The sequence below is a fragment of the Tenacibaculum sp. 190524A02b genome (assembly GCF_964036645.1).
Lineage (GTDB): Bacteria > Bacteroidota > Bacteroidia > Flavobacteriales > Flavobacteriaceae > Polaribacter > Polaribacter vairaonense.
Genome location: NZ_OZ038525.1, coordinates 4,710,148 through 4,767,818, shown reverse-complemented (window position 1 = coordinate 4,767,818; position 57,671 = coordinate 4,710,148). Strand labels below are relative to the sequence as shown.

The following is a 57,671-nucleotide window of genomic DNA, read 5'->3' as shown; positions in this document are numbered from 1 at the left end:
AATGCAATAATAAATCGAGTTTTAATTAAGCTTAAAAGTTTCGTGAAGTACTGTTAAGTTTCATAAAGATTGATGAAGTTAGCGTAACTTAAAGGAAGTTACGTTAACTTACATCAAAAGGTAAATCATATAATTTATAAAATTCTTTTACCTCCTTTGGAAGTAAAAGCTTTTTATACCTTGCAACTTTTAAGGGAATACCTCTGTTTTTAGCTATAATTTCATTTAAAACATTCCTAGCTTCATTCACAGGGATAAATGAGTGCTTTCCTAATAATTTTTGCTTGCAGTTTATCATTAAAGGGGATTTAATATTAATTACTTGCAACTACTTTTACATACGAATAGCTCACATTACCATTACTGTCATAAGTATACTGCTTAATAGGCAAAGCAATGTTTTCTGTATTACCTGACATTAGTATTCTATCTATTCTATTAGGGTTTGAGGCTTCGTAATAATAATATAATGTGATTTGTACCTGAAAATCATCAAATTGACAGTAATAATACTCTCTTACTAATCTTCCTTGACTATCTTTTGTTAAATCAGGTACAGAGTTAAAAACATATTCTTTTACAAATTGTAGCATTTTTTCGTAAGTGTCCATTTTGTCAAATAATAACCTCATTGGATCGGCAGGCTCTACTTGTTTTGCTCCTGAAAGTTGAAATTCTTTAGCGATTGCTTTTAAAGCAAATGTACTATTCCCATTAATCTTATCCTTACCAATGTATAAATCGATAGTAGGCACATTTAAAGCTATTTCTTCATTTGTATTAATACTGTCACTAATTAAAATAACATTATCTATTCTTGGGTGTTTTAGAAAATATAAGTTACTTCCTACTAATTCTATTTCTCCTTGGTCATTTAAAACCAAAATGTTTCCGTTTTCAATTTGTGTTATTTGCATTTCTTGCGTTTTTTTAGTTATATTTGGTTTGTCTTAGGAGACGTCCTAAGTCTTTTCTTTTTCATAGCAATTTTCCCGCTCTATTTTGAGCGGGTTTTTTTTATGCAATTTTTTCGAATTTTAAATAATGGGAGATTTCATAAACCCCAATATATTCTTGAACAATTCCTACGCTTGGGTCCAGGAGAATACCATTTTCATTTTTCAATATAAAATGCCCTGAATTATCAGGCTTTTTTAACCTCACAATACTATTGTTTGGCACTTCTTTCATACTGAAATCCCCTACTACTATAAAAGTTTTATAACCTTTTTCTTTTAGATAATTTTCTAAATCATCTTGAATATAGGTTGTGTATTCTTTCCCTAGCTTTTCAACTATTAATTCTATTGAGTCGCCTGTAATCATTGATAGGCAACTTTGTCCACATTGTTTTGACAAATATGGCTGCCTAACAAACATTTGCTTTGCGTTTTCTAAAATTTGTTTTTGCTCTTCTTGCATTGTTTCTATCTAAAAATATGTGTTTATAAAAGTTGCTTTCAATTCTTTGTATTCTACTTCAATATAACCGCCAGCCTCTTCAAAAACTGTTACTTTTTTTAATTCACTATCAGTATTCTCCAGTATTTCAATTATTCCTACTACTGCGTCTTTGTACATATCCATGATTATATTTTAGTTTATATATAATTCATTCGATTATATTTCCCTTTTCCTAGTAACCATCCATAGTAAGCTGCTGTATAGGCTATTTTTACTCTTTTACTAGATAAGAGATTAGGTTTGTAATACCCCTTCGGGTCTTGCGATTTCATTTCTTTATCAAAATCTTTATTTTTAACAGCCTCTTTGTAAAGATTTCTTACCGATGCTTCCATATTCTTTTATTATTGTATTACTTTATTGATCTTTTGCGTTTTTGCGTTTTGTTTAAGTCTGATTCTGCACTTCGTACTATAAACTCTGTGTCACAATCACCTCCAAAACATATTTCTATATATTCACATGTTCCTGAATCCAGTAAAAAATTCTGAAAAATTTTTCTAGCATTTTTGGCTTGTTCTTCGGTTTGCCATCCTGACTTGCTACCATCAGGAGCAATAAAAAATGAAAACTGTTGATTAGCCACCCCCTCCATAATTGGCGAAATACATTTCTCACTCGAAACGCAATCAATATTATCTTTATAAACTTCAATTGCTTTTAAATGAGCCTCTTCAATGTCTTGTTTATTCCAATAAGTTACTATTACTGCATTATGCTTTATATATCCCATTTAGTCTTTTTATATAGTAGTTTCGCCTTTAGGTCATTTCGGCACCAGTCTCAATACATTCTGTTTCCTTTTGTATCAATTACACCACCTTATAACCATAGGCGATAACTACTGTTTGTTTGGTGTTTTAGGAATCATCATTATGTGAGTTGGAGCAGTATCAAAATCTGCATCGTAACAATCATGGGAATTATTCCATTTCGCAGAACACCAACCTTTCTCACCTGAATCATTTTGAAAACACGCTCGAGTACCTTTTGGGTTGAAATCTTCATCTATCCAGTCAGGATTATAACCTATGATTTCAAAGTCATAATTAGTTTCTATTGATTTATCTATTTTTATCCAGTTCATAATATTCGTTTAATTACACTTATTTTATAAAGTCGAAAATATCGACCTGGTTATTATTCTGCTTTTCAGTTTTACCCATTGCACAATTCAAAATGTATTTCCCTGTTTTTGGATTAACGCAATTCCTTAGATTTTTTATTTTGTTTTTCAGTTTGAATCCGGATAAATCAAAACCTAAATACTTTTCGTAATCTGAAATTTTTGCAGTATCCATTTTAAATGGTCTCTTATAATTAAATTCTCCTAGAGGGAAATTAGACCACCAATAATGTCTATCTATTTTTTTTGTTGGATTAATTAAAGGCTCATAATATGGAACTACATTTTCAACAACCCATTTACCCTTAAACCAATATTGTAAGAAAATAACTTGCTGATAAAGCTGCATATCCGGGTATTCCATTTTTAAACCTTTACCGTTTTTAGTTGTATTCATAATACTATGAGTTGGGCATGGTGGAGAACTCCATATAAAATCAAATTCTTTGTAATGATCTAGGAGAAACTTATGAGCATCAGTTACAATTACATTATCATTAGGAAAATATGAACTATATACATCAGCTGTTGCTGCATCATATTCTATAGCTGTGATTTCATGTTTATCACCCCATAACTTGCGATTTCCTCCTATTCCTGCGTATAAGTTCAATATTTTCATAACTACAGTTTAAATTGTCTTACGTATTCAATTGATTGTTCTGCTTGTGGAATAGCTTCTTTAATGTGCTTGTGAATTTCTTCAAATTCTGCAGCTGTTTTTGTTCCGTCGAAATATTCTGCAACCAAACAAATCAAATGACTTGCAGGAGAAAGTTTATTTCTAATGTCAGCTAGTAAATCTTCGTTACTCATAATTTCTACTGTTTTACTTTACTTTGTTTTTACTAATTTTGATTTATGATAAAATTTCTATATTATTCTATAACTATTTGTTTTCTCATATTTACCATTGAGTTTATAATTGATTTTTTTTTAAAACTGACAAAAAGAAAAGAGAAAACAGAAAACAAAAACACTGTATCTTTGATTGTAGCTTTTTCGCTTATTTTTATTTCTTTAATACTTACTTTCATAGGATTGATTTAACTACAGGTTTAATGTTATTGACATAGCAACATATTCTTGGTTTAACCCAAATTGACCACCATGTAAAATGTGTGTTACTTTCACTTTCACATATTCCAATGATTGTTTTTCTTCTAGCGGACAATACTCATTCAGATATAGAATATCTCCAACTTGGAAGTTCCTGTCATTCTTTCTAATCTCAACTTTTTTAGTCCCCTTAACTACATCATTAAAATGCTCTGGGTAAATTTTTAAATCATGTACATTCATAATCCTACAGATTATTTAACCTATTCCAAATGAGATTGTAAAATCTTTCCTTCCTTGTCTTTTATTCCTTTGTCTTCTTGAAGAATTTCCAACCAACAATGTGCTTGTTCCAAAAGAGCTAACACATTTGATATTTCTTTTGGATTTTTCAAGTCATCTTTTGCTAAATTCACCTCTCTTATAGCGTCTGTTATTTTTTCTTCTACTTTTAATAATCTTGTCATTTTATTATTCTTTTTATTTCTCGATCACTTAAACAGGCTGATCGATTAACCTACAGGTATTTAAGTATTCTAACTTTATACATAACACCAATCTCTAGTGCTGTTGATTTTTCAAACCACCATTCACATTCACCATATAGTTGTAGTACTCTATTAATTTTATTCAATGTTTTCATATAAAAATATTCAGCGTCTAAGTATATGATTTGATCTTCTATCCTCAATAGCATAGTTTGTTCGTCTACTATTTTTCCGAGTTTCTCTATTAATTCTGAGTAAGTCATTTTTGCCATAGTTTGCGTTTTTTCGTTAATTATTGCGTTTTTAATTTATCTTACCTAGGTACTGCGTACCCAACATGGATTCTTTTATTTTTTACATCTGCATACACCTCATATACATAACTTCTAATATGTTTTGCTTTTTGGTTTGCTATCTCTAAAACTTCGCTTTCTACTCCTTGGAATAGAAAGGTTTTTCCTTGCTTTATTCTTTTTGTAATTTCTTTATTATTGTCCGTAAAACACCTCATTTTTATATCGTTTAAACCCTTTAGAGGATTTTAGTTATTTGTAATAGTTTTTTAAATTTTGTTTGATATTTAGCTATTTTTCAACATCTAATAGCCCAATAACTTCTTGTACTCTTATTTTATTTATATCAATATTCACTAATGAAATTTGATTTATACATATATTTTTCAGCGCCCAAGCTTCATGGTATTTTAATGTGAATTGTATTTTTTTGTTTCTATTAAGAAGGTTTAAATTTTTCTTCAACTCTCTTTTCTTGGCTTCAAACTTATCTGATAGTAGTGCTGCTATTGAAATAGCCACTTTTTCCTGCTCATTAAAAAAGTTAAATGGAAGCTCATATACTTGATTTAGTAAATCATTTATAGCTAACACATGATCTACGCTAAATTTTAATTTCACTTTCATACACTTATAGCTCTTATTTCTTCTTTTGTTTCATTGTCGTAGAAAATGACTTTGTTAGTCACATTTGCGTAAATAGAGGTTTGAAACCGTCTAAACATTGCAGTTACTAGAGTGTTTACTGTTTTATTATTCTTACTTAAATGATTATACCATACAGGATTGGAAAAACCGCCATTAGATCGCTCATATTTGAGGTGGTTATTACCATTTTTTAGTAGCATTACCATTTTGATAGCGCTACAATTAGGACACACTAGTTTGTTTTTTGCGCTACATTTGCATTTTTTAGAGTTTTGATTGTTCATTTTAAGCTAGGTTAGTTTGAAATTTTAATATACTTGGCAACTGCACAGCAAAATCATTAGGTAGATTATTATCTACATAGTTGTATAGCTGATTTGCACTAAGCTTGCCTAATTCGTACTTTCTGATTGCTTTCTTAAATTTGTCTTGTGCTGTTAACCTTCGTTTACGTTGGTTGGCTTTTTGTACTTTTTCTTTTGCGTCTTTTTCCTTTTGTGCCTGATATTTTAAATGGGATTTCCAATGGCTATGTAAACCGTAAAACCCTATTTCTTTTTGTTTTGTTCTTGTGTTATCAAAGTAGCTTGCAGGGTATAAAGGATTCACTTCTGCTTTTTTAAACCACCTACGAGCAAAATCCAGTTTCCAACGATACTCACGTAGTTTTTTTATAATGGTTTCGTTTTGGGTTATATTATTAAAAAGCTGCTCTTCTAGCATGTTTATTGCTTTTTTCCACTCGCCTACATACACATTTCTACCTTTCCAAATCTTAGCTGAACTTTTTATAAAATCCTGAATTACCACCTGTTTAAACTCATCATTTGGTAAATAGGCGTATTGTGAAACTTTAACTAAATAACTATAAGGCAAACCTTTATAAGAATCATATTCTCCAGCTGCTAATTTTTCGGCTAACACCTTACTATCTTCCAGCTTCCCTATAAAATTGGTAGTTAGCCTATTATTTGTATTCTTTGGCTGTTTCCACCAGCTTGGCATAATTTTTTGAACTTCGCCGCGGCTAAGATTTTTTTCTGAACTTATTCCACGGTGTTCTTGTAGAATGAAGGTGCTTTCGTTTTCCTCCAGCATCGAACCGCATTTGTTATCCACTGTGCTATTTGCACAGTCTTTTATTTTATTTTCTTTTAAGAAAATAGAACAAGTAGTATGCTTCTTATTGTGTAATTTTTTCTCGTTTTCACCAAAAAACTCAGGTTTTTCGGGGGCTCTGGACTTTGGAGGATTTCCGTCGAAAATTTCAACAATTTCAGGATTAAAATTATACTCCACAGGTCTATTAGAACCAAAAAACCTACGATTTAGGAGCAAACCAGCCTCACGAAGTCTTTTTACATGGTTTTGCGCTGTTTTTTTGCAGATAGTGAACTTCTTAACGCCTGATATTTTATGTTTAACAATATCGTAAGGGTTTAGCTTTAAAGATGGCATAGCATTTTTATAGACACTGGTTGGTCTATTCATTTCTAACAAAAACGCATTGCGCTTTTTTAGTTGACCCGCATAGAAATACAGAAGAACATAAAATATTTCTTCTGTGAAGTCTTTTATATATTGTTTTCTTTTTTTAGCTACATAGTAACCTTTTAAACTCGTGTTATAACCCTCTACTAAGGAATTATACTCCCGAGTAAGTTTACTGTTATTATCTTTTTGAAACTTTGCTATTGCTTTTAAAACTGCTTTGTCTGAATGTTTTACAACTTGTTTATTATAGTTGTTTATTTCTTTGTTTTCTTCTTGTACTTGTAGGTTATACTTGTCTCTATACGCTCTATATTTTATGATAGCTGCGTAAATTGCGGAATTATCCAAATAAGGATAATTAATATATGGGTAGTTTGTACTTTTTACTTCAATTTCTACTCCTTTTTTTAGGAGTATAAAACCATTTCGATTGTTAAACTCTTCTACTTCTTTGTTGTATTGAGAAGTAGTTAGCCCTTTTCGCTGGGCATTATCATTAAAGTTTTTAATCGTGTGAATTTGAATTGGCGAAAGTTCAAAGGTTGCCAAGTTGTTTTTAACTGCTTGGTTATACATGCCAATTTCACTTAAAATTTTTGCGCTTTTTTGCGTAAAGTTTGCGCTTTTTTGTCTATCTTTGTTCATGTAGATTTAGGATTAGTAACATTATCTTATTTCACGGTATTAAAAAGTGGTTGGACCGTCAAATTCAAGCCACTTTTTTTTATACTTTTTAGTGATATTTATTTCTGTAATTCCATTTAGTTTTTTCATTCTCATTTTGCCTTGCTTCCATTTCCATCGGCATTGTATCATATCCAATAATTAGTAACTGAATAAAGTATCTAAAATAAAACATGATTAAACCCATTCTTTTATATTGTTTCCAGTGTATTAAATCATGTTCGAGTATCTTTTTATCTCCTTTTAAATCACTTCTTATAAATATTCCAAATGGCGGAATGGTCATTCCCCTAAATGGAGGTATAATATATTTTGTATATATAATTCTTGGAGCTTTCATCTTTTTAGCCTTTAATTTCTATTGGATCAATTACAACTATTTCGTTTATAGCTTCCTGTGTTAATTCTGTTTTCATTTATGATATTTATTTAATTGGCAGTGAAGAAAAATCCCTTATGAATAAGATTATAAAAATTCAGGCAGTTTTCTTTTGTTTCTCTACACTACCAATATGTTAATGAACTTATTTAATGACAGAACTAAGAAGCTAAAAGCACTCATGTTATCTAAGGGAACGGAACTATTTATTACTTTAATCACAAAATCAAATAAAGCTCCTTAGTCTATCATTTTGGAAAGCAGAAAAGAAAAGATAACTAAATCATTAAACTAATCCATTACCACCTGTTTATTCAGGTTGTTTTTTCGTGAATCTTTTCTGCTAATATGTTAATGAACTTTGTTATTGATGTTTACAAGTGTTTTAAAAAGCACCGTGCATTACACACGGTACTTTAAAACTAACTAACTACTAAACTCACTTCTACATTTACTCCTAACCAAACATCTATGAACTTTTTAATAAGTACCCCGTACTTTATTATTTTTGGCGAAAATTATGAAGTTTTACGGGGTACTGTTTGGGTAAGTATCTAAACTTAGTCCACGGTATTTTTAACTTCTTGCCAGTTATGTTTTTAAAAGCCCTGCAATACTTCCCCGAAACCTTTTTTGTTTTTAAATAAAAACTTTTTAAGTATTACAAGGCTTTAATTTTTTGCGCTTTTGCGTTTTTTTTTGCGCTTTTATACTGCTAACCTGTCTAACTCATCTTGAACAGATTGTATTTGATATTTCCATGATGAATTATTACATCTACCCGGATTACAAATTAATTTAGTGTCTGGGTCACTACGTTGCTGCTTTAACCAGTAGTCAGTAACACCAAACATTTTAATAACCTCTTTATGTGAGGCGTATTTAACTCTGTGATCTACTCTATTACTCATAAGCATCTCGCTTATAAGCTCTTTTAAATCAGATTTTCTAACCACAATTAACTCTTGATTGAGTATTGCGTTTAATAAACTGTTGTTGTTAAGTTCTTGAGTATTTTCCACTATTGTTAATTTTCGCCTTAGTTCTCTAAAAAAAACTATATTTGTGTTGTATTGTTATGCAATAATACAACTATTTCGCAGAATAAAAAACTATTTCGCATAAAAATATGCAAAAACGTGATATTTCTTATATGGATACCAGTAAAAGAATACAGCTAATCATAAAACAATTAGGTTTAAACAACAGTAGCTTTGCAAAGAGGATTGGTGTATCTAGCACAACTATTGATGGATACACTAAAGGAAGAAGAAACCCAAAAGGAGAAACAATTATATCTCAGCCTAACTTTGATGCAATTAAAAAAATAACAGAAACGTTCAACATAAACGCATATTTTTTACTGGGGTTATCTGAAGAAATGTTCAACAAAAACACTAATAGTTTAGATAGTTTTTCTATAGAAGAGATCATAACTTATATTTTTGATAAAAAAGCAGAATTTAGAAATAGTACAGTTTATCAACTTCTAATGGAAAATGAGCTAAAAGAAAAAGTAATAGAAAAATTAAAAGAGGAAAAACAAAAACTTTTAGATAGTAAAAACATTAAAACTAATTAACTTTAATATTATTCTCCAGTAATAATATATCAAGCTGAAGTTCTTTTATTTCTTCGTCTAGCCTTTCATTATCTTTTTTCATTTCTACAATTTTACTTTCTACACTTGGTTTAATAGTAGTTTTAAAAATTTTTTTCTGCCTTTTAGAGATAAATTCTCTCTTCCTTAATAATCTTTTTATAAATGCTATCATCTCCCTACAATTCAAGTGTTTTTATAATATCATTTTCAAACTCATTTATATTAGCGCTAACTGGTTCAGAAACCATACAAGGTTTACCATATTGCTCTGCATATCTTGCTTTAACCGCTAACTTAGGGTAATGAATTGTTTTTATCCTTTCAAGTAAAGACAATTGGCTTAATATAATGTCGTCTTTGTAAGTATAGTACTTTATTAAATAATATGTAAAAACAGAAGCCAAAACAGCACAAAATAGAATCAATAAAACATAGTTAGTTTGGGTAAAGTCTTTTTGAGTAAAAAACAGCAAATGAACCAACCAAAAGAAAGAAACAGTTATTCCTGATAAAGAAACTAACTGAAACTTGAAATTACTTCCTTTTGCTATATCATCATATAATGATTTACAACTAAAAAACATCCCCAAGCTTACCAAACCAAAAACAAAAATCCAAAACCGAAAACTAGACCTTCCTCTAAAAGAGAAAGATTGACTAGCTTTATGTTTCCGCTTATTAATTGACTTAACTTTAATACTTGTATTCTCTAGTAATTTTTTTACTTTTAATGAATACTCCTCTTTTGTTAATTTATTATTAAGTAAATCCTCAATGTATTTATTCTGAAGCGTATTTCTATTATTAATAGCTACTTTATACTCTTTTTTAAGTGTTGATATTTTTGGAGATACAGCAGGATAAAAAATATGTAATAAAGACATTACAACCAATAAAAAAGCTATGATGCCTTTTAAAACTCCGCTAATCCTCCGTAAAATCTTCTTCGTCGATATCTCCGTTTTCTTTTGGTTCAATAATTTTGATTTTTGACTGTATTTCATTTTCCTTTAATTCTTCCAAACTGTTATCGGTGCAACCTGTTAATATTGTTAAACCAAACACCGTAACTAATAGAAATAATACTCTTTTCATTTTACTTTAATTTAATATTTATAAAAAAGTAAAATTAATAGGTTAATTATTTAACAGCTAGCTGTGAACAGTATTTTTTTAGTGTTTTTTTTAACAATTTTTAGTTTGCAATTGAAACAAAACTAATGCCTTAATATTAAAAAAACAAATACCGTGGACAAATCTATATAATTTTAACAAAAAAAATAATAAGGGTTAACCCTAAAAACAAACTAAGGGTTAACCCTTAATCAATACACAATAACCATTAAACAACATTCAGTAAAAGTCCTTATTTTTTATAATAAATGTTTAATATAAATTGCCCGACTTTAATTAAAAACTGTAATCAAAATTTTATTTATTATGAAAAACGTATTAAGAAGCTTATTATTAATATTAACTTTTAGCCTTATCTCTTGTGGAGGAAATGATGACAATATTAAAGAACCAGCAACATTGAGAGTTACTGTAACTCAATCTTTACTAAACGGTGGTGCTAAAGTGAATAACGCAACTGTATTACTATATAAGTCTATAGAAGATTTAAAAAGTAACAAAAATAAAGTAGCTGCTGGAGTAACTAATGAAGAAGGAATAGTTGTATTTAATAGTGGTTTAGAATACAATACAGATTATTATTTAGATGTAGAAAGCGGATGCATAAGCAACTATTTAAGTATAGCTTTAGAATCTACAGGTGACTATGTAGCAAATATTACTGAAGGTGTAGGAATAGTAGATTTTTCAGTACAAGCAGATGAAACTAATGCCGTTGTTATAGAAAATGCAACCAACAACGGTTACATGGTAAAACTATACGATGTTGAAATTGGAATAATAAAAGCAAATGAAACTATTACCTTAGATTATATACCTACATACTGGAGCATTGTTTCATTTATTGACACTGCCACAGGTGAAGAGTTAAGTAGTATTGATAATGATATTAAGAGCGTTTGCGGAGAAACTAAAAAGTATGTTATTAATTAATTTTCTTTTTTGAGTTAACTAAAAAAGCCTAGGAATTGTCCTAGGTTTTTTTATTATATATTTTTTACAGGAAGTAACTCTATTTTATAATATTCACACCATAACTAAGTAAAAACACCTACAAAAATACCTATTACCCCTTAATCTTTTTTCAGTGTTACTACCTATTTCATTCTTCTATTATATACAGTAGTTTTGAGGTAAACTAATCAATTTAAATTATGAAAAAAATATTTGTATTTGCATTGTTTTTATGCAGTTTACTTTTAACATCTTGTCAATCTGAAGAAACCCCAATTAATCAAATTAAGGGAGAGCAACTAGCTATTGGAGAGTTTTTTGAGAAAGTTGCTTCAATGAATTTAAAAACAAATGAAGGTAATGTTATTTACATTAGTTATTCTTACGATAAACAAAATGGGTTAATAGAGTTTTTGCAATCTGAAGAAAGGGAATTTCCATTTCCTATATTTCTAACAGAAAGTAAAGAAGCTGTTAAAGGAAAAAACTTTGCTAAAGATGAATATAAAGTATCTTGTGAAATGGGAGGTACTGGAAGCCAAAACTGGACTAAAACCTGTTCTAGTGCTTGGAAATGTGGTAAACTAGCTAAAAGTTGTTTAGATGCTGGTGGTTGCGCTACTGTATGTGCTGCCCAAATGGTTTACATACCTGATGTAAGAGAGTTTTTAATATTAGAAGAAGAGGATTATATTAAATTTAAAGATAGATAGATAACAGTATCGTTTCAATCTACGAAAAAGCCTAGGAACTACCCTAGGCTTTTTTTATTAGATATATTTTTTTTAAGTGTCTTGGCTCTGAATAACTTTTACCTGTAACCTCTTCTAATAAGTCTATTTTTGTTGGCTTTTCGTCAAAATACCTATACTTCCACCGTCTGATCCTGTTTTCATCAAAATACTCTAAATGATAAACGTATTTAGCTTCTACCTCAATACCTGAAGTATCTATAATTTGACTATGAAATTTGTCTCTCTCTTCTTCAGGATAAGTGTCTTTGTAAATTGTATCAACATTATCTCTTTCATGCCCCATTAAAGCCCTTAAAAGGTCTGGTTCAACATATAACCTAGAACCAATAGTTGCAAAAGTATGTCGTGCTACTTTTGTTGTTATATACCCACCTAAAGGAAGTACTTCTATTTTATGATATTCATTATTATTTAGCTTCTCTATCCTTTCAACATGACTATTATAGTTGTTTTGAATAATTTTTAAATTCTTATTAATTCTACTACGGTAATTTGTATATCCTGTGTAGTCCTTACGTCCTGAAAATAAAAAACCTTGGTTTGGCTTTTTCATTCGTTGCAAAATAGTAATAGCCTTATCACAAATTTTTAAATCAAATTGATACCCTCCTTCTTCAATTTTGCCTCGCGTAAAATACACTCTATCATTTTTTGCTACCTGTTTTTTCTCTAAATAATAAATATCAAATAAGTCCTGGCCCCCAAAATAAAACTGTAAAAGAAATAAATCAACAGCATCTTGTTGCCCTCTAGCTAAGTTATTAGTAAAACATTCTAGTATTTTTAATGTTTCTTTTGAAATGTTTCTTTTTTTGGTTCTATTACTCTTAACACTTATATCATTAAAAAGCCCTTCAAATGGATGTGGCGTTACCTTTAATTGTTCTCTTCGAAGTCCTTCGTTATAAATTGCACGTAGTGTTCTAAGATAATTGCTTATTGTAGTTTTTTTATTTCCAATTTTTAATTGTTCGTTTTTAAATCTAACTAAGGTTGCATAATCCAAATCAATTAAATCAATCTTAGGAACAAATTTTATAAACTGATTTAAGGCATTTTCATATACTGCTGCGTTCCCTTCCTTATCAACACCTTTTTCAGACACAACATTTTTCTTTTCTGCTGCTAAATCAAAGCCAAGCTTTATAAAATCTATTTTACCTTTACCGCCCTTTGTTTGCCTTCCTTCTATAACGTCTAATTTCCCATTTAAAGCCTTTTTAATATAATCGAATGTAATTGTATTATCGTCAAGAGATTTCAGTAGCAAAGCATCTAATAGGCTTTTTTTCTTTCTAACTAAAAATAGTTTTGTTTTGTCTTTTTTAGGCTCTTCTTTTTCAAAGTTCCAATCTTCCTTAAAAAATTTCATTTTTAAAGAAAACGGTTTTTGTTGCCCGTCACCTGTCAATTCACAAATTAAAGGATAAGCTCCATTTTTTAGTTGTTGTCCTTTTCTTGTATTTAAAAATATTTTACCTTGCATAATAATAGATGAAAAAGGGTTAAAAAAAATTCGTAAAAAATTTGTAAAAAATAGCTTTAAAACGACTTATTACGCTTTATTTCACTTTACACAAAGTTAATTATATCTTTTGTTTTTGTTGAAAAACTCGCAAAAAAAGTAGCCTAACACCTCCTTTAAAATGCCACAAAAACACACCTATACAACTAAAAAACAGTACTTTACCTCAAACAACAAACAACAAAAAAGCCTTACTAAAACTAGTAAGGCTTATTGTGATCGCGACAGGATTCGAACCTGTGACCGTCTGCTTAGAAGGCAGATGCTCTATCCAGCTGAGCTACGCGACCATTGACTCTTTTTGTCGGGGTGGCAGGATTCGAACCTGCGACCTCCTGCTCCCAAAGCAGGCGCGATGACCGGGCTACGCTACACCCCGATTGGGTCATCTGCAATTTTTTTTTGCGGAGAGACCGGGATTCGAACCCGGGCATCGAAAAACGATGACAGCTTAGCAGGCTGCTGCATTACCACTCTGCCACCTCTCCTTAATTCTTAATTTCGTTTCCGATTTGTGAATTAAAAATTGCGAGTGCAAATATATAACCGATTAAACATTCTCGCAAGTTTTTTTGATAAAAAAAATCACTAATCTGGATACTCTACTCGTAAGTGGTAGATATTCATCAACTTATTCTTAATAATTTTTTTAATTATTTCTATTTCTCTAAAGGTTATATCAGAATTTATAAACTGATCATCTTTTTTTTGCTTCTCTATAATTTTATTGATTAGTTCATCTATTGATTGCGCAGTAGGTTCTTTTAAACTTTTTGAAGCAGCTTCTGCAGCATCACACATCATTAAAATAGCTGTCTCCTTTGAAAAAGGGATTGGTCCTTGGTATTGAAACTTTTTTACATCTACATTACCATCAGGGTTATTTTCTAATTCTTTCTTGTAAAAATAATACGTAACATTAGTTCCATGGTGTGTACGTATAAAATCTATAATTCTATCTGGAAGATTATTCTTCTTAGCTATTTCAATTCCTTTTATCACATGATCTAAGATAATTCGTGCACTATCTTTAGCAGATAAATCATTATGAGGGTTCACACCTGTTGTTTGATTTTCTGTAAAATACATTGGATTTACCATCTTTCCAATATCATGATATAAAGCTCCTGTTCTAACTAACATAGAATTTGCTCCTATTTCATTAGCCGCTGCTTCCGCTAAATTTGCTACTTGCATAGAATGTTGAAACGTGCCTGGTGCTTTTTCATTTAACTCCCTCAACAACTTAGAATTTGTATTTGACAACTCTAATAAGGTTACATCTGATACTAAACCAAACACTTTCTCATAAAAGTAAATAAAAAACACAGCTAAAAATGACAGCAATCCATTAGCTGCAAACAATCCAAAATATAGTAAATTTACCTTATCCGCATTTCCTTCTTTTAAAATTGAAAACGCTAAATAAGTTATCATATATATAATGGTTATTTGCCCTATAGATATAAACAAGTTAGCTCTCTTATACAACTCTGAAACGGTAAGAATAGTAACAATTCCTGCAATTATATGTAAATAAATAAATTCAAAACTATTAGGTACAATAAATCCTAATAACAACACTGTAAGTACGTGTGTAAACAATCCTAACCTCGCATCAAAAAAAGCTTTTAAAACTATTGGTAAAATACTTAAAGGAACTACATATAAATAATCTGGATTAGCTTTTACAACAAGTGTTTGCACTAAAATCATTACAAAGACATTAAAGAAAATAAAAGTCACCTTATTATTATCCTTATAAATATCCAATCGATAGCGTTCTAAGAAAAGTAACAACATTAATAGGGCTAAAGACACCAAAACAGTATAACCAAAAACAATCCAATTATAATTAGATTTTGTCCAAATAGTAGATTGTGAAGCTAATTGAAATGATTTTAATGCATGAAAACTTTCCCCTTCAACTATATCACCTTTAGTAATAATCAACTCTCCTTTGGACACTTTTCCTTTTGTATATGAAATATCTTTTAATCGTTGTTGTAGCTCCTTACTTGTAAATTTATCATCGTAGCTTACGTTAGGCCTAATAACTTCTGTTATTACATTTAATAAAAACCGTTGCTCATTTTCATCTAATTCAACTACCTCTTTGTTAATTATTGGTAAGACATCTTTTGATTGTATAAATTTTGTAAAAAGTACTTCTTCTATAGAGTTCCCTTTTCTTAGAACAACAACTTCATTAAATCTGTCCACCTGTTTTTCAACGCTTAAAGCATCTATAAAACCATATTCGTATACTATATTAAGAATACTCGTTCCTTTGTTCTTTATCTTACTAACTTGTTTCGTACTTAAAGAATCTGAGGAGGACAACAATTTCAACTCATTTTTATAAGCTATATAAGCTTGCTCTTTAATGTTTTTATCAAATGCAAAATATTTTTTTGATTGTTGAGACAGTTGTTCTTTTTCCTCTTTAATTTCTTCATCGCTTTTATGAATTGCAAAATCAAAAGGGGCATATAAATTATCATATTGCCAAGGCTTTCCTGAGACAAAGTCATATTTAAACTGTCCTCCTTTTGGGAATAAGTATACAATAGCAAAAGCTGTAACTAAAAATAACAATACTTTAAAAACAATAGCATTATTTTTATATAGTTTTGTAATAATTTTATTCATTTTCTGTTTTTAAATGATAAAGATAACCTTTCTGTATTATTTGAGTACTTGCTATAAAATAGTTATTTTCGCAAGACTAAAATTAACGCAAATTTATACTATATAATGAAAGAAGTAGTCATCGCATCAGTTGCTCGTACTCCAATAGGAAGCTTTTTAGGAACTTTATCAAAAATACCAGCTCCAAAATTAGGGGCTATCGCTATAAAAGGCGCTCTTGATAAAATTGACTTAAAACCAGAATTGGTTGAGGAAGTTTTCATGGGGAATGTTGTTTCTGCTGGATTAGGACAAGCACCAGCTCGTCAAGCAGCTATATTTGCTGGTATTCCAGAATCAGTGCCATGTACTACCGTTAATAAAGTTTGTTCTTCTGGAATGAAATCTATAATGTTAGCTGCTCAAACAATTGCTCTTGGCGATGCTGAAGTAGTTGTTGCCGGAGGAATGGAAAATATGAGTATGATTCCACATTACCAACACGCTAGAACAGGAAGTAAATTTGGACCTGTTAAAATGGAGGATGGAATGCAAAGAGATGGCTTAGTTGACGCATACGAACAAGTAGCTATGGGAGTTTGTGCTGATGAATGCGCTACTGAATATAGCTTTTCGAGAGAAGATCAAGACGCTTTTGCTGTTGAATCATATAACAGGTCAGCTAAAGCATGGAGTGAAGGTAAATTTGCTGACGAAGTAGTTCCTGTTGAAGTTCCACAAAGAAGAGGTGAGCCTTTAATTTTTGCAGAAGACGAAGAATATAAAAATGTAAAGATGGAAAAGATTCCTTCTTTACGTCCTGCTTTTACAAAGGAGGGTACTGTTACTGCAGCTAACGCCTCAACTATAAATGACGGAGGTGCTGCTCTAGTATTAATGTCTGCTGAAAAAGCAAAAGAATTAGGGGTTACTCCATTAGCAAAAATTAAAAGTTATGCAGATGCTGCACATGAACCAAAGTGGTTTACAACTGCTCCTGCAAAAGCTCTTCCAAAAGCTCTAGCTAAAGCTGGAATATCCATAGATGATGTTGATTATTTTGAATTAAACGAAGCTTTTTCAGTTGTTGGGTTAGCTAATATGAAAATACTTAACCTTGCATCAGATAAAGTTAATGTTAATGGTGGAGCTGTTTCATTAGGACATCCTTTAGGTGTTTCTGGAGCTAGAATTATTATTGCTTTAACTTCTATTTTAAAACAAAATAACGCTAAAATAGGTGCTGCTGGAATTTGTAACGGTGGTGGCGGTGCTAGTGCAATGGTTATTGAACGTGTTTAATCTTATAAAACCTATTATTCCTTAAATGTTCGGAATTTGTAATCTTAGTATTGTCCCATTACGTTTAGCTCCTTCAGATACATCTGAAATGGTGAATCAAGTATTATTTGGTGAGCATTTTACTATACTTGAAAAAGATAAGAAATGGAGTAAAATAAAGCTAGAATTTGATGGCTATGAGGGATATATTGATAACAAACAATACCAAGAACTATCAGAAGAACAATTCAACACTTTCAGTAAAAGTAAAAAATACTACGCAGGTGAATTGATAGATTTTATTACTGACAGTAACAACAATTTAACTACAATACCACTTGGAGCTCATTTACCATTACTTGAAAACAAAAAATTAAACATTAATGGTAATCATTTTTTATATGACGGAAAAGTAGCTAATAAAAAACTTCCAAAGGCTGCAATTATAGAAACAGCTTATTTGTTTTTAAATGTACCATATTTGTGGGGAGGTAAGTCTCCTTTTGGAATTGATTGCTCTGGCTTTACACAAACTGTCTATAAACTTTGTGGATATGAACTTTTACGTGACGCTAAAGAACAAGCTACACAAGGAGATGTTTTAAGTTTTATAGAAGAAAGTGAACCCGGAGACTTAGCTTTTTTTGACAATGAAGAAGGTATTATTACACACGTTGGTATTATTATGAATGATTATAATATTATACATGCTCATGGTAAAGTTAGAATTGACAAGCTAGATCATAGTGGAATATACAATATTGACTCTCAAACACACACACACAAACTTAGAGTTATAAAACGACTTATACATTAATTACTACGTATAACATGAGAGCCAAAAAAAAGGGATGAAATTATAAACTTCATCCCTTTTTACTTTATTTTAAAAATTATTACTGATCCTCTCCGTCAAATTCAGTTCTAGTCTCAGCAGGTTTTTCACCTTTCTCAATCTTAATAATAAGCCTTTTAGTCTTCTTATCTAAATCCATAAATATAGAATCACCTTCATCTAGCTTAGAACTAACTATTTCTTCTGCTAAAGCGTCTTCAATATATTTTTGAATAGCTCTTTTTAAAGGTCTAGCTCCATATTGTTTGTCATATCCTTTATCAGCAATATAATCTTTAGCTTCATTACTAAGTGTTAATTCGTAACCTAGATCTGAAATACGAGTCAATAATTTATTTAACTCAATATCTATAATCTTATGAATATCCTCTCTTTCTAAAGTATTAAAGATAATTACATCATCAATACGATTTAAAAATTCTGGGGCAAAAGATTTCTTTAAAGCTCCTTCAATAATACTTTTAGCATGTGCATCTTCTTGATCTTTTTTAGATGCCGTACCAAATCCTACACCTCCTCCAAAATCTTTCAATTTACGAACACCAATATTAGATGTCATGATGATGATTGTATTTCTAAAGTCTATTTTACGACCTAAACTATCTGTAATATGTCCATCATCTAAAATTTGCAACAACATATTAAACACATCTGGATGCGCTTTCTCAATCTCATCTAATAAAACTACTGAATATGGTTTTCTACGAACCTTCTCTGTTAATTGTCCTCCTTCTTCATACCCTACATACCCTGGAGGCGCTCCTATTAAACGAGAAATTGCAAACTTCTCCATATATTCACTCATATCTATTCTAATAAGTGACTCATCAGAATCAAATAATTCTCTTGCTAATACTTTAGCCAATTGTGTTTTACCCACACCTGTTGACCCTAAGAAAATAAAAGAACCTATTGGTTTGTTAGGATCTTTCAACCCTACTCTATTTCTTTGAATAGCCTTTACTACCTTAGTAACAGCTTCATCTTGCCCAATTACTTTCCCTTTAATTAGATTTGGTAATTCTGCTAAACGATTACTTTCAGCTTCTGCTACTCTATTTACAGGAATTCCCGTCATCATAGAAACTACCTCTGCCACATTATCTTCAGTTACCGTTTCTCTGTGCAGTTTAGAATCTTCTTCCCATTGACTTTGAGCAGAGTCTAACGCCATCTCCATATTCTTCTCATCATCACGTAATTTAGCAGCTTCTTCATATTTCTGACCACTAACAGCTTTTGTCTTACGTTCTCTTATCTCTTCTAACTTAGCTTCTAATTCTAAAATTTGCTGAGGTACTACAATATTAGTAATATGAATACGAGAACCCGCTTCGTCTAACGCATCAATAGCTTTGTCTGGCAAATACCTATCTGTCATATATCTATTCGTCAATTTCACACAGGCTTGAATAGCTTCATCTGTGAAATTAACATGGTGATGCGCTTCATATTTCCCTTTGATATTATGCAGAATTTGAACTGTTTCTTCAACAGTAGTAGGGTCAACAATTACCTTTTGGAAACGACGTTCTAACGCTCCATCTTTTTCTATATTTGTTCTGTATTCATCTAATGTTGTGGCTCCAATACATTGAATTTCACCTCTAGCTAAAGCTGGCTTCAACATATTTGATGCATCTAAAGAGCCTGTAGCTCCTCCTGCACCAACAATGGTATGGATTTCATCTATAAACAAAATAATATCATCGTTTTTCTCAAGCTCATTCATCAAAGCTTTCATTCTTTCTTCAAACTGCCCTCTATATTTAGTACCCGCAACTAAACTTGCTAAATCTAAAGAAACAATTCTTTTATCGAATAAAATCCTAGACACTTTTCTGCTAACTATTCGTAAAGCCAACCCTTCTGCAATTGCTGATTTACCAACCCCTGGCTCACCTATTAACATTGGGTTATTCTTTTTACGACGACTAAGAATTTGAGAAACACGTTCTATTTCTTTTAGCCTTCCAACCACAGGATCTAACTTACCTGCTTCTGCCAAAGCCGTTAAATCACGCCCAAAATTATCTAAAACGGGGGTTTTAGATTTCTTTGCTTGCTTTCCTCTAGAAGAAGATTGTTGTCCAAAAGGATTTGTTTTATCATCTGCAAACTCATCATCTGAAGGTGTTTCAGCTAACGGGCTTGATGAAAAGTCTCCAACATGTAACTCTTTATATAAAGCTTTAGCTTGCTCATAATCTATATCATATTTCTGTAGCAATTTTGTTGTTGGATCATTTTCATTTCGCAAAATACACAACAACAAATGCGCTGTATCGATAGCATTGCTTTGATATAGTTTAGCTTCTAAAAACGTAGTTTTAATAGCTTTTTCTGCTTGTCTGGTAAGATGTAAGCTCTTCTTTTGGTTATTTAATAAAGATGAAGAAGATGGATTTAGTTTTTCTAATTTATTGCGCACTAACTCTAAATCTACGTCAAACGTAGTTAAAATTTCGATTGCTTTCCCATCTCCCTTCCTTATCAGACCTAAAAGTAGATGTTCAGTTCCAATAAAGTCATGCCCTAAACGTAGTGCCTCTTCTTTACTAAAAGTGATTACATCTCTAACTTGTGGTGAAAAATTATCGTCCATAAAATTAATTTGTGTCTGTGTATGTAAATTTAGTGAGATTTTTTGATAAAAAATTACAAAAAAAGTGCCAATTCTTATTTTTTGACATCTTGTCTATACAAAAAGACAAACATTTTTACAATTTTACATTAAGCTATCGTTAAAATTGTTAATAACTCTATTTAAAACAACATTAACAAACATTGTGTAAAACATGTCATTATTGTATCTTGCAATGATTTAAAAAATACATGTTTTTTTTACATGTTCCAAGTGAGTTTTATTTTTTTATAAAATTCACTTTTTTATCGAATAAGAGTACTAATATTTTAAACAAAAATATATGGCAGATGGCGAAAAGTTGATTCCTATCAACATTGAAGAACAAATGAAAGCGGCATATATCGACTATTCAATGTCGGTAATTGTATCTAGAGCTCTACCTGATGTGCGAGATGGTTTAAAACCTGTACACCGTAGAGTTTTATTTGGAATGCATGAGTTAGGAATTAAATCTACAGGAGCCTATAAAAAATCCGCAAGAGTTGTTGGTGAAGTATTGGGTAAATATCACCCGCATGGAGATACTTCTGTATACGACTCTATGGTTCGTATGGCGCAAGATTGGAGTGTTCGTTACATGATGGTGGACGGACAAGGAAACTTTGGGTCAGTTGATGGTGATAGTCCAGCAGCAATGCGTTACACCGAGGTTCGTATGCAGAAAATATCAGAAGAAATGTTATCTGATATTGAAAAAGAAACTGTTGATCATAAATTAAATTTCGACGATACTTTACAAGAACCAACTGTTTTACCAACTCGAATTCCCAACTTATTGGTTAATGGAGCTTCTGGTATTGCTGTAGGTATGGCTACTAACATGGCGCCTCACAACTTAACGGAGGTTATTAATGGAACAATAGCTTACATAGACAATAGAGAGATTGAGATTGATGAATTAATGCAACACATTAAAGCCCCAGATTTCCCTACTGGTGGTATAATCTATGGTTATGATGGTGTAAGAGATGCCTTTCATACTGGTAGAGGTAGAATTGTTATGCGTGCTAAAGCTAATATTGAAGAAGTAAAAGGCCGTGAATGTATTGTAGTTACTGAAATTCCTTATCAAGTTAACAAAGCAGAAATGATTAAAAAAACTGCTGATTTAGTTAATGATAAAAAACTAGAAGGAATTGCCAGTATTCGTGACGAGTCAGACAGAAAAGGGATGCGTATTGTGTATGTTTTAAAGCGTGATGCTATTCCTAATATTGTTTTAAATAAGTTATTTAAATACACACAACTACAAACTTCTTTTAGTGTAAACAATATTGCTTTAGTTAAAGGTCGTCCTGAACAACTAAACTTAAAGCAACTAATTCATTACTTTGTTGAACATCGTCATGAAGTTATTGTTAGAAGAACTCAATTTGAATTAAGAAAAGCAGAAGCTAGAGCACATATTTTAGAAGGTTTAATTATAGCTTCTGACAATATTGATGAAGTAATTGCAATTATTAGAGGTTCTTCTAATGCAGATGAAGCTAGAGCTAAATTAATAGAACGCTTTGAGTTAACTGAAATTCAAGCTCGTGCTATTGTTGAAATGCGTTTACGCCAATTAACAGGTCTGGAGCAAGATAAATTACGCGCTGAATATGATGAAATTATCAAAACAATTGCTGATTTAAAAGATATTTTAGCTAATGAACCAAGACGTTACAACATTATAAAAGAAGAATTAACTATTATTAGAGATAAATATGGAGATGAGCGCCGTTCAGTAATTGAGTATGCTGGAGGTGACATGCGTATTGAGGACATGATTCCTAACTCTAAAGTAGTGGTTACAATCTCAAACGCTGGTTACTTAAAAAGAACCAATCTAGACGAATATAAAGTTCAAAATAGAGGTGGTAGAGGTCAAAAGGGTGCTACAACAAGAAATGAAGATTTCTTAGAACACTTATTTGTTGCTACCAACCATCAATATATGATGTTCTTTACCCAAAAAGGTAAAGTGTTTTGGATGCGTGTTTATGAAGTTCCAGAAGGTGGTAAAAATACTAAAGGTAGAGCCATCCAGAATCTTATTAATATTGAACAAGACGATAAGGTAAAAGCTTTTCTTGTTACTGGTGATTTAAAAGATGAGGAATACATCAATAACCTTTATGTTATTATGGCTACCAAAAAAGGTCAAGTTAAGAAAACTCCTTTAGAGCAATATTCTAGACCGAGAACTAATGGTATTAATGCTATTACTATTAAAGAAGGTGATGAACTTTTAGAGGCTAAATTAACAACTGGTGATAGCCAAGTAATGTTAGCCTTAAAATCTGGTAAAGCTATTCGTTTTGAAGAAGAGAAAACTCGACCAATGGGTAGAACTGCTTCTGGTGTAAGAGGTATTACACTTCAGCATGAAAATGATGAAGTTATTGGAATGGTATCTGTTAACGACATGGAAAGTAACATTTTAGTTGTTTCAGAAAAAGGGTATGGAAAGCGTTCTAAGCTTGAAGACTATCGTATAACTAACAGAGGAGGAAAAGGTGTAAAAACATTGAATATTTCCGAAAAAACTGGTAATTTGGTTGCCATTAAAAACGTTGATGATTCTAACGATTTAATGATTATTAATAAATCTGGACTAACTATTCGTATGGCTGTTGAAGACTTACGTGTAATGGGTAGAGCTACTCAAGGAGTTCGTTTAATTAATATAAAAAATAATGACAGTATAGCTGCCGTTGCTAAGGTTATGCATGAAGAGGAAAGCGAAAATGGCATGGAAATTGAAAACGATAGTAACGAAAACCCAGAACAACAATAAAATATCCCAAAAATGAGAAAACAAATTTTAGCACTTTCTTTAGGAGTTGCATCATTAAGCGCAGTAGCACAAAAAGCTGAACTTAAAGCTGCTGAAAAAGCTATAAAAAAACAAGAATTTAACAGTGCAATTACATCACTAAACGCAGCTGAAAAGTTAATTGCAAATGCTGACGATAAATACAAGTCTAAATTTTACTTTTTAAAAGGTAAAGCTTATGCTGCTAAAAAAGATTATAAAACATCTGCGGAAGCAATCAATAAATTAATTGCTTTTGAAAAACAAATTGGTAAAAGCAAATACACTGGAGAAGCTCAACCAATGTTAAATAAAATGATTCAAGATGTTTCAAATAAAGCTATCAACCTTTATAATAATAAAAAGGATTATAAAAATGCATCTGAATACTTCTATTTAACGTATGTTTTAAGTCCTAAGGACACATCTTTTGTTTATAATGCTGCAATTGCTTCTCATCAAGCAAAAGACTTAGACACTGCATTAAAATATTATACTGAGTTAAAAGACATTAATTATACAGGTATTGAGACTCAATATTTAGCTACTAATAAATTAACTGGTAAAGTTGAAAACTTAGGTTCTAAGCAACAAAGAGATTTGATGATTAAAACTAAGCAGTATATAAAACCAGAGAATAAAGTATCTGAATCTAAATATTCAACTATAGTTAAGAATATTGCTTTTATTTTAAAAGAGCAAGGTAAAACCGATGAAGCTATCAAGGCTTTGGCTGAAGCTCGTAAAGCTAATCCTAAAGATTTAAATTTATTACTTAATGAAGCTGACATGTACATTAAGTTAAAGCAAATGGATAAGTTTGGTAAATTAATGTCTGAAGCTATTGCTTTAGATCCTAATAACCCAACATTATACTATAATTTAGGTGTTGTTAACTTTAATCAAGGTAGAGTTGAAGACGCAAAAAAATACTACAAAAAAGCAGTTGAATTAAAGCCTGACTATGGTGATGCTTATATGAATTTAGCTGTAGTTGTTTTAGATCAAGATAAAGCTATTGTTGAAGAAATGAACAAAAACTTATCTAACTTTAAAAAATATGATGAGTTAGCTCTGAAACAAAAAGAGGTATATAAAGAAGCTATTCCTTATTTAGAAAAAGCTGATGGCCTAAATAGAACTATGGACACTGTTAAAACTTTAATGAATATCTATGAAGTTTTAGAAATGGAAGGTAAGGCTAAAGAGTACAGAGATATTTATAAATCTATGAAATAATATCTTTTCTTTATAAAAAATAAAAAAGTGAAATCTTAATTGATTTCACTTTTTTATTTTATCATAACTCTTGAAGCCTGTTAGTTATGCATAAAACATAAAAAAGTCATTGAATTAAATCAATGACTTTATATTAAATTGTAAGAAAGAATTACAGTTTAGTGGAAAGTAGTATCCATTTTTAAATAGTCTAAAAATTCTTTTTTAGTCTCTTTATTTTTAAACTTCCCTCCAAATTCAGCAGTAACTGTACTACTTTCAATATCTTTTATTCCTCTAGAATTAACGCATAAATGCTTTGCATCAATAACACAAGCCACATCTTTTGTTCCTAAAGCTTCTTGCATTGCTTGTACTACTTGCATTGTTAATCTTTCCTGAACTTGTGGCCTTTTAGCAAAATACTCTACAATTCTATTCATTTTGGAAAGTCCAATTACTTTTCCATTAGAAATATAAGCTACATGAGCTCTACCGATAATTGGTAATAAATGATGCTCACATGTAGAATAAACAATAATATTCTTTTCTACCAACATTTCTCCATAATTATAGGTATTATCAAATGTTGATGGTTCTGGCATATTTGCTGGATTTAATCCCATAAAAAGCTCTTTAACATACGCTTTTGCCACACGCTTAGGAGTTCCTTGCAAACTATCATCTGTTAAATCCATTCCAAGAGTTTCTAAAATTTCTTTTACACTCTTTTCAATTCGTTTTATTTTTTCTTCGTCCGAAATATCAAAAGCATCTTTTCTTAATGGCGTTTTAGCCGAAGTTCCGATGTGGTTTTCTCCTATTTCGTCAATTCTATCGTTGCTCATATTATTATTTAGTTCGAACATTGTTTAAAAAAATTGATTTTGCAAAGATACGCAATCCTTTACTTACTTTATTAAATTAACAATTTCATTTAGTGTAAGTAAATTTTCCTCTCTATTCTGCATATTCTTTACTCTAAATTTATCATCTTCCATATTACTAACTACAAATTCAATTTCTCTATTTGTAGCATATTTCCATTGCTTTTTTTGTTGATTGTTACTTGTTGCTAGATCTGGATAAAGTTCTGACTTTATATTTTGCCCTCTTAAAACTTTAATTGCTTTTATCTTTGCTAGACTTTCACTTCCATCAAAATTCAAAAACAGTACTTTTGGTTTTGGTAACTCTACAGTTTCAAATAATCCAAGCTCTTCCATTACCAAATAAATCCTATCTAACCCAAAAGAGATCCCTACACCAGAAACATCTTTCATGCCAAAAATACCTGTTAAATCATCATATCTTCCACCGCCACCAATAGAACCTATTTTTACTTCTCTTGGCGCTGCTACTTCATAAATAGCTCCTGTATAATAATTTAACCCTCTTGCTAAAGTTACATCTAACTCCAAACTAGCAGAAGACAAACCTAATTCAGAAATTGCTTCTACAATAAAACGTAACTCTTCAACCCCTTTTAATCCTTCTTCAGAAGCTTCTAACATATTTTGTAAAGAAGCTAATTTATCATTATTACTTCCTGTAAAACTAAATAAAGGGTCCACTTTTGCTATAGCTTCTTCACTAATACCTTTCTCCAACATTTCCTTGACAACACCTTCTTTTCCAATTTTATCAAGTTTATCTAAAGCAACGGTAAAATCAATTAGTTTATCCTTTGCCCCTATTACTTCAGCTATTCCAGATAATATTTTACGATTGTTGATTTTGATAGTCGTTCCTTGTAAACCTAGCTTACTAAAAACGGTATCATATAATTGTACAAATTCTACTTCTTGCCAAAGCGATTTACTTCCTACTACATCTGCATCACATTGATAAAATTCTCTAAACCTTCCTTTTTGAGGTCTATCAGCTCTCCAAACGGGTTGGATTTGATAACGTTTAAAAGGAAAGGTAATTTCGTTTTGGTGCTGAACTACATAGCGTGCAAACGGCACTGTTAAGTCATAACGCAATGCTTTTTCTGAAATACTAGGAATTACTTTTTGACTGTTTTTTTCTTCTAACAATTTAACATCAACTTTCTTTAAATAATCTCCTGAATTTAAAATTTTAAAAATCAGTCGATCTCCTTCTTCTCCGTATTTTCCCATTAATGTAGAAGAGTTTTCAAAACTTGGGGTTTCTATAGGTTGAAATCCGAAATTCTCAAACGAATGCTTAATAGTAGAAAAAATATAATTTCTTTTTGCTACTTCTGTTGAGGAAAAATCTCTGGTTCCTTTTGGGATACTTGGCTTCATTTTTTTTAATTATGAATTATTAATTTTCAATTATCAACTATTAATGAACGGTTATCAACAACCTAATTAATTACTCATAAAGGTTAACTAATTATCACTCATTAATGATTGAGCCTGCAAATATCTGAATTAATCGGCAATTTTTGAAGCTTTATTTTTTCGTTTTAATTGATAAATGGTAGCATTTAACTCAAATCCTAATAATAGTATAATAGCATTTAACCATACAAACAACATTAGTATTAATAAGGTTCCTATAGAACCATATAATTGATTGTATTTTGCAAATTTTACGACATAGATTCCAAACAAGTAAAATGTAAACATAGACACAACCGTTGTTAAAATTGCTCCTGGAGAGAAAAACCGTACTTCTTTTCCTTGTTTGGTTCCATAACGAAATAGCAAAGAAACAATGGTAAAAATCATTAATAAAAACAGAAAACCTCTTCCATAATAGAATAAATCTAAATCGTTAGTATTGAACCAACCTTTTTCATCAATTTTTGCTAAGGCTACTTGATATAGTATTACAAATACAACAGTTGTTATTAAGAAAAAAGACATTAACAAAGAAACTCCCAACGATATCATATAAGCTTTCACTATGTTTCTATATTCTTTTACATGATATGAATATTCAAATCCTCCGAAAATAGCATTCACTCCGTTTGTCATTAAAAAAATAGACGCTAAGAAACCAAATGATAATAATCCCCCATATTGGTTGTTTAAAATATCGTTTAATACACCGTCAACTGCATTGAATGTTTTTGGCGGTAATGCTTCTTGAATTAAAGAGAATAACCCCTCTTGAAAACCGTCTATAGGTAAATAAGGAATTAAGGTTAAAATAAATAACATGAATGGGAATATTGCCATAAAAAAACTAAAAGCAATTCCTCCAGCTCTTGTTGTTAAAGCTCCTTTTACTATACCTAACACATACATTTCCAAAACATCATATAATGACATTCCTTCTAACCCAGGGATTTTTATTGTTTTCCCAAGTTGAATTAACCATTTTATTACTGGTATTTTCTCTAATTGTTCTTCTATTTTTCTTGACATTTTTTTGATTGCAATTACTATAATTGTTGTTAAAGTTATTATAGTTTTATTAAATTAAAGAACCTCTATACATTTTATTTTTTCTTTTAGGTATTATTCTATTATTATAGCATACTTTTTTAATAAACCTTCTATATTATCTTTTGAAAAAATTGCTTTATTTAGTTCATTCCTTTCAAGGTCAATTATAAAGTTTTTTGCAGTTTTAAAATTGGCACTTTGTAAGTTAGTTTCTTCAAATATAGCTCCGTTCAAATCACAATTATCAAAATAGGAGTTTTGAGCGTCAGCTTCAGTAAAATCGACTTCTAAAATTTGACAATCTACAAATTGAAAATTATGCATTTTTAATTGGTAAAAAGAGGAATAATCTAACTGGCAATTCGTGAAGTTTATACGTAATAAAAAAGGATCAACTTCATAAAATTTAATACCTATTAACTTTGAATTGATAAAATGTGTTTCCTTAAAACTACTCTCTTTAAGTTGTGCATTACTTACATTACAGTCTATAAACTCACACTCTAAAAACTCAGAATTATTAATGTGTAGTTCAGAAAAATCGCAGTTTTTAAATATACAAGAATCAAAGTCAGTTCTACTTAGCTCTTCACTAGTAAAACTGACTTTATCAAACTCTTCACTGTCAAAATATTCATTCATTTATAACAGGTTTTTCAATAATCAGTTATTTTTTATCAATTAACACTGATTTATTTTTTAGGGATTATTTCAACCCTCTGGCTTTTAACATTGGTACAGCTTGTGGATCTCTACCTGCAAATTCCTTATACATTTCTGCATAATCCATGGTGTTTCCTTTAGATAAAATTTGATTGCGGAATTTTTGTCCATTTTCACGAGTTAATAATCCGTTGTTTTTAAACCAATCATATGCATCATGACTTAACATTTCTGTCCATAAATATGAATAATACCCTGCTGCATATCCTCCACTAAACACGTGTGCAAAATAAGTTGATCTATATCTTGGTGGAATTTCTGCCACTTTTAATTTCATTTTCTCTAATGCTTGCTCTTCAAACTTAGCTACATCATCAATACTAGTATCAGCAGAAATCGTATGCCACTGCATATCTAAATTAGAAGAACAAAGGTTTTCTATAATTGAATATCCTTGATTAAAAGTTCCTGCATTTTTTATTTTTTCTAATAGTTCACTAGGAATTACTTCTCCTGTTTTATGATGCAATGCATAATTATTTAAAATTTCTGGGTGTGTTGCCCAATTTTCATAAAACTGTGATGGAAATTCCACAAAATCTCTAGCAACACTTGTTCCCGAAATAGACTCATAGGTTTGATTACCAAATAATCCGTGTAAAGCATGCCCAAACTCATGGAATGTAGTCTCAACGTTATCAAAACTAATTAATGCAGGTTGTCCTTCCGCTGGTTTAGGGTAATTACAAACATTATAGATTACTGGTTTTTGATTTCTTAACTTTGATTGCTTCACAAAAGCACTCATCCAAGCCCCTCCTCTTTTACTATCTCTGGCAAAAAAATCGCCATAAAACAATCCTAGTTTGCTGCCATCTTCTTCAAAAACTTCATATACTACTACATCTGGATGATAGGTTGGAATGTCTGTACGTTTTTTAAAGGTAATTCCAAATAACTTCGTAGCCGCATAAAAAACACCTTTTTCTAGTACATTGGTTAATTCAAAATATTGTTTCACCTCTTCTTCATCTAAATTGTATTTAGACTTACGTACTTTTTCTGCATAATGATTCCAATCATAAGGAGCTAACTTAAAATCACCGCCTCCTTTATTTATTTCTGCTTGTATTTCTTTTACTTCAGAGGAAGCTTTTTCAAGTGACCCAGGAATTAAACCATTAAACATATCAAAAACTTTTACTGGTTTAGAAGCCATAGTACCTTGTAAACTCCAGCTAGCATAATTTTCAAAACCTAAAATCTGTGCTTTTTTAGCTCTTAATAATGCCATCTTTTTAACCATTTCACTGGTATTATACGTTCCAGCATCTGTACGATGAATTGATTTTTCAAACAATTCTTTACGAGTTTCTCTATTTTCTATTGTTTGTAATAAAGGTTGCTGGGTAGTATTAATTAACTGTACCTCATACTTTCCTTCTTTTTCTAACGATTTTATTTTTTCATCAGAAAGTCCTTTCAATTTACTTTTATCTGTAAGTGATAATCCTCCTTTTTTACTCGCATCTAATAGCTTTTTACCAAAATCATTAGATAGAGTAGCTAACTGAGCGTTAATTTCTTTTAACTGTTTTTTCTTTTCTTCCGATAAATTAGCTCCTGCTTTTACAAACTTTTTGTAGTATTCTTTTACTAAGTGTTTAGATTCTTTATCTAAATTTTCTTTTTCTAAATTATCATAAACCGTTTTAATTCTCTTAAAAAGTTGTGTGTTTAATAAAATTTCATCGGTATGTTTGGAAGTTATTGGCGCTAACTCTTTTTTATTTTCTTTAATAACATTATTAGTGTGCGCACTTGCTAACGCATAAAACACTGTATTTACTTGATCTAATAATTTATCACTTTCTTCTAAAGCTAAAATGGTATTTTTAAAAGTAGGTGCTTCCTGATTTGCTACTATTTTTGCTATTTCTTCATTCTGAACTTTCATACCTTTAAGTATTGCTGGCATAAAATGTTCATTTTTTATTTTAGTAAAATCTGGTGCTCCATAATCTAAGGTACTTTTAACTAACAAAGGGTTTTCTGTTGTATCCATAGGTATTTCCTTTTTTGTTTCTTTAGATTGCTTGGTATTACACGAAGTAATTAAAGCTAAAGTAACTGCTGCTATTACGTATTTCTTCATTGTATGTAGTAGTTTTTAATTTTTATTCTGCCGCTTTTAAACTCAAATCCATATTGTAAACAGAATGTGTTAAAGCACCTGATGAAATAAAATCTACACCACACTCTGCATATTCACGAATTGTTTTTTCATTAATTCCTCCTGAAGATTCTGTTAAACAAGTATCTCCAATTAGTTCCACAGCTTTTCTAGTATCCTCATAATTAAAATTATCTATTAAAATTCTATATACTCCTTCGTTGGATAGAATTTCTTTAATTTCTTCTAAATTTCTAGCTTCTACAATAATTTTTATGTCTAATTTTTTTTCTGCTAAATAGGCTTTTGTTTTAGTTATTGCTTGTGTAATGCCACCTGCAAAATCAATATGATTGTCTTTAATCATTACCATATCATATAAAGCAAAACGGTGATTTTCTCCACCTCCTATTTTTACCGCCCATTTTTCCAGTGCTCTAATACCTGGTGTTGTTTTACGAGTATCTAAAACCTTGGTTTGGGTTCCTTTTAATAAATCTGCAAAAAAACGAGTTTTGGTAGCTATAGCACTCATACGCTGCATGGCATTTAGCACTAAACGTTCTGCCTGTAAAATAGATTGTGATTTTCCAGTCACATAAAAAACAATGTCTCCATATTTTACTGCCTGCCCATCTTCAATTAGCGTTTCTACTTTCAAATCTTTATCTACATAGGCAAAAACTTTTTTTGCAAATTCTACACCAGCTATTACTCCTTCATCTTTTACTAATAATTTAGCTTTACCTTCTGCATTAGCAGGAATACAAGATAATGAAGTATGATCTCCATCTCCAATATCTTCTCTAATTGCATTTGTAATTATTAAGTCTAACTCTTTATTAAATTGCTCTTTTGAAATCATAGTTCTGAATTGTTGTTGTAAAAATACTAATAAATCCTAATTAGGTTCTACTGTGTTGATTTCTATTTGTACAAACTTTTTTTTGAAATTATTTTCTTGTACAACACTGTACGCATATATCTTGTACAAACTTTTTTTCTGAAATATTTTCTTGTGCAACACTGTACACACATACCTTGTACAAACTTTTTTTGCTATTTTTTTTCTTGTACAAAAGCTATGTTAGTTCCTTTTATAAAAAAACTACCACAGAAAAAACCTGTGGTAGTATTGTGTTATTAAAAAGCGATGCGCTTTTGTTTTTTTAAGATTTTACAGTAAAGAATGGATCCCATGTATAATACTGCATTGGAAAAAGTGATCCAGAAGTAACCCCTATTTTTAATTGATAAGTCATACTTCCTTCATATTTTATAACTCCTAAAAATTGATACTCACTTCCAGCGGGTTGTTTTTGTGGCCAACCTTGATTTCCAAAAACGTTTGTTCCACTAGACTGCTCCATGCCTTCAATTACAGCTTGAGCTCCATTATTTTGTTCTTCATTAATTACAAAAACATTAAATGCTACTGACTGACCTGTAAACCCTTCAGTGTCTAACTCCAATGTTCCTTCTCCACTACTCCCTCTAGCAACATTGTTATCCATCATGTAAATTCCGTCTCCTTTATACATTCCTGGTGCTGAACCATAAACTCTTGCTGCATCAACGGCAATGTTTATTACTATATTTGCATTTGCACTCATTTTGTTTGTTTTTTTAGTTTATAAATTTTTTAATTAATCTTAAGACAAAGAAATCTTAATTGGTAACGTACCAGTCCAACTTAAACTTCCTGAGTTAAAGTTAACAGTTACTCCCTGTACTACTGAACCTCCTGTTGAAGATTTACTTACTTGTCCGGTCCATAAATCTGCCGTTTTTCCATATTGTGCAGGTTGTGAAGCCCACCCATTTGGTGCATCAATTTCAGTAATGGTAAAATCACCAGCGTACTGAGGATCTATTGGTAATACTTGCCAGCAAACATCAGTATTTGTAGCTACCACCGTATTTAATTCGTTGGTACCTTCATTAGTACTTCCATTTCCTATCATATTGTCAACAGCGTAGCACCCAGTTATTTGTCCGTCTGTTAAGTCATTTACATCTACCCATATTTGAATAAATGTTGTACAGTTTTCGGGATTTATTCCTCCTAAAGCCATGTTATTAATTATTTAAAATTAGCACTACTCTATTTAATAGGCTTTTCGTTACCGCCTTTGAAATCAAAAACTAGTAGCTACTAAATCGAATATTTGTTTTTGATTTCACTACAAATATTGATATTTAACACTTTAAGAATAAAAGAAATGTAATAAGACAAGATTACTATGTCATAAAATGGGAAAAAGCTAGAACAAAATACTTAGTATAGTAACATCTATTTTAATAGTTATTACTTCTTCTTTTATCATTAATTTTACTGCATGAAAATAAAACTACTTGCCATAGGTAAAACCGACAATAAACAACTTGCTCAATTAATTGAAGAATATCAAAGCAGACTAAAACATTATATTAAGTTTGAATTAGAGATTATTCCTGATATTAAAAACGTTAAGAACTTAAGCGAAGCTCAACAAAAAGAAAAAGAAGGTAATTTATTATTATCTAAATTACAACCTACTGATCAATTAATACTTTTAGATGATAAAGGAAAACAGTATACTTCTATGGAGTTTTCGCAATATTTACAAAAGAAAATGAATTCTGGAATTAAGCAATTGGTATTGGTTATTGGTGGACCTTATGGTTTTTCAGAAGCTGTTTATAAAAAAGCTACAGGGAAATTATCACTTTCTAAAATGACTTTTTCACACCAAATGATTCGTTTATTTATTGTTGAACAAATTTATAGAGGCTTCACTATTTTACGAAATGAACCTTATCATCACGAATAAAGCTTGAAATAATTTACCTTTGCACTACTAACTATAGTATTTATAAATGAAACTGGTATTTGCAACCAATAATTTAAATAAACTTGCCGAAGTTCAAAAAATGTTACCTGAAAGCATTGAACTTCTTTCTTTAAAAGACATTAATTGTAATGAAGATATTGAGGAAACGGCAACTACTTTAGAAGGAAATGCTAAAATTAAAGCCAACCATATTACTAAAAATTATGGTTACAATTGCTTTGCTGATGATACTGGCTTAGAAGTTGCTGCTTTAAATGGTGATCCTGGAGTATATTCAGCTAGATATGCTGGAGAGCCTGCTAATGCAGAAAATAATATGACTAAACTACTTACCGAGCTTGGCAAATCTCAAAATAGAAAAGCTCAATTTAGAACCTCTATTTGTCTAAACTTGAATGGTGAGCAATTTTTATTTGATGGTATTTGCATTGGGACTATTTTAGAAAATAAACAAGGAGAAAAAGGTTTTGGATACGACCCTGTTTTTAAACCTGAAGGATATACTAAATCTTTTGCTCAAATGTCTTCTGAAGAAAAAAACAGTATTAGTCATAGAGGTTTAGCCATTAAAAAGTTAGTTCAATTCTTAAAAAAACAACATTAATTTGTCTATTAGTAAGACATATACCAAACATTTTGTTGTACTATCAGTTTTACTGATTTCTTTTTTTATAGCAAATATTGGTTTAGGCTCTGTACACATTCCTTTATCAGAAATAATAAGCATAATTATAGGAAATGAAGCTTCTAAAGAAAGTTGGAATACCATTATTTTAAATTATAGACTTCCAAAAGCCATAACCGCTATTTTAGTTGGTTCTGGTTTATCTATTAGTGGTTTACTTATGCAAACATTGTTTAGAAATCCATTAGCGGGTCCATTTGTACTTGGTATTTCCTCTGGAGCAAGCCTAGGAGTTGCAATTTTCATATTAGGCTCAAGCATTATTGGTGGAGGCATTTCACTTTCTATTTTTTCTAGTTGGTCATTGGCAATAGCCTCTAGTTTAGGTTCTTTTTTAGTTTTATTAGCTGTAATGATAGCTGCTAATAAAATTCGAAATACAATGTCTATATTAATTATAGGGCTAATGTTTGGCTCTTTAACCTCTGCAGTTATAAGTGTACTAACCTATTTTAGTCCAGCCGAACAAATTCAGCAATACCAGTTTTGGCGTTTTGGTAGTCTAGGAAATCTTACCTGGAATGAGCTACTTATTTTCTTCATTTTATATTGCATAGGCTTACTAGGTACCTTTACTATTATTAAACCGCTCAATAGTTTTTTATTAGGCGAGAATTATGCTAAAAGTTTAGGGATTTCTGTAAAAAAAAGTAGAAATATTATTTTATTAATTACTAGTTTACTTACAGGAGTTATTACTGCCTTTTCTGGTCCAATAGCTTTTATTGGTTTAGCAGTCCCACACTTAGCCAAAATGTTATTTTCTAGCTCTAATCATAAAATACTATTGCCTGCAACGGCTATTATAGGAGCTATTGTTTTGTTAATTTGTGATAGCATTGCCCAATTACCTTCTAGTGCTTTTACCTTACCCATTAATGCTATTACTTCACTTTTTGGAGCACCAATAGTTATTTGGCTATTGATAAGGAAACGAAAAATTTATGTGTAATTTTACTTTATAAATTTCCCATTATTATACTAAAAGAAAAACATAGCATTTTACATACCAATAATCTTAGCATTGGCTATCAAATCAAGAAGCAACAGCATGTCATTGCTTCAAACATTAATTTAGCGGTTAAAAAAGGAAGTTTTGTTGCTTTATTGGGCAAAAATGGTATTGGTAAATCAACTTTACTACGAACGTTATCAAAGGTTCAAAAACCTTTAAATGGCGAAGTTTTTATCAATCAAAAAAATATTAATTCCTATAGTTATCAAGAGCTAGCCACTTATTTAAGCTTAGTTTTAACAGAACGCCTTCCTTTAAGCCAATTAACTGTTTTTGAACTAGTAGCTTTGGGAAGACAACCTTATACTAACTGGATTGACAAACTTACTCCTAATCATTTAAAAAAAATACTTTGGGCAATTGACCAAACTGAAATAGACCATTTGAAAGACAAAAAATTCTATGAATTAAGTGACGGTCAATTACAGCGTGTTTTAATTGCTAGAGCCTTAGCTCAGGATACTGAGATTATTATTTTAGACGAGCCCACTGCTCATTTAGACATTCATCATACATTCAAAGTATTTTCCCTTTTAAAAAAACTGGTAAAAACTACACAAAAAACTATTATTATTTCTACTCATGAAATAAACTTAGCTTTACAACTAGCCGATGAGTTTATTTTACTCTCAGAGCAAAAGATTTTTAACGGAACTGCTGACGAATTAATTAATGTAAATGCTTTTGACAATCTCTTCCCCAAAGAGTTAATAAGTTTTAACAAAACATTAAAACAATTCGTTATAAAGAACCTGTAAATTTGAAAGTTGGTATTCACCTAACACTAAACTCAACTAATTCAAACAAAAATTTAATTAATTATTAATGAGAAAATTACTTTTTATGGCTGGTACTGCCGCATTAGTAGCTTGTAGCACTAGTAAAGACACTGCCAGTACTGAAAACCCAATAAATGTTGATTATTCAGCTAAATATGCTGAAACTATTACTGCTAAAGATTTAGGTAAACACTTATTTGTGTATGCTTCTGATGAGTTTGAAGGTAGAGATACAGGAGAACCTGGACAAAAAAAGGCTGTCAATTATTTGAAAGACTTTTATATTTCTCAGGGGATTACTTCTCCGTTAGGTGGTAGCGATTATTTTCAAGAAATCCCTTCTGCTTATTTGAGTAATAATAGAAGAGGCATGACTATCAAAGATTCTGAAAATGTAGTTGCCTTTATTAAGGGTACTGAAAAGCCTGATGAAATTGTTGTTATTTCTGCACATCTTGATCATGAAGGTGTTAAAAACGGAAAAATATATAATGGAGCTGATGATGATGGTTCTGGTACTGTAGCTATTTTAGAAATTGCTGAAGCCTTTAAAAAAGCTTCAGATGCAGGCAAAGGACCTAAACGTTCTATCTTGTTTTTACACGTAACAGGAGAGGAAAAAGGACTGTTAGGATCTAAGTACTATACTGAGAATCCAATTTTCCCATTAGCAAATACGGTTACAGATTTAAACATTGATATGATTGGTAGAATTGACGAACGTCATAAAGGAAATCCTAATTATATTTATTTAATTGGTTCAGACAAACTAAGTACAGAGTTACACAACTTATCTGAAACTATTAATACTAAATACACTAATATTAACTTAGATTATAAATATAATGATGACAATGATCCGAATCGTTTTTACTACCGTTCTGATCATTATAATTTTGCGAAGCACAATATTCCTATTATTTTTTACTTTAATGGAACACATGCTGATTATCATCAACCATCTGATACTCCTGACAAGATTAATTACGAATTATTAGAGCTAAGAACTCGTTTAGTATTCCATACTGCATGGGAAGTTGCTAACAGAGCTAATCGTATTAAACTAGATTAAGAGATACTATATACTGTGACGTCCTGAATACTCGTTACAATAATTAATATATTAAAGGTAGTAATTTTTAAATTGCTACCTTTAGTTTTTTGTAGCTTTTTCTTTTGACTTTTTTTTGTTGGTGCATTTGATTAGGAGTTAACATTGAATTTGATAAATGAGGTCTTATTTGATTGTAAATATTGATTGCATTTTTAATTAACTTCTTTTTAATTTGTATAGAAACGTCGTATTTATCAATTGCAAATTCTTGTTTAAGAATCCCATTGATTCTTTCAGCTATAGCATTTTCATAAGGATCATATTTTTCAGTCATGCTAGGTTTGATATTATTGATACTTAACATTTTTTGATATTCATTAGAGCAATATTGTAACCCTCTATCTGAATGATGAATAATAGGTTCTTTATTATAATTTCTATTAGAGATTGCCATATCTAGGGCTCTTAAAGAACCTGCTACATTTAAACTATTAGAGACATCATACCCCATTATTTTTTTAGAGTAAGCATCAGTAATTAGCGCTAAATAACATGGGTTTTCTCTCTTTCCAATGTAAGTAATATCACTCACCCATACTTGTTCAGGTCTTACAAATTCTATATTTTTAAGTTGATTTACATGTTTTCTAAATCTATGATGAGAATTTGTAGTTATATGATATTTTTTTCTTGGTAGAATTAATAAATTATTAGCTTTTAATATTTTAAACAACTTATCACGACCAACACCAATTGCTTTTAATTCAGATTTTAAAAGATAAAATAATTTCCTTGTACCTATTCTCGGCATTGATATACGGATAGTATTTACTAAATCAATAACCTTTTTACTAAGCTTTTGTTTCTCTTTATATGAATGAATAGCTCTATAATATACCTGCCTATTCACCCCGAGTAAATCACAGGTAGCTGTTATGCTTTCTTTGGCTTCTTGACTATATTTTTTGATAACTCGGGTACGTGCTTTTTCTGATTGGAATATTAAATTCTTCTTCAGCAATATCAATCATCATATCAAAAATGATGACTTTTTTATCAGCAAGCTCTGCTAAATATTCAGCACGTGCTTTTTGCTTTTCTAAAAGCTTGACTTGTTGCTCTAATTCTAAAATACGCTGTTCAGGTGTTTTTGACATGGTTTGATTTATACTAAAATCGTAATCAAATTTACCATATTTTTTTAACCAAGTACGAATCGTAGATCTTGCTTGAATACCATATTTATCAATCGCTTGAGTTCTGGTTAATAATCCTTGCTCAATCTCTTGAACAACTTGTAGTTTAAAGGACAAACTATAATCCTTTTGGGTTCGCTTTACATAATCTGATTTCCTAGAATCCATAAAATAACTTTTAGTTGTAACGCTATTTTAGGACGGGACATACTCAATCACAAAAAACACTTGTTCTTAAATGACAAGTGTTTTTTTTAATGCTATTTTTTAATCATCAATAGTTATAACTAATTTTCTACACTCAAAAAAGTTTAAATTACTTCAAAATAAAAAGCCCTCAACTTTTTATTGTCAAGGGCTTTCAAAATAAGGGGAAATATAAAAAAGGGAAAACAAACACGGTAAATAAGTGACCTTAGTACTACCTCAATTTACTACTTAACTACTATTTTTACCTAATTGATTTAGTAGTACTATTAGCCATCTTATTTACTGCTGGCGTCAACTTATTAATAAGTTTTGCCATAAATTTATAATTGAGTTTATCTATATTACTCATGGAGTATGATATAATTATCTATTAAACTTAAATTCTCTTCAACATCTTGCAAAAACTTTTAGTTATTATGATATTCCGTGTATTTAAACAAACATCTCTATATTTCCCCTACCTAAAACCTGACCCTTAAAACACAAAACACTGAAATACAACCAAATATTTTCACCAAAAAAGACACTCTTAAATATTCATTGTAAAAAAAGAGCAACAAGTATAGCTACCTGTTGCTCAAAACAATTTACCTATTTTAGCACTATGTTATTCTTTATAAAATATTTTTGAAGTACTTTTTTGTTTGTTATTCTTATCTTTTACCTTAATAAGATACATCCCTGAAGGTAAGTTTTCAATATTTACATTTTTTGCATGTTCTTTTTTTACTTCTTTTAAAATGTTTCCTAACATATCCATTATAGTGATTTCAAGTTCGCCTTTATTATCAGAAATAACTTGAATATAATCTTTTGTAGGATTAGGAAATAACTTCACTTCTAAAGGAGCCTTTGTTTCTCCAATTACTCCTCCGTTTTGACAAAATGGAGCTTCTTGATATGGTGGAATCACAACTCTTTTACGAATAACATCATTTTCATAATATGTTTTTATTTTATTAGCTAACCATCCATCATCATCTCCATTATTTACAATAGAAGCAACACCTGTTGTTGAGCCTCCCCCCCAAAGAATTGAAAACACATTCATATCGGCTAAACGTTGTAGGTTAGACTTTGACCAATCATAACCATCATCATTAGCTAAAAGTTCTCCTACAGAGTTAGCTTGATAATGCGCCAATGTTAGAGGGATGTTTCTTACTTCTGCTTTAATAGCATTAATATTAGTCCCAATTCTATCATCCCCTAAAAAGAAAGGTGCTGAGGCTGATGAGTTCTGATCTAATTTATAATTAACTATCACTTCGTCATTAGTGGCCATGTGTCCTCCTGGAATTTGCCATAACATAATGGGTACATTTCCAATACGCTCTGCTATTTCTTTACAAAAGACTAAATACTTGTCCCAATGCTTAGCTGTCCATGCATAGTTTTGAATAGCTGCTGGCCCAAAACAATCACGCTCATACCTATCAAATGCAATAAAATCGGGTTTCCAGTCTCCAGTATACATAGCCAATTCATTCATAAAAGTTGCTACTTCAATAGCTTCATCTACTGGGCTGTTAAATTCTCCTGCTCCTTCAAATACCCAACGTGCTGAACCTGCTGCCCAAACATTTTGTTGGTACCCAAAAGGTATTTTGCACTCTCCCACATGATGAATTACAAAATTTACCGATTGAAAATATCCTTTTAAATCATTGGTAAAAGTAGGAATAGCTGTTGTACTTAAATTCTCATCTGTAAATGCTCTTCGTACCTCATCATTTACATCTATAAACATGGTTCTAATATCATGATCGTTTCCAAAAACTACATCTTGCTGAATAGCTCCTATTAAATCTGGACTAATCACAAAAGCACCTGGGTTTGGATGTGCTTCGTCTTCATAACTTAACATTACTTTTATTTCTTGAACTAAATTTCTATAATGGTAATACAAATTCTCTCCTTCCAAATCCTTTATAGCTTCTAAAGATCCTCCCCCACTTGCATTAGCTGTATAATGAACCATTACTGGCAATATTTTTCTTCCTCCTTGGCTTGGGCTTGCTTCTAACCTTCTTGCTTGTTCAATAGTATTAACTGTTGGAGTCATATCAGGAATTCCTCCTCTATCTCCTGCCCCGTCTAATCCAGAATATTTGAATATAACATTCAATGGTGAATTTTTAAAGTTATCATCAATTAACTCAGATGCACTAGTTATAGTTCCATGTGATAAATACTTAGGAAACCCTTTTACATTAAAGTCTGTTATTATAATTTCTTTATAAACTATAGTAATAGTATTAGTTCCCGAGGTAGTAACATTAATAGTACTACTTGTAAACTCTGGAATATAAGCCTTATCCCCTAATGTATATGTAGATCCTTCAATTGTATAATTTCCTACCAATACATTATCTATTGTAGTATTTCCATTAGCAATTGACTGTGTTTTATTAGCTCCATCAATAGTTTTATTCTTTAATGTTAATGTAGCATTAGCTCCAGATGGTAAATTACGAACATTAATAATAACATTAGCAGTTGCAATTGTAGACTTAGTATATGGTAACGTGATAATTGTATTATTTTCCGTAGGAGTAAAACTTAGTGGAGAAGTTTCTGGATATTGACTTGCATATTTTGTAGTACCAATCACAAAATCATTAGACCATACTTGATGTTCCTGATTAATACGTAATGAATTTGTTGCGGAAGTTGAAGTAGTTTCTGTGACTGTTGTATTTAATACTATGTTTTTATAATTAACAGTTACTGAGTTTCCATCATTTCCCGTTATGTTAGTGGTTACATTAACAAACTGTGAAGGTTCTTCATTTTCAAGAAAAAATCGAACAGAATCTGCAATACTCTCGTAAGTAGCATTTACAGTTTTTAAATCTACTCTAAACTTAAAACTCTCATCTACTCCTAATAAATCATCTACCCAAGATTCATCTGCTAGTCCTATAGTTAAGCTATTTTTTTGTTGACTTCCTTCTGGGGTCTGTGTTAAACTAATGGTTGGATAAGATATTTTACCATTTGGGAAAAAGTTTACTAGACTCGGTGTGGCATCGGATAAAAAAGTAACCTTTGCATTCCTTACATTTATATTACTAGCTCCTTTGTTTGTTACATCAACATCTAGATAAACATCTCCCCAGGATTGTTTTTGAAAATTCATTTTTATTTGATAAACAGTTGTTCCATTACTATAATCTCTAGTAAAAGTTTGTGCAAATAGCACATAGTTAAAAAGTAGGCATACTACTAAAAGTTTGTGTTTCATTTTTGTTTGGTTTTAATATTAAACGGATTTAAAATCAGGGAGATTAAAAAGGTAGATATAAGCATCATAGTTCCCAAAATAATTACCTTAACAACCAAAGTTTATAGACAAACAGAAACAGATAACCGACTAAAAACACCATTACTAAGACACTCTTTTTTTTTTAGTTAAAATTAAACGACAAACAACATCTTTTCTTGTATATTTAGTCATCATTAACTATCCATAGTATTTCTTTTTCATGAAAAAATTACTTCTACTACTTTTAATTTCTTTCTTTATCAGTAAGTGTACTTCACCAATGTCAAAGCCCACTTCTTATAAAAGCTACAGAAGCTTACATGAAAAACATTTTAACCAATATAATTTTACTACGGAAAAAGAATGGGACAGTCTTAACAATTACACTCCTACCAATAGAAAATCTTCTGTAAAAAATAAACAACCTAATTATAAAACTTTTGGCTGGCATTTATACTCCAATGGTTCTTCTTACACCAGTTACAACTTTTCTTTACTTTGGGGTATTTCATACTTTTCATATTCATTAAACCCTAAAACAGGAGGATATAATACCATACACCAATGGAAAACTACAAAATTGATAGATAGTGCTAAAGCTTATAACTGTAAAGTATTCCTTTCTGTTTCAAGTTTTGGTGAAACTAGTAATTCTATTTTTTTAAAAAACAAACTAGCACAAGATAACTTAACTAAAAACTTAATAGATTTACTTGCTTACAGAAATGCTAATGGTATTAATATTGATTTTGAAGAAGTTCCTAGCAAACATAAGAAAGCTTTTACTAACTTTATTATTAATTTATCTACTGCTTTAAAAAAAGTCAATCCTAACTACCAAGTATCTCTTTGTTTATACGCCATTGATTGGCATAATGTATTTAATATTAAAGCCATTGATAAACATATTGATTTTTACACCTTAATGAGTTATGATTATTATGGCAGCTTTAGCAAAATTGCTGGCCCTATTGCACCTTTAAACACTACTCCACAATTTGGTAGAGGTGTAAAAAGCTCTGTTAATTATTATTTTAATAAAGGGGTAACTCCTGAAAAGCTTATTGTTGGTATTCCTTATTATGGGGTTGAATGGCTAACTACCGAAAAAAACATACCTTCTAAAGTAAAGAAATTTAAAACACACTTATCGTACAAAACAATAATGAATGAATATATACAACCTTTAAATATTTCTATTGAGTTTGATTCAACTAGTGCTTCTAATTATATTACTTTAAAGGATAAAAATTATTACAAAGAGATTTGGTTTGAAGATACGACTTCTCTTTCTATAAAATACGACTGGATAAAGTCTACTAAAATTAGTGGCGTTGGTATTTGGGCATTAGGTTACGATGAAGGTTATACAGAACTTTGGCATTTGTTAGACAACAAATTTCAAAAGTAAACCACTACAAAACAAACCCTTAACCCATCCACAAAACACAAAGTTTGATATAAAGGTTAACCTTACTATATTTTACCTTTTAGCTTCACCTAGTGATCTATTTTTTTAGTATATTTAGTTAGTCATCTGTAAGCATCCCCACTACTCATGAAAAAACATATACACTTATCACTTTTTACATTTCTTTTTTGCTATTGTTTATTCAGCCAACAAAAAGAAAACACTTCCATACTATTTATTGGTAATAGCCTTACTTTTACTAATAACCTACCTAAGTTAGTAAAAAAAGCTGCAAAAGCTAAAGGTAAAAAAATCACTACAGAAATGGTTGCTTTTCCAAACTTTGCCATTATTGATCATTGGAAAGGAGGAAAAGTTCAACAACTAATTTCTAGTAAAAAATATGACTACGTTATTATCCAGCAAGGGCCTTCTTCTCAATTAAATGGTAGACAAATGTTAATTGAAGATGGTAAAAAATATAGTGATTTGTGTAAAGCTAATAATGTTAGCCTTTGTTACTATATGGTATGGCCTTCTTTACAGTTTTATCAAACTTTTGATGGTGTAATTCAAAATTACACTGATGCTGCTTCCATTAATGAGGCTAAGTTACTTCCTGTAGGGAAACTTTTTAAAGCTCACTTTGATAGAACTAAAGATTATAGTTATTATGGTAGAGATGGGTTTCACCCATCCAAAAAGGGTTCTAAAAAAGCTGCTGAGATAATTGTCCGTTATTTATTTCTTTAAAATCACCCGAAATGGGTGAGACACTCCTTTTAAAAAATAGTTTCTTTGAACTTTAACCTATAAAAATTTAATATAATGAAAAGTAAATTAGAAACTTTTAAAAACTACGAATTAAGTAAATTACAAACCTTGGCTATTTATGCTGGAAATATGGGAGGAGGTTGTTTAATTCCATGTATTATGGAATACAAAAAAGTAGCTCCTAAAGAAAGTCATAAATGGATGATTGATACTTGTAAAGCCATGTGTGACAACCAATAAAAATATAAAACAGTTATTAAAAAATCCCTGTAACCAATGAGTTACAGGGAAAAACTAACCTACGAAATCAACATTGTAATGTAGCCCCTTATCTCCACATCACTCTGCATTTTTGTATATATTTTAATGATTTACACATGAACCCTTAATATTCTATTCACTCTAGTTCTGTATAAACTTATTTATAGCTCACAGCACACTATATAAGTGCATCATTTATATTATTATTTATGTTGGATTGAAAGCAATTATTTAATAAGTACTTCCATAGCTAGGTGCAATATAGTTAATTTAGTTTATAATTTACATATTATAAATGTTAAAAATTACACCTTATCTATAGGTATAATCAAAATTTACTTATTAGTATTAACTTCCTTTCATATTAATAATATCATAACCAAAGAATAAAAATATATTAATAGCTGTACCAAAATGAGTACTCTAATAAGTTTTTACACTATAAATCATCAATAATTAGCTATTAATGAACATTCAACACCAAAAGGATGAATAAACAACACCCATTAATGAGAGCTTTGCTATCATTGGTATTAACATATTCTTATAATTTCTTTCCCACTAAAATCTATATATTAGCTCAAAAGGAACTCATTTATAAATTATAAACAACTAATTTACTTGTATTTGAAAAATCAATGAAACCAAGCATCAATTTTGAAAACATCAGTTACTTAAAAACTGGCAACGACACTCAAAGAAATGCCTATACTGTATTAACATCTTATAGTATTTTAGAAAAACTAAAAATGTTTACCCCTATACTTGTAGGTACCATTCCTATTAACATACATATTGAAAGTAGTGACCTTGACATCATCTGTTATTATCAAGATAAAAGTCACCTTAAACAACTAATTATAAATAACTTTAGTTCATTTACAAATTTCAAGTTATGGGAAAACGAAACACTTTTACCTACAGCTATAGTGGCTAGTTTTAAAATTAGAGGATTTGAAATTGAAATTTTTGGACAGAATATTCCTACCAAACAACAAAATGCATACAGACACATGCTCATTGAATATAAATTGCTTCAAGAATATGGTGAAGGTTTTCGACAAAAAATTATCAGCTTAAAACAAAAAGGGTATAAAACAGAACCCGCTTTTGCTATGGAGCTTGGTTTAAAAGGCAACCCGTACGAGGCACTTTTAAAACTTGAATAATTATATATCAATATCAAATCAAACTTATGTATATGAAAACGGGTATTATAACAGGTTGTAGTAGAGGAATTGGCTTTGCTACTGCTAAACTTTTAACAGAAGACAATAATATTGAACTTATTGGAACTTCTACTTCTGGAAAGCATAGTATTTCAAAAGATAATTTCACCTGTTACCAATTGAATTTATCTGATAATGAATCTATCCATAATTTTGTTACGAATACTAACTTAAAAATTGACTTTCTGATTAATAATGCCGCAATTTTATTAGAAGACTGGGAGGAATCTAAAATAAATATGACTCAGTTAAAACAAACTTTTAACGTAAATCTTTTTGGCACTATTGAATTAACCGAAAAACTACTTCCTAATTTTAATACTGATAGCCATATAATTAATATTACTTCAGACTGGGGCTCATTTAGTGAACCTAATTTTGATGAATTTCAACCTCATTATAAAATGTCTAAAGCTGCCTTAAATATGTACACTAAACTATTAGCTAAAAGGTTGGATACTCAGAATATTACTGTTTCTTCTTTAGATCCAGGGTGGACGCAAACTGATATGGGAGGAAATGAAGCTTCTAGAAAACCCAAAGATGTTGCTAACGACATTAAAAACTTATTAAATACAACTCCTAATAGTGGGCATTTTTGGCATCAAGGAAAAATTAGAGCTTGGTAAAATACTCTTATAATTATGAATTAAAAAGGTGCAATATTTAAACTGCACCTTTTATTAGACTTCTTAACTTTATAAAACTACTGACTCTTTATAATAAACATATTGACTATGCGAATAATTAGGTTTACCCGCTTGTCTTACTTGGGTATAAAAATTTCCTGATACCGTTATTGTATAATTCATATACATAGCTATCGAGTTAAACGTTTTACGGTATTCTAAATTTCTTGTACTCTCTTCTTGAATAATTCCCTCATTAGCACTTACTTCCATATGATTACTAATCACATTTATAGATAAATTAGAAACTGATTTATATACATTATCTCCTGCTGGTTTCCACCATCTACCATGCAACCATTCATATTTTGTACGTATTCCATAATGAGCATTTAATGTATATCTACCCAAACCTATCGGCACACGATAACCATCTAAAAAAGCTTCATAGATAAACTTTACACGTGTCCCATTATCCCAAAATTCATATTGATACCCAGCCCATGTTTTATTTTGAGCTTCCGCTTCGATAGGAATTACTATGTTTTTTATCTGAAAGGCTTCAACTCCTTTTAAGTCACTAACAGACACACCTTTATTCAAACGCACTTTTACTTCTTTTAGTAATTCTTCATTTGCTTCTTCAATAAAATATTGCTTCCAATCTTTAATCAATATAATTACATTTCCTATTTGTACTTCTCCTTTTTCATTATAAAGATCCAATACAAAATCCGCATAGCTTTCCTTATCCTTCTTCATAGTTTCTCTTAAAGAAGTAAACCCTTTTAAATCTTTAACCTCCTTTTCTAATGAAACTGTTCCTTTAGTAAATTCAGAATAGTGCTCTCCGTCTTTAAAAACTAACCTTCCATTTTTAACCTTAACTGTGGTCTCATGTTCATTGAACAATAAACTTTCTTCACTTTCTTTAGAACAAGCTGTTAAAATAACAACTGTAACCAACGTTACCATTCTTAGTAATTGATTGAGTTCTTTAATTTTTCTCATAATTCTCTTTTAAAATTAAATATTAATGTTTGTGTCAAAACTACCTCTTTAACACACAAAAAAAACCACCCGATTGGGGTGGTTTTATCATTAAAGCATTACTATTGTTATTTATAAATTTTCATACCCTGGGTTTTGTACCATAGACATATTTAATCGTACCTCATCTACAGGTATTGGCCAAATAAATTGATTTTCAGAAGTTACCTCTGTTTTTATATCAAAAATAATTGCTTGGTTTGCGTTGTTCATTAATCGAATGCTCGCCAACCACTCATATCCTTTTTCCATTGCCATCTCTTTACATATTTCCTCAAATACTGTTTTGTTTAATTCATTATCTGCTATAGTAGCTTGGTTTATTGGTATTTCTCCTGCCCTAACTCGTAATACATTAATAGCCTCTATAGCTTGGTTCTTTTGTTGCAAACGTGCATGTGCTTCAGCTTTTATTAAATACATTTGACTAATACGCATATAATAAGGTAAACAATTTCCATCTTCCTTATATAATTTAGGAACCTTATTTATATCAATTCCGTTATAATACAAAGGTAACCTTGCATCGTTACCCAAAACATCTAGAAATAAAGATGTCATTTCAAATCCATCTTCCCCATTAAAAAGTCTAATTATACTATCTACATTTCTAAAGACAAAATTTAATGAGTTAGCATCTAAAAATCTAGTAAATAATAATTCTGAAGATTCATATCCTTTTTCAAAAATAGCTTCGTAAGTAGCCTCTATACTTCTTTTACCATCATTTAACACCTCATCAGCTATAGTTATTGCTTCTTGTAAATCTTCATTTGTACCACGCATAATTAATAATTCAGCTTTATAAGCTTTAGCTAAAAGTGATGATGGACGATATACTGTTGAGAACTCTGCCCCTTTTTGAATTACATAATTCAGATCTTCTAGCAATAAAGTATATGTTTCTGTAACCGTAGCTCTTTTATGATTTAAAGTAGAAAGTTTTGAAGGTTCACGTCTCATTAACGCTCCAAAAGGTGAATCTAACTTCCAAAACTGTCCATAATGACGAAATAAGTAATACTGTGCAAAAAATCGCATAAATCTTGCTTCTGCAATGATTTCTTCTTTCCTACCTTGTTCAAATTTTGAGTTACTGACTAGCGCTGTTTTTTCTATTACCAAATTAGCAGCATTAATAATATCTGAACATTGATCCCATCCATTACTAGTGGTAAATACGTTTACTATTGCCTCACTATCTGTCTTATCAAAATTTCCAGATAAAAATCCAACCATATGTGCGCCATTAGAAATATAATCTGCTCCAAAAGGTGATGGATTAATACGTTCCAATGGCTGCATTGTTCCAATTAAAGCTGCTTCAGCACTCTTTTGATCTACAATTACATTAGCTTCAACTAAGTTATTGGGTGGTATTTGATTTAGCTCACTTTCACAAGCCATTAGCACTAATAAAATGAGAATATATAAAATGTTATACGTTGTATTTTTCATTGTATATTGATTTGGTTATTAAGTTGACTTTGGTTGATTTACTTAGTTAGAAAAACACACGAACTCCTAACCTAAATGTTCTTTCATTTGGATATGTAGAATTATCTAAAATACTCCCTTGTATAGGGTTCGTACTATAACTCTCTACATTATAACCTGGATAATTTGTAAATGTGTATACATTATTTAAAGAAGCAAAAACTCGAACTTGCTTTAAAATATTTGTTTTTTCTAGCATAGCTTTAGGAAGGTCATAAGACAAACTAATTTCTTGAATCTTGAAAAAAGAGGCATCATACACCCAAAAATCATTTACCTTATTTGTGTAGTAAGATTGCTGATAAACAGGGTATTTAGCATTAGGATTATTAGGTGTCCAACGGTCAAGAACCATAGCATCTGCATTATTCAAGAAATCTCCTAACCCTAAGCCTCCTAACATTTGGTATTCCCCATAACGCCAGTATTTATCTCCTCCTTTTTGAAAAGTACCTCTAATATTTAGTTGTAATCCCTTATACTGAAAATTGGTATAAATCCCTCCAGAAAAATCTGGTTCTGTATCTCCAATAACCCTCCTATCTTCATGTGGATCATTATCACGACCATTCCCAGCACTTACATAACCGTCTCCACTAACATCTACAAATTTTAAATGCCCAGGAATTGTATTCCAAAAAGTTTCTTGGTATTTATTATCAGTATTTAAGGCTTCATATTGATCTATTTCTTCCCAGTTTTGAAAATAACCATCTGTTTTATATCCATAAATCAATCCTAAAGGTTTTCCTTCTTCTAATAAATAATAACTTAAAAAAGTTCCTCCAGAATTACTAGATGCTCTTGGAACTCCTAGTTTGGTTAATACATTTCTATTTTTAAATACATTGACTCCTACTTCCCAGTTAAAATCTTCGTTTTGTACTAATACTCCGCTTAAATTAAGCTCAACTCCTTTATTAGTTAAACTTCCAAAATTTTGCATTACAGAACTTACTCCAGAACTTGGTGGAGCAGGTACCGCTACCAACATATTATCTACATTCTTTTTATAAATATCTATAGAACCACGAATTCTATTATTCTTTAAAAAACCAAAATCTAGTCCAATATTGTATTCTGTGCTTTCCTCCCATTTTAACTGGTCATTTCCTAAACTTGTAGGTTGAACTCCAGGTAAGTCTAAATAATTTGTATCGCTTCTATACTCTGTTAACCAACTATAAACTCCAACATTGTCATTTCCTGTTTTTCCTGCGCTTAAACGTAACTTTAGCAAACTAATCGTATTTTTTAACTTCGAAAAATAAGATTCATCTGAAATGATATACCCTAAAGCTACTGATGGAAAAACACCATATCTATTTGCTGGAGAAAATCTGGACGATCCATCTACCCTAACAGAAGCAGTTAATAAGTATTTATTTTTAAATTTATAATTAACCCTACTATAATACCCTATAGAAGTTGACTCTGTTTTATTACCAGAACCACCTCTATAATCTGAGGCTAACCATGGCTGATTTTGAATAGCATCATCTGCAAAATTAGAATATTCCTCTGCAATACTTTCTGTTGTTCTTCTATTAAAATCTATTCCAAAAATTGCAGTTACATCATGATTATTAAACGTGTTTAAATACGATATGAAATTGGTATAATTACTACTAGTACTTTCAGATTGCGATTCATTTCGTATACCTTGACTAAATCGTAATAAAGAATGATCTGTATAACTTGGATAATATCGTTCGTTTTCGTTTAGCGATAAAAAATAACTATATCTTGAAGTAAACTTTAAATTTCTTAATAATTGAAACTCTCCATATGGAGTTATTGTTACATTTCTTCTACGTGTATCATTTTTAACTTCACTAGCCAATACTAATGGATTGTCTCTTGCTCTTGTAATCCATAAAGTAGGCCCTATTCTTCTTGTATAAGTATCTACAAAATAACTTCCGTCTTCATTGAAAGCTGGTACATCAGGCCTCATATTAATTGCATTCGCCATAGTAGCTCCTCCTCTAGCTATATTAGTAGTACCTCCAGATACATTAAACCCTATTTTTACTTTTGAGCTAAACTTTTGATCATAATTAAAACTAACCGTATTTCGTGTTAAATTATTTCCCACTAACATTCCTTCTTCTTTATTACGACCAAAAGAAAATGCATACTGAATTGCTTCATTTCCTCCTCTAAGAGATAAATAATGATCTTGTGTTACAGCACTTCCTATTAATAAATCATCCCACGGGGTATTTGCATCCCCAAACTCAGTTCTTTCTTTATAAAACTCGTAGTAATTACGTTGGAAACCATTAGAAAATGTATGCACATAATTTTTTACTGCTTCTTCACCATCTCTTACATTAAACCTTGATGCCACGTAATTAATTAAGCCCTCTTCCCACATTTCCTTAAACTGTGTTCCATTTAAAGGTTGTAAATCTCTTTCTAAAGTTTTGATTCCAGTAGTTAAACTATAAGTGATTTGTGGTTTGGTATATTTTGTTCCTTTTTTAGTTGTAATTTCTATAACTCCAGCAATAGCTCTAGAACCATAGATAGCAGTTGAAGAAGCTCCTTTTAAAATATCTAACGACTCTACATCATTTGGATTAATATCATTTAAATTGAACTCACTTGGCATAGGCACTCCATTAATTACTACCAAAGGATCTGCGCCACTATTAATAGTAGCATCACCACGTATTCGTATTCTTACTGGGGTACCTGGCTGTGTTGTTCCTGCTAGTACCTGAACTCCGGGTAATTGCCCTTGAATCATTCCTCCTAAAGTAGTGGCTGCGGAAGTTTTTAAAACTGTTGATGATAAAGACGAAATGCTCCCTGTTACGTCTTTACGTTTTTTCTTTCCGTAACCAACCACTACTACTTCTTCTAAACTAGACAACTCTGGTTTTAACTCTACATTTATTTTATTCCTTTCATTTACCTGTATTTCCTGTTTAGCATATCCCATAAAACTAAAAAGCAATACTGCTTTTTTTGGATTATTAGGTATCATTATTTTATAGTTTCCATCAAAATCTGACACAGCTCCTTTTCCTTTATGGCCTTGAATACTAATATTTGCTCCAGGTAAAGGCTCTTTATTTTCATCTGTTATCATACCTGATACATAAAACTGCTGTTGTATTTTTTTACTCTTCTTTATTAACACAGTATTATTAGCAGTAACCTTAAAAGTATAATTGTTTAGGTTCAAGCTTTTTTCAAGTAATTCATTTGCCGTTACAGTTCCTTTCTTTAAAGTAACTTTAGATAAACTTTTAAACATATCTTCCTGATAAATAAATCGGTAATCCGTTTGATTTTTGATAAGCTCAAATACCTGATCTATTGTTATTTTTTTATCTGACTCAATAACAATAGTTGCATTTTGTGATAATACCCCTTTAGTAGTAAAACTAAATAATGTAGTACAAAACAATAGTATATATATTCTCATACAAACAAGTAAAGTCTTTCTTCCTTTAGGAAGATAGTAGGTTAGTTTATTTTCCATAAATTTGTGTTTGATAGTTAGTTGAACATTGATTTAATTAATTATTGTTTAGGTAGGGGAAGAAGATTGATACGACCAAATATTAACACTTCCTTCCCTTACTATTTATTCTATAGTTATTTGATTTTCACTTTTTGTATAGTTTTTTATAAAACCTAATTCTTTTATCGTTTCTAAAATTTCTTCTATATTTTGATCTTTACTTAATGACCCTATGAATCGGATATTTCTGAGTTCTTCCCTCTTAAACTGTATATCTACATTATACCATCTTCCAAGAACCTTCATAATTTTACTTAACGGCATTTTTTTAAAATTAAAAACACCTTCTTTCCATACTATATAATCTTCTGATTTTACAGCATTTACTTGAACTGAAGTACTTGTAATTGTAATTTGTTCATTAGGTTTAAGTTGTAAACTTTTATTTGCAGTTATTATATTTACTTTTCCTTCAACCAAGGTAGTTTGTTCTTCTTCTTCATCTGAATACGCTTTTATATTAAATTTTGTTCCTAAGACTTTTACAATGTGCCTTGGACTTTTTACTAAAAATTGTGTTTTTTCTGTAGTTGATGTTACCTCAAAGTAGGCCTCTCCATATAATAACTCTACCTTTCTTGGTACTAAACTTTTAAAAGCTTTTGGATATTTTAATTTAGAATCTGAGTTCAACCATACTTTTGTGCCATCTGATAAGGTTAAATGATACAAACCTCCTCTTGGGATTGTTAAATAATTATATTCAATTTTATCATTATTAGTAACAAGAGCTTCATACTTTAACTCTTCTCCATTACTAGTCATATTATCTTTAGCATAACTTTTACCTTTTTCTAAAACTATCTGCTTACCATTACCTAAAGTTAGTACTGCCTTAGTTTTACCTATAATCTTTTTACCTTTTTCAATAGCTATAAAATCTTTTTTCGTAACATACTCACTGTAGAAATAATTACCTAATGAAGATACTATTAAAATGACTAAAGCATATTTTAAATAATTAACTACATATTTTTTTGCTTTATTTTTACTTAGCTCTTTCTCAATTTCAAAAAAACTTTCTTTTACATCAAATATTTCTTTACTGTTAATCAGATGATTTACAGCCACAAAATCTTTGAAGTAAGCTAAATTGGCAGCATCTTTTTCTATCCACTTTTTTAACTCAGTAGATTCTTCTTTATTTATTGTATTTTCAAGGAGTTTTACAATTAAACTATCAATTTTAATAGTATTCATTCGTCTACTTTTTTATGTAAGACGTCGAAATTTTAAAATACCCCCAAAAAAAATATTTATTTTTCGTTACTATCCTGTTAATTTTTTAAAGAATTATGAAAAACTCTCTTAACATTACCTTAAACTTACTAAAAGAAAATGATGCATATGCTTTTGAACAACTCTATTCTAATTATTATGAAAGGCTATGTATTTACTTATTAAATTTCACTTCTGACAAAGCTATTATTGAAGATATTGTTCAAGACACCTTTGTTACATTATGGACAAGGCGTCACTTTATCACCATAAATACCTCTTTAAAAAGCTACTTATATAAAACAGCTTATCATAAATACATTGATACATTTAGGCATAAAAAAAGGATAGATCAAGCATTATTAAACTATTACAATGACGCCATTATTGAGGTTCTAGAAATAGATGAATCACGGCAAAAAGAACAAATAAAACAACTAGATAGATGTATTAATAAACTTCCTTTAAAATGTAAAACGGTTTTTATTAATAATAAAATAGCGGGAAAAAAATATAAAGAAGTAGCAAACGAACTAGGAATTGCAACCAAAACAGTAGAACGTCATATTTCTAGAGCCTTTGCTTTTTTAAAGGATTGTATAAAAATCACTTCATAAAAAAAGCATTAAGTTTCCTTAATGCCTTTTTAAAATTTTAAAGTTTTACTCTCCATCCATATGGATCATCTACTTTGTTTGTTTGTATATCTGTAATTTTCTTTTTTAAAGAGTTAGCATATGAATTTTCAAGTTCTGGCAAATCATAATCAGTTTCTTTATAACCAAAACCAGATATTGGAGAAATAACTGCAGCTGTCCCTGCTCCAAACATTTCTTTTAAAGAACCATTTTTAGCAGCCTCAACAACTTCTTTTACTGTTAACTTACGAACCTCGACTGGTATATTATTATCTTCTGCTATTTGTAAAATACTTTTACGAGTAATACCATCAAGAATTCTATCACTTGTAGGGCTTGTAATTAAAGTATCATTAATTCTTACAAAAATATTCATTGCTCCAGCTTCTTCAATATACTCATGTGTATTATCATCAGTCCAAATAACCTGATTATATCCTTGGTCTGTTGCTAATTGTGTTGGATAAAACTGTGCTGCATAATTTCCTCCAGCTTTTGCAAAACCAACTCCTCCATTTGCAGCACGTGCATATTTTTCTTCTATAAGCACTTTAACTTTCCCCGAAAAATACGCCCCAGATGGTGCCGTACAAATAATTAACTTATATGCATCTGCAGGTGAAGCGTGAAATCCGTTTCCTGATGCAAACATAAAAGGACGAATATATAAAGAACTTCCTTCATTAGTTGGAATCCAAGCATTATCTATTTCTAATAACTTTTTCAAACCATTCATAAAAACCTCTTCAGGAATTTCAGGAATGACTAATCGTTTAGCCGATAAGTTTAATCGTTTACAGTTATCTAAAGGACGAAATAAAAATGTGTTTCCTTCAACATCTTTATAAGCCTTCATCCCTTCAAAAATAGATTGCCCATAGTGGAAAATTTTAGCTGCAGGATCCAAAGTAATAGGCCCGTATGGTTGTATTGTTGGGTTTTGCCACTTTCCATCTACGTAATCACATACAAACATATGATCTGAAAAGACACTTCCAAACTTTAAGTCGCTAAAATCTACTTGACTTATTTTAGATTCTTTAATTGGTTGTATGTTAATTTCCATATAAAAATTCTTTTAATAAATAATACAACGAAGATACAAAAACTACTACTAGAAACAGCATTTACTTGTAAGACTTAAACAAATATAGCTATCTTTGTTAACTGATTTTTTTAAGCAACTGATTATGAAAAAACTACTAACTTTTTTCTTTATTTCTATTACTATTTTATCTTCTTGTAAATCAGAAAAAAAAGATAAGAAATCCTCTAAAGAGCCTATCAAGAATGAATATGCTTCTTTTGGCAATAAAATTTCAAGTAATAATACCTTAACTACAATGCTTGCCTATGATAAAATGAAAACGTTAGCGGTTGGCGATACTATTAACTTAAAGTTTACTTCTACAATTAAAGAAGTATGTACCAAAAAAGGTTGTTGGATGAAACTTCCTTTAAATGATCAAACTGAAACAATGGTTCGTTTTAAAGACTATAGTTTTTTTATGCCTTTAGATAGTAAAGGAAAAGAAGTTATTGTTTCTGGCAAAGCTTTTATTAAAGAAACTTCGGTTGATGAACTAAAGCATTATGCTGAAGATGCTGGTAAAAGTAAAGAAGAAATTGAAAAAATTACTAACCCCAAAAAGGAGTTTGCATTTTTAGCGGATGGTGTATTAATGAAAAAGTAATTTGTTATTAAGAGAGAAATTATTATAACGTCTGATGGCTCAACTACCATTCATTTACCTGAATGGAATGAACAATACCATTCTAAACATGGGGCAATTCAAGAAGCTTACCATGTTTTTATCAAACATGGTTTAAACTATATGAACAAAGATTCTATTTCTATACTAGAAATAGGTTTTGGTACTGGCTTAAACTGTTTTATTACTTTCTTAGAAACGAAGAAGAAAATTAATTACACAGGCATAGAAGCCTACCCAGTTCCTCCTGAAGAAATTAACAAACTGAATTATATTAACAATTTAAAAGTAGAAAATCAAGCTGCTATTTTTTCTAAAATCCATGAAGTTGCTTGGGAAAGAAAAACTAAAATAACTGATGATTTTTCATTAGTTAAACAACAAAAGTTTTTTAAGGATATTGATAATAACAATGAATTTGACTTAATTTACTTTGATGCTTTTGGAGCTAGAGTTCAACCTGAGTTATGGACTGAAAAGATTTTTGGTAAAATGTATAATGCATTAAAAAATGAAGGTGTACTAGTCACTTATTCAGCTAAAGGAAGTGTCAGGCGAGCAATGCAATCTGTTGGCTTTACTGTTGAACGGTTACCTGGCCCTCCTGGAAAAAGAGAAATGTTAAGAGCTATAAAAAAATAATATAGATAATGAAATTTGAGAGAAAATTTGGACGTAGAAAAAAGTCAAACCCTAAACGAGGTTTGTACCTAGTTCTATTACTACTAATAGTTATTCTACTTTGGTTTAATGCTGAAAAAATTATTGGACGTATTTTATAAATGAAACCTTTTCAATTTAAAGAGTTTGTAGTACATCAAGACAAATGTGCTATGAAAATTGGTACTGATGCTGTTTTATTAGGAGCTTGGTGTTCTTTAGAAAACTATCCTGATACTATTTTAGATATTGGTTCTGGAACTGGTATTATTTCATTAATGTTAGCACAAAGAAGTAATGCTTCTACCATAGATAGTGTAGAAATTGATGAAGAGGCATATGAGCAGTCTGTTCAAAATTTTGAATTATCTAATTGGGGAGATCGTCTTTTTTGTTATCATGCTACTTTTGAAGAATTTGTAGAAGAAATAAAAGAAGAAGAAGAAACTTATAACCTAATAATTTCCAACCCTCCTTTTTATACAGACACATATGAATCTGATAATGAAGCTAGAAATAAAGCTCGTTTTACATCTTCATTAACCTTTCACGAATTAATTAATGGAGTTTCTTCTATTTTAAGCTCAGAAGGAACTTTCAATGTCATTATTCCTTATAAAGAAGAGATTCAGTTTATTGATATAGCTAAAGAAAAAGGACTTTATGTTAATAGAATATGTCATGTAAAAGGAAATATTACTTCTGAAATAAAACGCAGTATGTTAACCTTTTCTTTTTCAAAAAAAGAAATTATAAAGGAAGAATTAATTATT

Annotated in this window: 61 protein-coding genes and 3 tRNA genes (1 of these 64 running past the window's edge); 21 read left to right on the top strand and 43 right to left on the bottom strand. The window is 30.5% G+C overall.

Annotated features, from left to right (window positions below; translation table 11 throughout):
• Positions 1–103: 103 nt before the first annotated feature.
• The 18 genes from ABNT65_RS19505 to ABNT65_RS19420 form a co-directional block, all read right to left on the bottom strand.
• Positions 104–298, bottom strand: coding sequence for a hypothetical protein (locus tag ABNT65_RS19505; RefSeq protein ID WP_348746627.1), 195 nt, complete (start codon positions 296–298; stop codon positions 104–106).
• Between the two features lie 16 nt (positions 299–314).
• On the bottom strand, positions 315–917 hold the full coding sequence (locus ABNT65_RS19500) for a hypothetical protein (protein ID WP_348746626.1): 603 nt from the start codon (positions 915–917) through the stop codon (positions 315–317).
• 100 nt (positions 918–1,017) lie between these two features.
• Entirely contained in the window at positions 1,018–1,422 is a 405-nt protein-coding gene (locus tag ABNT65_RS19495; RefSeq protein WP_348746625.1) for a hypothetical protein, read from the bottom strand.
• A gap of 9 nt (positions 1,423–1,431) precedes the next feature.
• Positions 1,432–1,587: a hypothetical protein gene (locus ABNT65_RS19490; protein ID WP_348746624.1), complete on the bottom strand. Its 156-nt coding sequence runs from the start codon at positions 1,585–1,587 to the stop codon at positions 1,432–1,434.
• Positions 1,588–1,601: 14 nt separating this feature from the next.
• A complete protein-coding gene (locus ABNT65_RS19485) occupies positions 1,602–1,799 on the bottom strand; it encodes a hypothetical protein (protein ID WP_348746623.1) in 198 nt (65 codons plus the stop codon).
• Between the two features lie 17 nt (positions 1,800–1,816).
• Positions 1,817–2,197, bottom strand: coding sequence for a hypothetical protein (locus tag ABNT65_RS19480; protein ID WP_348746622.1), 381 nt, complete (start codon positions 2,195–2,197; stop codon positions 1,817–1,819).
• Positions 2,198–2,305: 108 nt separating this feature from the next.
• Positions 2,306–2,551 carry a hypothetical protein gene (locus ABNT65_RS19475; protein WP_348704020.1) on the bottom strand — a complete coding sequence of 82 codons (246 nt, stop codon included), beginning with the start codon at positions 2,549–2,551 and terminating at the stop codon, positions 2,306–2,308.
• A 19-nt stretch (positions 2,552–2,570) separates the two neighbouring features.
• On the bottom strand, positions 2,571–3,212 hold the full coding sequence (locus ABNT65_RS19470) for a DNA cytosine methyltransferase (protein WP_348746621.1): 642 nt from the start codon (positions 3,210–3,212) through the stop codon (positions 2,571–2,573).
• 2 nt (positions 3,213–3,214) lie between these two features.
• Positions 3,215–3,406 carry a hypothetical protein gene (locus ABNT65_RS19465; protein WP_348740250.1) on the bottom strand — a complete coding sequence of 64 codons (192 nt, stop codon included), beginning with the start codon at positions 3,404–3,406 and terminating at the stop codon, positions 3,215–3,217.
• A 234-nt stretch (positions 3,407–3,640) separates the two neighbouring features.
• The gene (locus ABNT65_RS19460) at positions 3,641–3,892 is read right to left on the bottom strand and encodes a DUF3850 domain-containing protein (protein WP_348746620.1); all 252 of its coding nucleotides are present in this window, start codon (positions 3,890–3,892) and stop codon (positions 3,641–3,643) included.
• 20 nt (positions 3,893–3,912) lie between these two features.
• The gene (locus ABNT65_RS19455; protein WP_348738441.1) at positions 3,913–4,116 is read right to left on the bottom strand and encodes a hypothetical protein; all 204 of its coding nucleotides are present in this window, start codon (positions 4,114–4,116) and stop codon (positions 3,913–3,915) included.
• A 50-nt stretch (positions 4,117–4,166) separates the two neighbouring features.
• On the bottom strand, positions 4,167–4,409 hold the full coding sequence (locus ABNT65_RS19450; protein ID WP_348746619.1) for a hypothetical protein: 243 nt from the start codon (positions 4,407–4,409) through the stop codon (positions 4,167–4,169).
• A 41-nt stretch (positions 4,410–4,450) separates the two neighbouring features.
• Positions 4,451–4,648 carry a hypothetical protein gene (locus ABNT65_RS19445; RefSeq protein ID WP_348746618.1) on the bottom strand — a complete coding sequence of 66 codons (198 nt, stop codon included), beginning with the start codon at positions 4,646–4,648 and terminating at the stop codon, positions 4,451–4,453.
• A gap of 73 nt (positions 4,649–4,721) precedes the next feature.
• On the bottom strand, positions 4,722–5,057 hold the full coding sequence (locus tag ABNT65_RS19440) for a hypothetical protein (protein ID WP_348746617.1): 336 nt from the start codon (positions 5,055–5,057) through the stop codon (positions 4,722–4,724).
• Positions 5,054–5,362, bottom strand: coding sequence for a hypothetical protein (locus tag ABNT65_RS19435; protein WP_348746616.1), 309 nt, complete (start codon positions 5,360–5,362; stop codon positions 5,054–5,056). The genes ABNT65_RS19440 and ABNT65_RS19435 overlap by 4 nt, the downstream gene beginning before the upstream one ends.
• 1 nt (position 5,363) lies before the next feature.
• Positions 5,364–7,217 (bottom strand): hypothetical protein, encoded by a 1,854-nt coding sequence (locus ABNT65_RS19430; protein WP_348746615.1) that lies wholly within the window; start codon positions 7,215–7,217, stop codon positions 5,364–5,366.
• Positions 7,218–7,305: 88 nt separating this feature from the next.
• Positions 7,306–7,596: a hypothetical protein gene (locus ABNT65_RS19425; protein ID WP_348746614.1), complete on the bottom strand. Its 291-nt coding sequence runs from the start codon at positions 7,594–7,596 to the stop codon at positions 7,306–7,308.
• Between the two features lie 746 nt (positions 7,597–8,342).
• Entirely contained in the window at positions 8,343–8,657 is a 315-nt protein-coding gene (locus ABNT65_RS19420) for a hypothetical protein (RefSeq protein ID WP_348746613.1), read from the bottom strand.
• Between the two features lie 107 nt (positions 8,658–8,764).
• On the opposite strand from ABNT65_RS19420, the gene ABNT65_RS19415 reads away from it, so the two are divergent.
• Positions 8,765–9,217, top strand: coding sequence for a helix-turn-helix transcriptional regulator (locus tag ABNT65_RS19415; protein WP_348746612.1), 453 nt, complete (start codon positions 8,765–8,767; stop codon positions 9,215–9,217).
• Here ABNT65_RS19415 and ABNT65_RS19410 read toward each other — a convergent pair.
• From ABNT65_RS19410 to ABNT65_RS19400, 3 genes are read right to left on the bottom strand one after another with little or no spacing between them, the layout of a single operon-like run.
• A complete protein-coding gene (locus tag ABNT65_RS19410; RefSeq protein ID WP_348746611.1) occupies positions 9,210–9,410 on the bottom strand; it encodes a hypothetical protein in 201 nt (66 codons plus the stop codon). The two genes, ABNT65_RS19415 and ABNT65_RS19410, sit on opposite strands and share 8 nt — an antisense overlap.
• Positions 9,411–9,414: 4 nt before the next feature.
• Positions 9,415–10,122 carry a hypothetical protein gene (locus ABNT65_RS19405; protein ID WP_348746610.1) on the bottom strand — a complete coding sequence of 236 codons (708 nt, stop codon included), beginning with the start codon at positions 10,120–10,122 and terminating at the stop codon, positions 9,415–9,417.
• 40 nt (positions 10,123–10,162) lie between these two features.
• Entirely contained in the window at positions 10,163–10,333 is a 171-nt protein-coding gene (locus tag ABNT65_RS19400) for a hypothetical protein (RefSeq protein WP_348746609.1), read from the bottom strand.
• A gap of 345 nt (positions 10,334–10,678) precedes the next feature.
• Here ABNT65_RS19400 and ABNT65_RS19395 point away from each other — a divergent pair, with 345 nt between their 5' ends.
• Both ABNT65_RS19395 and ABNT65_RS19390 read left to right on the top strand, forming a co-directional pair.
• Entirely contained in the window at positions 10,679–11,305 is a 627-nt protein-coding gene (locus tag ABNT65_RS19395) for a hypothetical protein (RefSeq protein WP_348746608.1), read from the top strand.
• A 221-nt stretch (positions 11,306–11,526) separates the two neighbouring features.
• Positions 11,527–12,039 (top strand): hypothetical protein, encoded by a 513-nt coding sequence (locus ABNT65_RS19390; protein WP_348746607.1) that lies wholly within the window; start codon positions 11,527–11,529, stop codon positions 12,037–12,039.
• 43 nt (positions 12,040–12,082) lie between these two features.
• On the opposite strand, the gene ABNT65_RS19385 is transcribed toward ABNT65_RS19390, so the two are convergent.
• From ABNT65_RS19385 to ABNT65_RS19365, 5 genes are all read right to left on the bottom strand, one after another.
• Positions 12,083–13,567, bottom strand: a complete 1,485-nt coding sequence (locus tag ABNT65_RS19385) for a tyrosine-type recombinase/integrase (protein WP_348746606.1) — start codon at positions 13,565–13,567, stop codon at positions 12,083–12,085.
• A 255-nt stretch (positions 13,568–13,822) separates the two neighbouring features.
• A tRNA-Arg gene (locus tag ABNT65_RS19380) sits at positions 13,823–13,896 on the bottom strand.
• A 14-nt stretch (positions 13,897–13,910) separates the two neighbouring features.
• Positions 13,911–13,985 (bottom strand) — tRNA-Pro (locus ABNT65_RS19375).
• A gap of 26 nt (positions 13,986–14,011) precedes the next feature.
• A tRNA-Ser gene (locus ABNT65_RS19370) sits at positions 14,012–14,094 on the bottom strand.
• A 100-nt stretch (positions 14,095–14,194) separates the two neighbouring features.
• Entirely contained in the window at positions 14,195–16,258 is a 2,064-nt protein-coding gene (locus tag ABNT65_RS19365) for an HDIG domain-containing metalloprotein (protein ID WP_348746605.1), read from the bottom strand.
• Between the two features lie 105 nt (positions 16,259–16,363).
• Here ABNT65_RS19365 and ABNT65_RS19360 point away from each other — a divergent pair, with 105 nt between their 5' ends.
• Both ABNT65_RS19360 and ABNT65_RS19355 read left to right on the top strand, forming a co-directional pair.
• Positions 16,364–17,539, top strand: a complete 1,176-nt coding sequence (locus tag ABNT65_RS19360) for an acetyl-CoA C-acyltransferase (RefSeq protein WP_348707294.1) — start codon at positions 16,364–16,366, stop codon at positions 17,537–17,539.
• Positions 17,540–17,564: 25 nt separating this feature from the next.
• On the top strand, positions 17,565–18,335 hold the full coding sequence (locus tag ABNT65_RS19355) for a C40 family peptidase (protein ID WP_348707293.1): 771 nt from the start codon (positions 17,565–17,567) through the stop codon (positions 18,333–18,335).
• Between the two features lie 79 nt (positions 18,336–18,414).
• On the opposite strand, the gene ABNT65_RS19350 is transcribed toward ABNT65_RS19355, so the two are convergent.
• A complete protein-coding gene (locus ABNT65_RS19350; RefSeq protein WP_348707292.1) occupies positions 18,415–20,979 on the bottom strand; it encodes an ATP-dependent Clp protease ATP-binding subunit in 2,565 nt (854 codons plus the stop codon).
• A gap of 322 nt (positions 20,980–21,301) precedes the next feature.
• Between ABNT65_RS19350 and gyrA the strand changes: the two genes are divergently transcribed.
• Positions 21,302–23,800, top strand: a complete 2,499-nt coding sequence (gene gyrA / locus ABNT65_RS19345) for a DNA gyrase subunit A (RefSeq protein WP_348707291.1) — start codon at positions 21,302–21,304, stop codon at positions 23,798–23,800.
• A gap of 12 nt (positions 23,801–23,812) precedes the next feature.
• Positions 23,813–25,057, top strand: coding sequence for a tetratricopeptide repeat protein (locus tag ABNT65_RS19340; protein ID WP_348740210.1), 1,245 nt, complete (start codon positions 23,813–23,815; stop codon positions 25,055–25,057).
• Positions 25,058–25,215: 158 nt separating this feature from the next.
• Here the strand turns inward: ABNT65_RS19340 and folE are convergent, their stop codons facing one another.
• The 8 genes from folE to ABNT65_RS19300 all read right to left on the bottom strand — a co-directional run bounded on the left by folE (position 25,216) and on the right by ABNT65_RS19300 (position 33,315).
• Complete coding sequence (gene folE / locus ABNT65_RS19335) at positions 25,216–25,905, bottom strand: GTP cyclohydrolase I FolE (protein ID WP_348746604.1); 690 nt, start codon at positions 25,903–25,905, stop codon at positions 25,216–25,218.
• 42 nt (positions 25,906–25,947) lie between these two features.
• Positions 25,948–27,312, bottom strand: a complete 1,365-nt coding sequence (gene hisS / locus ABNT65_RS19330) for a histidine--tRNA ligase (protein ID WP_348707288.1) — start codon at positions 27,310–27,312, stop codon at positions 25,948–25,950.
• A 129-nt stretch (positions 27,313–27,441) separates the two neighbouring features.
• The gene (locus ABNT65_RS19325; RefSeq protein ID WP_348707287.1) at positions 27,442–28,383 is read right to left on the bottom strand and encodes a YihY/virulence factor BrkB family protein; all 942 of its coding nucleotides are present in this window, start codon (positions 28,381–28,383) and stop codon (positions 27,442–27,444) included.
• 93 nt (positions 28,384–28,476) lie between these two features.
• On the bottom strand, positions 28,477–29,046 hold the full coding sequence (locus tag ABNT65_RS19320) for a pentapeptide repeat-containing protein (protein WP_348746603.1): 570 nt from the start codon (positions 29,044–29,046) through the stop codon (positions 28,477–28,479).
• A 64-nt stretch (positions 29,047–29,110) separates the two neighbouring features.
• Positions 29,111–31,222, bottom strand: a complete 2,112-nt coding sequence (locus ABNT65_RS19315; protein WP_348746602.1) for a M3 family metallopeptidase — start codon at positions 31,220–31,222, stop codon at positions 29,111–29,113.
• Positions 31,223–31,244: 22 nt separating this feature from the next.
• Positions 31,245–32,105, bottom strand: a complete 861-nt coding sequence (gene nadC / locus ABNT65_RS19310; protein WP_348707284.1) for a carboxylating nicotinate-nucleotide diphosphorylase — start codon at positions 32,103–32,105, stop codon at positions 31,245–31,247.
• 304 nt (positions 32,106–32,409) lie between these two features.
• On the bottom strand, positions 32,410–32,853 hold the full coding sequence (locus ABNT65_RS19305; protein WP_348707283.1) for a hypothetical protein: 444 nt from the start codon (positions 32,851–32,853) through the stop codon (positions 32,410–32,412).
• 39 nt (positions 32,854–32,892) lie between these two features.
• Positions 32,893–33,315, bottom strand: a complete 423-nt coding sequence (locus ABNT65_RS19300; RefSeq protein ID WP_348746601.1) for a hypothetical protein — start codon at positions 33,313–33,315, stop codon at positions 32,893–32,895.
• Between the two features lie 264 nt (positions 33,316–33,579).
• On the opposite strand from ABNT65_RS19300, the gene rlmH reads away from it, so the two are divergent.
• The 5 genes from rlmH to ABNT65_RS19275 all read left to right on the top strand — a co-directional run bounded on the left by rlmH (position 33,580) and on the right by ABNT65_RS19275 (position 37,625).
• Positions 33,580–34,053 carry a 23S rRNA (pseudouridine(1915)-N(3))-methyltransferase RlmH gene (gene rlmH / locus ABNT65_RS19295; RefSeq protein WP_348740202.1) on the top strand — a complete coding sequence of 158 codons (474 nt, stop codon included), beginning with the start codon at positions 33,580–33,582 and terminating at the stop codon, positions 34,051–34,053.
• 46 nt (positions 34,054–34,099) lie between these two features.
• Positions 34,100–34,678: a non-canonical purine NTP diphosphatase gene (locus ABNT65_RS19290; RefSeq protein WP_348740201.1), complete on the top strand. Its 579-nt coding sequence runs from the start codon at positions 34,100–34,102 to the stop codon at positions 34,676–34,678.
• 1 nt (position 34,679) lies between these two features.
• Positions 34,680–35,711 carry an iron ABC transporter permease gene (locus ABNT65_RS19285; RefSeq protein ID WP_348746600.1) on the top strand — a complete coding sequence of 344 codons (1,032 nt, stop codon included), beginning with the start codon at positions 34,680–34,682 and terminating at the stop codon, positions 35,709–35,711.
• 23 nt (positions 35,712–35,734) lie between these two features.
• Positions 35,735–36,532, top strand: coding sequence for an ABC transporter ATP-binding protein (locus ABNT65_RS19280; RefSeq protein WP_348747838.1), 798 nt, complete (start codon positions 35,735–35,737; stop codon positions 36,530–36,532).
• A 67-nt stretch (positions 36,533–36,599) separates the two neighbouring features.
• The gene (locus ABNT65_RS19275; protein WP_348707278.1) at positions 36,600–37,625 is read left to right on the top strand and encodes a M28 family metallopeptidase; all 1,026 of its coding nucleotides are present in this window, start codon (positions 36,600–36,602) and stop codon (positions 37,623–37,625) included.
• A gap of 67 nt (positions 37,626–37,692) precedes the next feature.
• Here the strand turns inward: ABNT65_RS19275 and ABNT65_RS19270 are convergent, their stop codons facing one another.
• The 3 genes from ABNT65_RS19270 to ABNT65_RS19260 all read right to left on the bottom strand — a co-directional run bounded on the left by ABNT65_RS19270 (position 37,693) and on the right by ABNT65_RS19260 (position 42,260).
• Positions 37,693–38,628 (bottom strand): IS3 family transposase, encoded by a 936-nt coding sequence (locus tag ABNT65_RS19270; protein WP_348746520.1) that lies wholly within the window; start codon positions 38,626–38,628, stop codon positions 37,693–37,695.
• A complete protein-coding gene (locus ABNT65_RS19265) occupies positions 38,564–38,971 on the bottom strand; it encodes a helix-turn-helix domain-containing protein (RefSeq protein ID WP_348745824.1) in 408 nt (135 codons plus the stop codon). Before ABNT65_RS19265 ends, ABNT65_RS19270 begins: the two co-directional genes overlap by 65 nt.
• 649 nt (positions 38,972–39,620) lie before the next feature.
• Positions 39,621–42,260, bottom strand: coding sequence for a T9SS type A sorting domain-containing protein (locus ABNT65_RS19260; protein ID WP_348746599.1), 2,640 nt, complete (start codon positions 42,258–42,260; stop codon positions 39,621–39,623).
• 241 nt (positions 42,261–42,501) lie between these two features.
• On the opposite strand from ABNT65_RS19260, the gene ABNT65_RS19255 reads away from it, so the two are divergent.
• From ABNT65_RS19255 to ABNT65_RS19235, 5 genes are all read left to right on the top strand, one after another.
• A complete protein-coding gene (locus tag ABNT65_RS19255) occupies positions 42,502–43,692 on the top strand; it encodes a glycosyl hydrolase family 18 protein (RefSeq protein ID WP_348707276.1) in 1,191 nt (396 codons plus the stop codon).
• A gap of 147 nt (positions 43,693–43,839) precedes the next feature.
• Complete coding sequence (locus ABNT65_RS19250; RefSeq protein WP_348740197.1) at positions 43,840–44,445, top strand: SGNH/GDSL hydrolase family protein; 606 nt, start codon at positions 43,840–43,842, stop codon at positions 44,443–44,445.
• A gap of 75 nt (positions 44,446–44,520) precedes the next feature.
• Positions 44,521–44,706 carry a hypothetical protein gene (locus tag ABNT65_RS19245; RefSeq protein WP_348707274.1) on the top strand — a complete coding sequence of 62 codons (186 nt, stop codon included), beginning with the start codon at positions 44,521–44,523 and terminating at the stop codon, positions 44,704–44,706.
• A 659-nt stretch (positions 44,707–45,365) separates the two neighbouring features.
• Complete coding sequence (locus tag ABNT65_RS19240) at positions 45,366–45,896, top strand: DUF4269 domain-containing protein (protein WP_348740195.1); 531 nt, start codon at positions 45,366–45,368, stop codon at positions 45,894–45,896.
• A gap of 32 nt (positions 45,897–45,928) precedes the next feature.
• The gene (locus ABNT65_RS19235; RefSeq protein WP_348740194.1) at positions 45,929–46,585 is read left to right on the top strand and encodes an SDR family NAD(P)-dependent oxidoreductase; all 657 of its coding nucleotides are present in this window, start codon (positions 45,929–45,931) and stop codon (positions 46,583–46,585) included.
• Positions 46,586–46,654: 69 nt separating this feature from the next.
• Here the strand turns inward: ABNT65_RS19235 and ABNT65_RS19230 are convergent, their stop codons facing one another.
• From ABNT65_RS19230 to ABNT65_RS19215, 4 genes are all read right to left on the bottom strand, one after another.
• Complete coding sequence (locus ABNT65_RS19230; protein ID WP_348740192.1) at positions 46,655–47,596, bottom strand: hypothetical protein; 942 nt, start codon at positions 47,594–47,596, stop codon at positions 46,655–46,657.
• Positions 47,597–47,707: 111 nt separating this feature from the next.
• Positions 47,708–49,093 carry a RagB/SusD family nutrient uptake outer membrane protein gene (locus ABNT65_RS19225; protein ID WP_348740191.1) on the bottom strand — a complete coding sequence of 462 codons (1,386 nt, stop codon included), beginning with the start codon at positions 49,091–49,093 and terminating at the stop codon, positions 47,708–47,710.
• Positions 49,094–49,139: 46 nt separating this feature from the next.
• A complete protein-coding gene (locus ABNT65_RS19220) occupies positions 49,140–52,628 on the bottom strand; it encodes a TonB-dependent receptor (RefSeq protein WP_348746598.1) in 3,489 nt (1,162 codons plus the stop codon).
• A gap of 105 nt (positions 52,629–52,733) precedes the next feature.
• Positions 52,734–53,870 carry a FecR family protein gene (locus ABNT65_RS19215; RefSeq protein ID WP_348746597.1) on the bottom strand — a complete coding sequence of 379 codons (1,137 nt, stop codon included), beginning with the start codon at positions 53,868–53,870 and terminating at the stop codon, positions 52,734–52,736.
• A gap of 95 nt (positions 53,871–53,965) precedes the next feature.
• Between ABNT65_RS19215 and ABNT65_RS19210 the strand changes: the two genes are divergently transcribed.
• Positions 53,966–54,505, top strand: a complete 540-nt coding sequence (locus ABNT65_RS19210; protein WP_348707267.1) for an RNA polymerase sigma-70 factor — start codon at positions 53,966–53,968, stop codon at positions 54,503–54,505.
• A 37-nt stretch (positions 54,506–54,542) separates the two neighbouring features.
• Here ABNT65_RS19210 and ABNT65_RS19205 read toward each other — a convergent pair whose 3' ends face one another.
• Positions 54,543–55,592, bottom strand: coding sequence for a branched-chain amino acid aminotransferase (locus ABNT65_RS19205; protein WP_348746596.1), 1,050 nt, complete (start codon positions 55,590–55,592; stop codon positions 54,543–54,545).
• 124 nt (positions 55,593–55,716) lie between these two features.
• Here ABNT65_RS19205 and ABNT65_RS19200 point away from each other — a divergent pair, with 124 nt between their 5' ends.
• From ABNT65_RS19200 to ABNT65_RS19190, 3 genes are all read left to right on the top strand, one after another.
• Complete coding sequence (locus ABNT65_RS19200; RefSeq protein ID WP_348746595.1) at positions 55,717–56,220, top strand: DUF4920 domain-containing protein; 504 nt, start codon at positions 55,717–55,719, stop codon at positions 56,218–56,220.
• Between the two features lie 6 nt (positions 56,221–56,226).
• Positions 56,227–56,880, top strand: a complete 654-nt coding sequence (gene mnmD / locus ABNT65_RS19195) for a tRNA (5-methylaminomethyl-2-thiouridine)(34)-methyltransferase MnmD (RefSeq protein ID WP_348747837.1) — start codon at positions 56,227–56,229, stop codon at positions 56,878–56,880.
• A gap of 140 nt (positions 56,881–57,020) precedes the next feature.
• Positions 57,021–57,671, top strand: partial view of a tRNA1(Val) (adenine(37)-N6)-methyltransferase gene (locus ABNT65_RS19190; protein ID WP_348707264.1) — the 5' portion only. The gene runs 69 nt beyond the window's last position; only the first 651 of its 720 coding nucleotides appear in the window; its start codon is at positions 57,021–57,023; its stop codon lies beyond the right edge, outside the window.

Excerpts from the sequence above, each read along its gene's own strand:
- ABNT65_RS19505 (WP_348746627.1), bottom strand. The coding sequence starts at position 298 with ATGATAAACTGCAAGCAAAAATTATTAGGAAAGCACTCATTTATCCCT.
- ABNT65_RS19500 (WP_348746626.1), bottom strand. The coding sequence starts at position 917 with ATGCAAATAACACAAATTGAAAACGGAAACATTTTGGTTTTAAATGAC.
- ABNT65_RS19495 (WP_348746625.1), bottom strand. The coding sequence starts at position 1,422 with ATGCAAGAAGAGCAAAAACAAATTTTAGAAAACGCAAAGCAAATGTTT.
- ABNT65_RS19490 (WP_348746624.1), bottom strand. The coding sequence starts at position 1,587 with ATGGATATGTACAAAGACGCAGTAGTAGGAATAATTGAAATACTGGAG.
- ABNT65_RS19485 (WP_348746623.1), bottom strand. The coding sequence starts at position 1,799 with ATGGAAGCATCGGTAAGAAATCTTTACAAAGAGGCTGTTAAAAATAAA.
- ABNT65_RS19480 (WP_348746622.1), bottom strand. The coding sequence starts at position 2,197 with ATGGGATATATAAAGCATAATGCAGTAATAGTAACTTATTGGAATAAA.
- ABNT65_RS19475 (WP_348704020.1), bottom strand. The coding sequence starts at position 2,551 with ATGAACTGGATAAAAATAGATAAATCAATAGAAACTAATTATGACTTT.
- ABNT65_RS19470 (WP_348746621.1), bottom strand. The coding sequence starts at position 3,212 with ATGAAAATATTGAACTTATACGCAGGAATAGGAGGAAATCGCAAGTTA.
- ABNT65_RS19465 (WP_348740250.1), bottom strand. The coding sequence starts at position 3,406 with ATGAGTAACGAAGATTTACTAGCTGACATTAGAAATAAACTTTCTCCT.
- ABNT65_RS19460 (WP_348746620.1), bottom strand. The coding sequence starts at position 3,892 with ATGAATGTACATGATTTAAAAATTTACCCAGAGCATTTTAATGATGTA.
- ABNT65_RS19455 (WP_348738441.1), bottom strand. The coding sequence starts at position 4,116 with ATGACAAGATTATTAAAAGTAGAAGAAAAAATAACAGACGCTATAAGA.
- ABNT65_RS19450 (WP_348746619.1), bottom strand. The coding sequence starts at position 4,409 with ATGGCAAAAATGACTTACTCAGAATTAATAGAGAAACTCGGAAAAATA.
- ABNT65_RS19445 (WP_348746618.1), bottom strand. The coding sequence starts at position 4,648 with ATGAGGTGTTTTACGGACAATAATAAAGAAATTACAAAAAGAATAAAG.
- ABNT65_RS19440 (WP_348746617.1), bottom strand. The coding sequence starts at position 5,057 with ATGAAAGTGAAATTAAAATTTAGCGTAGATCATGTGTTAGCTATAAAT.
- ABNT65_RS19435 (WP_348746616.1), bottom strand. The coding sequence starts at position 5,362 with ATGAACAATCAAAACTCTAAAAAATGCAAATGTAGCGCAAAAAACAAA.
- ABNT65_RS19430 (WP_348746615.1), bottom strand. The coding sequence starts at position 7,217 with ATGAACAAAGATAGACAAAAAAGCGCAAACTTTACGCAAAAAAGCGCA.
- ABNT65_RS19425 (WP_348746614.1), bottom strand. The coding sequence starts at position 7,596 with ATGAAAGCTCCAAGAATTATATATACAAAATATATTATACCTCCATTT.
- ABNT65_RS19415 (WP_348746612.1), top strand. The coding sequence starts at position 8,765 with ATGCAAAAACGTGATATTTCTTATATGGATACCAGTAAAAGAATACAG.
- ABNT65_RS19410 (WP_348746611.1), bottom strand. The coding sequence starts at position 9,410 with ATGATAGCATTTATAAAAAGATTATTAAGGAAGAGAGAATTTATCTCT.
- ABNT65_RS19405 (WP_348746610.1), bottom strand. The coding sequence starts at position 10,122 with ATGTCTTTATTACATATTTTTTATCCTGCTGTATCTCCAAAAATATCA.
- ABNT65_RS19400 (WP_348746609.1), bottom strand. The coding sequence starts at position 10,333 with ATGAAAAGAGTATTATTTCTATTAGTTACGGTGTTTGGTTTAACAATA.
- ABNT65_RS19395 (WP_348746608.1), top strand. The coding sequence starts at position 10,679 with ATGAAAAACGTATTAAGAAGCTTATTATTAATATTAACTTTTAGCCTT.
- ABNT65_RS19390 (WP_348746607.1), top strand. The coding sequence starts at position 11,527 with ATGAAAAAAATATTTGTATTTGCATTGTTTTTATGCAGTTTACTTTTA.
- ABNT65_RS19385 (WP_348746606.1), bottom strand. The coding sequence starts at position 13,567 with ATGCAAGGTAAAATATTTTTAAATACAAGAAAAGGACAACAACTAAAA.
- ABNT65_RS19365 (WP_348746605.1), bottom strand. The coding sequence starts at position 16,258 with ATGAATAAAATTATTACAAAACTATATAAAAATAATGCTATTGTTTTT.
- ABNT65_RS19360 (WP_348707294.1), top strand. The coding sequence starts at position 16,364 with ATGAAAGAAGTAGTCATCGCATCAGTTGCTCGTACTCCAATAGGAAGC.
- ABNT65_RS19355 (WP_348707293.1), top strand. The coding sequence starts at position 17,565 with ATGTTCGGAATTTGTAATCTTAGTATTGTCCCATTACGTTTAGCTCCT.
- ABNT65_RS19350 (WP_348707292.1), bottom strand. The coding sequence starts at position 20,979 with ATGGACGATAATTTTTCACCACAAGTTAGAGATGTAATCACTTTTAGT.
- gyrA (WP_348707291.1), top strand. The coding sequence starts at position 21,302 with ATGGCAGATGGCGAAAAGTTGATTCCTATCAACATTGAAGAACAAATG.
- ABNT65_RS19340 (WP_348740210.1), top strand. The coding sequence starts at position 23,813 with ATGAGAAAACAAATTTTAGCACTTTCTTTAGGAGTTGCATCATTAAGC.
- folE (WP_348746604.1), bottom strand. The coding sequence starts at position 25,905 with ATGTTCGAACTAAATAATAATATGAGCAACGATAGAATTGACGAAATA.
- hisS (WP_348707288.1), bottom strand. The coding sequence starts at position 27,312 with ATGAAGCCAAGTATCCCAAAAGGAACCAGAGATTTTTCCTCAACAGAA.
- ABNT65_RS19325 (WP_348707287.1), bottom strand. The coding sequence starts at position 28,383 with ATGTCAAGAAAAATAGAAGAACAATTAGAGAAAATACCAGTAATAAAA.
- ABNT65_RS19320 (WP_348746603.1), bottom strand. The coding sequence starts at position 29,046 with ATGAATGAATATTTTGACAGTGAAGAGTTTGATAAAGTCAGTTTTACT.
- ABNT65_RS19315 (WP_348746602.1), bottom strand. The coding sequence starts at position 31,222 with ATGAAGAAATACGTAATAGCAGCAGTTACTTTAGCTTTAATTACTTCG.
- nadC (WP_348707284.1), bottom strand. The coding sequence starts at position 32,105 with ATGATTTCAAAAGAGCAATTTAATAAAGAGTTAGACTTAATAATTACA.
- ABNT65_RS19305 (WP_348707283.1), bottom strand. The coding sequence starts at position 32,853 with ATGAGTGCAAATGCAAATATAGTAATAAACATTGCCGTTGATGCAGCA.
- ABNT65_RS19300 (WP_348746601.1), bottom strand. The coding sequence starts at position 33,315 with ATGGCTTTAGGAGGAATAAATCCCGAAAACTGTACAACATTTATTCAA.
- rlmH (WP_348740202.1), top strand. The coding sequence starts at position 33,580 with ATGAAAATAAAACTACTTGCCATAGGTAAAACCGACAATAAACAACTT.
- ABNT65_RS19290 (WP_348740201.1), top strand. The coding sequence starts at position 34,100 with ATGAAACTGGTATTTGCAACCAATAATTTAAATAAACTTGCCGAAGTT.
- ABNT65_RS19275 (WP_348707278.1), top strand. The coding sequence starts at position 36,600 with ATGAGAAAATTACTTTTTATGGCTGGTACTGCCGCATTAGTAGCTTGT.
- ABNT65_RS19265 (WP_348745824.1), bottom strand. The coding sequence starts at position 38,971 with ATGGATTCTAGGAAATCAGATTATGTAAAGCGAACCCAAAAGGATTAT.
- ABNT65_RS19260 (WP_348746599.1), bottom strand. The coding sequence starts at position 42,260 with ATGAAACACAAACTTTTAGTAGTATGCCTACTTTTTAACTATGTGCTA.
- ABNT65_RS19255 (WP_348707276.1), top strand. The coding sequence starts at position 42,502 with ATGAAAAAATTACTTCTACTACTTTTAATTTCTTTCTTTATCAGTAAG.
- ABNT65_RS19250 (WP_348740197.1), top strand. The coding sequence starts at position 43,840 with ATGAAAAAACATATACACTTATCACTTTTTACATTTCTTTTTTGCTAT.
- ABNT65_RS19245 (WP_348707274.1), top strand. The coding sequence starts at position 44,521 with ATGAAAAGTAAATTAGAAACTTTTAAAAACTACGAATTAAGTAAATTA.
- ABNT65_RS19240 (WP_348740195.1), top strand. The coding sequence starts at position 45,366 with ATGAAACCAAGCATCAATTTTGAAAACATCAGTTACTTAAAAACTGGC.
- ABNT65_RS19235 (WP_348740194.1), top strand. The coding sequence starts at position 45,929 with ATGAAAACGGGTATTATAACAGGTTGTAGTAGAGGAATTGGCTTTGCT.
- ABNT65_RS19230 (WP_348740192.1), bottom strand. The coding sequence starts at position 47,596 with ATGAGAAAAATTAAAGAACTCAATCAATTACTAAGAATGGTAACGTTG.
- ABNT65_RS19225 (WP_348740191.1), bottom strand. The coding sequence starts at position 49,093 with ATGAAAAATACAACGTATAACATTTTATATATTCTCATTTTATTAGTG.
- ABNT65_RS19220 (WP_348746598.1), bottom strand. The coding sequence starts at position 52,628 with ATGGAAAATAAACTAACCTACTATCTTCCTAAAGGAAGAAAGACTTTA.
- ABNT65_RS19215 (WP_348746597.1), bottom strand. The coding sequence starts at position 53,870 with ATGAATACTATTAAAATTGATAGTTTAATTGTAAAACTCCTTGAAAAT.
- ABNT65_RS19210 (WP_348707267.1), top strand. The coding sequence starts at position 53,966 with ATGAAAAACTCTCTTAACATTACCTTAAACTTACTAAAAGAAAATGAT.
- ABNT65_RS19205 (WP_348746596.1), bottom strand. The coding sequence starts at position 55,592 with ATGGAAATTAACATACAACCAATTAAAGAATCTAAAATAAGTCAAGTA.
- ABNT65_RS19200 (WP_348746595.1), top strand. The coding sequence starts at position 55,717 with ATGAAAAAACTACTAACTTTTTTCTTTATTTCTATTACTATTTTATCT.